This is a genomic window from Methylobacterium sp. C33D (genome assembly GCF_053345825.1).
Map to the genome: position 1 here is coordinate 55,830 of NZ_JBKFAV010000018.1, position 54,091 is coordinate 109,920.

A 54,091-nucleotide genomic window follows, 5' to 3' on the forward strand; every position below is an offset into this window, starting at 1 on the left:
GTCAGGCCCGCTACGGGGAGGCCTCGCCCCGACAATCGCCCGAGGATCATGACGGACCGACCGATCGCTTTCGATCTCACGCGCCTCGTCACGCGGCTGCGCCACGCGAGCCCGTCGGGCATCGACCGCGTCGATCTCGCCTACGCGCGCGAATATCTCGGCCGTGCGGAGACGGGCGTCGGCGTCGTCTCCACGGCGTTCGGGCCGCGCATCCTCGCTCGCGCGCAGGCGCTGGAAATCGTCGAGGCGGTGGCGGCCGGCTGGGTCGAGGACCGCGACGCCGCGTCCGACCCGGTCTATCGGCGGCTCGCGTCCCGCTGCGGCGATGCCGCCGCGTTGCCGCCCACCCCCGCCGCACCGCAGACCGGCTCCACCGACAGGCGGCGGATCCAGGCGCGCAGGACCGTCGACATCGCGCTGCGCGGCCGATCGGTCGCCGTCCTGCCCCGGGACGCGCTCTACCTGCACACCTCGCACCTGCGCCTCGACGACCCGCGTCGGTTCGACTGGCTCTATACCCGGCGTGACGTGCAGGCGGCGTTCTTCGTCCACGACCTCATCCCGATCACGCATCCGGAATACGGTCGGTCCGGCGAAGCCGACCGCCACCGGGCGCGCCTGCGCACGATCGGGCGGCACGCCTCCGCCATCCTGGTGAATTCGGAGGATACCGGCCGGCGCACCCTGGAGCACCTCGCCGTCGAGGGGTTCGGACGTCCGCCGGTGGCCGTGGGCCATCTCGGCGTCGAGCCCGCCTTCGGACGGGCGGGACCCCGGTTCAGACCCGACCGGCCGACCTTCCTGGTCTGCGGCACCATCGAGTCGCGCAAGAACCACCTGCTGCTCTTCCAGATCTGGCGGCTCCTGGCCGAGCGCCACGGGACGGCCGCGCCCCGGCTCGTCGTGGTCGGGCGACGGGGCTGGGAGGCGGAGAGCGCCATCGACATGCTGGAGCGCTGCCCCGGCGTGCGCGCCCACGTCATCGAGGCTTCGGGACTGTCGACGCACGGCCTGGCAGCGCTCATGCGCAGCTGCACCGCCCTGCTGATGCCGTCCTTCACCGAAGGTTACGGCATCCCCGTCGTCGAGGCCGCGGCCTCCGGGCTGCCGGTCATCGCCTCCGACATCGCCGTCCACCGCGAGATCGCCGAGGGCTTCGCGCTGTTCCGCGACCCTCTCGACGGTCCGGGCTGGATCGAGGCGATCGAGGCGTTCGCGCGGCCCGACGGGTCGCTGCGGTCCGAACTGGCCGGTCGCTTGGACGGCTACCGGCCGCCGGACTGGCCCGCGCATTTCGCCGCCGTGGCGCCGACCCTCGCGGCGCTCTGACGGGCGGCCGGTCCGATCCGGACCGGGAGCCGCTTGCCCGTCGGGCGGCCGCCCGCCTGCCGGTTGCGTCCCGGCCGCGCGCCGACGCCGCACATTGCGCCGCCGGGGTCTGACGAATAAGGAAAAGCGTCAGTCAGCCAGCCTGGCCGAGAGCGGGCGAAACGGAGATCCTGCCGATGCGGGTGGTCGACCTCGATCGCGAGACGGTCAAGCGCGGGCTCGATGACGGCTCGATGCTGATCATCGATGTCCGTGAGCCCCATGAATACGCAGCGGGGCACATACCGGGCGCCGTCTCGCACCCGCTCTCCGGCTTCGATCCGCAGGCGGTCGCGGCCCTGGTCGCGCAGGACGGCCGGCGGCCGGTGTTCTCGTGCGCCTCGGGCGTCCGCTCCGTCCACGCGCTTATGGCCGCGCAGAACGCCGGGCTCGATCTCGCCGAACACTACAAGGGCGGCTTCAAGGACTGGTACAGCGCGGGCGAAACCGTCGCCTGATCTGTCGCTTCAATCCGGCTCGCGAGACCGTGATGTGCGTTCGCGCACAAGCAACAATGTCGACCGCGGGTTACGGCGCACCCGCGGCGGAACAATCGTCAAGCTCGGCGCGACCGGACGGTCGGCCAACGGACAGCAGGACCCGATGCGCAGCCGGCTTCCCAGCCTTCTCACCGTCTTGTCAGGCCTGATCGCGGGTCTCGCGGCAGGCCCCCTCGCGACCCCGGCCCGCGCGCAGGCGCCGGGCGGCCCGCCGCCCAAGGTCACCGTGGCCAAGCCCGTGGTGCGCCAGATCGTCGAGCAGGATCAGTATACCGGCCGCTTCGACGCGATCGAGTACGTGGAGGTCCGCGCCCGAGTCACCGGCTACCTCGAGAAGATCAACTTCGTCGACGGCCAGACCGTGAAGAAGGGCGACGTCCTGTTCGTGATCGACCGGCGCCCCTACAAGGCGGCGCTGGAGCAGGCCCAGGCCGCCCTGGCCTCCGCCAAGGCGCGGCAGTCCTTCTCGCAGACCGACCTGGAGCGCGCGCAGACCCTGTCCCGCAGCGGCAACATCTCCGAGCAGGTGACCGACCAGCGCCGGCAGGCCTCGCAGACCGCCCAGGCCGACGTCGACAGCGCCCAGGCCGCCCTCAACAACGCCCAGCTAAACTACGACTTCAGCGAGGTGAAGGCGCCGATCAACGGCCGCATCAGCCGCCGCCTGGTCACCGAGGGCAACATCGTCAGCGCCGACCAGACCATGCTGACGACGATCGTGTCCCTCGACCCGATCTATTTCAGCTACACGGTGGATGAGAAGTCGTTCCTCAAGTACCAGAACAGCCTCGGCATCGGCATGGGCCAGACCCAGCAGGGCAAGGGCGTGCCAATCCTGATCGCGCTCTCCGGGGAGGCGAAGCCGACCCGTAAGGGCACGCTCGACTTCGTCGACAACCGCGTCGACAACGCCACCGGCACGATCCTGCTGCGCGCCACCGTCCCGAACCCCGACCTGTTCATCAAGCCCGGCCTGTTCGGCATCGTCTCGATGCCGGCGACCAAGCCGTTCCAGGGCATCCTGCTGCCCGACGAGGCCGTGGCCGCCAACCAGGACAAGCGGATCGTCTACCTCGTCGGCCCCGAGAACGTGATCCAGCAGAAGGACGTCGTGCTCGGGCCGAAGGTCGACGGCTACCGGGTGATCCAGTCGGGGCTGAAGGGCGACGAGACCGTGGTCGTCAACGGCCTGTCCCGCGTCCGGCCCGGCGCGAAGGTCACACCCGAGACGATCGAGCTGCCGCCGAGCAAGACCTGAGCCCCCGCGGCTCGACACGAACGCCTTCGTGCGCGCCGCGCGGCGCGCCCCGCACCGACGACGCAGGGCCCCGTCCGGGAGACCGGCGGGCCTCAGAGGTTTGACCGATGCGTTTCGCCCATTTCTTCGTCGACAGACCGATCTTCGCGTCCGTCACGTCGATCGTGTTCCTGATCCTCGGCTTCGTGGCCTACGAGAGCCTGCCGGTCTCGCAGTACCCCGAGATCGTGCCGCCGACCGTGACGGTGCGCGCCTCCTACCCGGGCGCCAACGCCGAGACCGTGGCCGCCACGATCGCGACGCCGATCGAGCAGGAGGTCAACGGCGTCGACAACATGCTCTACATGACGTCGTTGTCGACCAACGACGGCAACATGCTGCTGACCGTGACCTTCAAGGTCGGCACCAACCTCGATATCGCCAACGTGCTGGTGCAGAACCGGCTCTCGGTGGCGCAGCCGCGCCTGCCGCCGGACGTGCGCAACCTCGGCGTCACGGTCCGCAAGGCCTCGCCCGACCTGATGCTGGTCGTGCACCTGCTCTCGCCGAACAAGACCTACGACCAGAACTACCTCGCCAACTACATCTACCTGAACATCCGCGACGAGCTGCTGCGCCTCGACGGCGTCGGCGACATCACCATCTTCGGCGGCAACGAGTACGCCGAGCGCGTCTGGGTCGACCCGAACAAGCTCGCCGCCTACGGCCTCTCGGTCACCGACGTCACCACCGCCCTGCAGGAGCAGAACGTGCAGGTGGCCGCCGGCCAGCTCAACGGTCCGCCGGCCGCCAAGGGCGAGGCGTTCCAGCTCGTCGTGCAGTCGCAGGCGCGGTTCAAGACGCCCGAGCAGTTCGCCGAGGTGATCATCAAGGCGCAGGACGGGCGCCTCGTCCGGGTCAAGGACATCGCCCGCGTCGAGATGGGCCAGAAGGACTACACGACCAACTCGTTCCTCAACGACACGCCCGCCGTGGGCATCGGCGCCTTCCAGCGGCCGGGTACCAACGCCCTCGACGCGGCGGCGTCGGTCAAGAAGGTGATGGAGGAGGTCAAGAAGAACTTCCCGCCCGACGTCGAGTACCGCATCGCCTACAACCCGACGGAGTTCATCGAGGAATCGATCCACGAGGTCTACAAGACGCTGTTCGAGGCGGTCGGCCTCGTCGTCATCGTGGTGCTGGTCTTCCTCCAGAGCTGGCGGACCGCCCTGATCCCGGTCATCGCGATCCCGGTCTCGCTGATCGGCACCTTCGCGGCGATGGCGGCCTTCGGCTTCTCGCTGAACAACCTGACCCTGTTCGGGCTGGTGCTCGCCATCGGCATCGTGGTCGACGACGCGATCGTGGTGGTGGAGAACGTCGAGCGCAACATGGCCGAGGGCCTGTCGCCGGGCGACGCCGCCCACAAGACCATGGACGAGGTCGGCGGCGCGGTCATCGCCATCGCGCTGGTGCTCGCCGCGGTGTTCGTGCCGACCGCGTTCATCCCGGGCATCTCGGGCCAGTTCTACAAGCAGTTCGCGCTCACCATCGCGGCCTCGACCCTGATCTCGGCCTTCAACTCGCTGACCCTGTCGCCGGCGCTCTGCAAGCTGCTGCTGGTGCCACACCACGCCCGCAAGGAGCCGAAGTTCTTCCTGACCCGGTTCGTGAACTGGCTGGCGAACGGCTTCAACCGCGCCTTCGACGCCACCTCGAACGCCTACGGCCGGACCATCCGGGTGCTGACCGGCGGCATCGTCGGCCTCGGCGTGATGCTGCTGGTCTACGCGGCGGTGATCGCCGGGACGCTGCACCTCGCGCAGACGACGCCCACGGGCTTCATCCCCGACCAGGATCAGGGCTACCTGATCGGCGTCGTCCAGCTCCCGTCCGGCTCCTCCCTCGACCGCACCACGGAGGTGTGCCTGCGCGCCGCCAAGCAGGCCCGGACGGTCGACGGCGTGGCCAACGCGGTGATCATCGCGGGCTTCGACGGCGCGACCTTCACCAACACGACCAATGCCGGCGTGATGTTCCTGACCCTCAAGGGGGCGAAGGAGCGCGCCGAGCACGGGCGGACCGCCGCCGCGATCACCGGCGAGGTGCTGAAGGCCACCTCCGACATCCAGGAGGCGCGGGTCATCGTCATCCCGCCGCCGCCCGTCCGCGGCCTCGGCAACGGCGGCGGCTTCAAGATGCAGATCGAGAGCCGCCAATCGTCGGATATCGGCCCGCTCATGGCCGCCGCCGGCGAGGTGATCGCCCAGGCGAACCAGAGCGCCGACGTCCAGCGCGTCTTCACGACCTTCGACAACTCGACGCCGCAGCTCTTCCTCGACATCGACCGCACGATCGCGCGGATGCTGAACGTGCCGCTGGCCAACGTGTTCTCGTCGGTCCAGGCGGATCTCGGCGGCACCTACGTCAACGACTTCAACACCCTGGGCCGCATCTACCAGGTGCGCCTGCAGGGCGACGCGGCGTTCCGCACGTCGGTGCAGGACATCTCGCAGATCAAGGTGCGCTCCTCCACCGGCGCGCTGGTGCCGATGGGCACGCTCGCCTCGGTGCGGGACGTGACCGGTCCGCAGATCGTGCAGCGGTTCAACCTGTACTACTCGGTCCCGGTGCAGGGCGTGGCCAAGCCCGGCGTCTCGACCGGCCAGGCGCTCACCGCCATGGAGGAGATCGCCAAGAAGGCGCTGCCCGACGGCTACTCGTACGACTGGACCGAGATCGCCTACCAGCAGAAGGCGGCGAGCGGCACGGCCGGCGCGGTCTTCGCCCTCGGCGTGCTGCTGGTGTTCCTCGTCCTCGCCGCGCAGTACGAGTCCTGGGCGCTGCCGCTCGCGATCCTGCTGGTGGTGCCGACCGGCGTGCTCGCCGCGCTCGCGGGCGTGCAGTTCCGCGGCCAGGACAACAACATCCTGACCCAGATCGGCCTGATCGTGCTCATCGGCCTCGCGGCGAAGAACGCGATCCTGATCGTCGAGTTCGCGCACGACATCGAGCAGCGGGAGCATCGCGGCCCGGTCGAGGCGGCGGTCGAGGCCTGCCGGCTCCGCCTGCGGCCGATCCTGATGACCGCCTTCGCGTTCATCCTCGGCACGCTGCCGCTGGTCGTGGCGACCGGCCCCGGCGCCGAGATGCGCCAGGCGCTCGGCACCGCGGTGTTCTTCGGGATGATCGGCGCGACCTTCTTCGGCCTGTTCCTGACGCCGGTCTTCTACGTGGTGATCCGCCACTTCTCGATCTGGCTGGGCCGGTTCCGGAAGAAGCACACGCACGGCGATCCCGGCGGCGCCGCTCCGGCCCACGGCTGACGGCACACGCCCCCCGGGCCGCGGAACGATGGAAGCCGCGCCGGATCCGCGAGGATCGGGCGCGGCTTCCGCGCGACGGGCGGCCGCGCCCGGTGTAGAGGCTCGCGGCATGCACGCCCTCGGTCGCCTGATTCTCGGGGCCTTCGCCCTCCTGCTCGCCGTCCCAGCCGGCTGCGCGGTCCTCGTCCTGGCGCTGCTCGTCGACCCGGCCGCGCAGGTCTGGCTGTCCGGCGGGGCGCTCGCCGGACTCGACATGGCCCTGTCGGACCTCTCGGCCGGGCTGCCGCCGGAGGGGCTTGCCCTGCTCCTCGCCGGCCTCGCCAAGGCGCTGTTCGCGCTGCTGTTCGTGCCCCCGGCCGTGATCGGCCTCGGCGGTGAGATCCTCGGGCGCCGCGGCCTGCTGTGGTACGGCGCCGGCTGCGGGCTGCTCACCGCCGCCCTCCCCTGGCTGACGCGGGGCGCGCTCCGGTCCGGCGGGGGAGCCCCCGACGCAGCCCTCCGCGCGGGCGAGGCGCGCCTGACGCTGATCCTGTTCCTGGTCGGCGCCAGCGCCGGCCTGGTCTACTGGCTGGTCGCCGGGCGCGGCGCCGGCCTCGTACGGGACAGGGATCGCCCCGAGGGGGCCTGAGGCCGCCCAGGGCACGTCGCCCTTGGCCGCGGACACGCGGGCGCGCTACAGGGGAGCCGCCACGACACGGTTGCCGATGCTCGCCCTCCGCTCTCTCGCCTTCAACGTCTGCTTCTACGCCGTCACGACGGTCCTGGCCTTCGCCGGCCTGCCCATGCTGGTCTCCGGCCGCTCGGTGCTGCGGCTCGCCCGCACCTGGGGGCGGATCACCCTGTGGCTCCTGCGGGTCGTCGCGGGGACGCGGGTCGAGTTCCGCGGCCTGGAGAACATCCCGCCCGGCCCCCTGCTGGTGGCGGCCAAGCACCAGTCGGCCCTGGAGACGCTGGCCCTCTGCACGGTGCTGCCGAACTTCGCCTACATCCTGAAGAAGGAACTGCTGCTCATCCCGCTGATCGGCTGGTATCTGTCGCGCAGCGGCATGGTGGCGATCGACCGGTCGAAGGGCACCCGGGCGATGAGCCTGATGAACGCCGCCGCCGGCGCGGCGATCCGGGACGGGCGCCAGCTCATCATCTTCCCCGAGGGCACCCGGCGCCCGGTCGGGGCGCCGCCGGCCTACAAGCAGGGGCTCTCGCACCTCTACACCGCCCTGAACGTCCCCTGCCTGCCGGTGGCGCTCAACACCGGCCTGTTCTGGTCGCGCAACAGCCTCGTGCGCCGTCCGGGCCGGGCCGTGATCGAGTTCCTGCCGCCGATCCCGCCAGGCCTGCCGCGCCAGGAGTTCCAGGCGCTGGCCCAGGAGCGGCTCGAGGCGGCCTCGAACGCCCTGGTCGAGGGCGGCCTCCAGGGCCTCGCGGCCGCGGGGCACGCCGTGCCGGCCGCCGAGGCGCCGGCCGCCGCCGACGCCCGCCGCTGAGCCGTCGGCGGGGGGCCGCTCTCGGCCCGGGAACGTCGCCCGGCGGCTTGTGGATAACGGGCATCATCGCCACATCTCCTCCTAGGAACGTCGCCCTTGACGCCTGTGGATATCGCGCGCTAGGTTGGAACAAATGGCGAACAGAAGAGCCCTGTCCTGGTCGGCCGCGCTCCGCGACCTGAAGGACGATCGCACCCGGAGGCAGGACGTGCGTGAAGAACGCCTCAAGACGACCGCGGGTCTGCGCGGCTCCCCCGCGCTCCCGCTCTCGGCCTGGCGCGGCCGCTCGGGCCGGCGCTACGTGGTCGGTGTCCATCCGGCCGGGGGCTTCGACCTCGACGAGATGGCACAGGCCGTGGTGATCGCCGTGCGCCGGGACAATTGCGGTATCGCCGAGATGGTCTCGGTGGCGAGCTCCAGCGAGAGCCCGCGCGACCATCTGCGGCGGACCTGGCTCGACCGCGTCCGCCGCCGGGGCGCCACCGAGATGCACGTGCATCGCCTCGCCGAGAACGCGGCCGAGCGGACGGCGATCGTCGAGGATCTGCAGGTCGACACCGTCGAGCCGGCGCAGGTCTGACGGGGAACGCGCCGCGCGCGGACGGATCGCGTCCGCGGCGGTCGACCCGCGGCGGCGCTGCCCCAGTTTCGCCCCTTGCGTGGCGACAAGCCGGGGCCACGAGGTCCCCGCGGGGACGGGTCGGGGAGCGGAACGCATGGTGCAGGATCGGACGCGGCCTGAGGATGCCGCTGAGACAGCTCCGGTCCGGGGCGCGCGGCGATCCCGGCGGGGACTGTTCCTGCCCTACATCCTGCTCGCCCTCGTGGTCGTGGGCTGGTCGGCCGGCTGGCTGTGGATGCGGGAGCGCGCGGCCAGCGAGATCGACGGCTGGATCGCCCGCGAGGCGACCGCCGGACGCACCTGGACCTGCGCGGACCGGTCCCTCGGCGGCTACCCGTTCCGCCTGGAGCTGCGCTGCAGCGCCGTGACCCTCGAGCGCGCCGACGGCCGCTTCCGGCTCGGGCCGAGCACGGCGGTGGCGCAGATCTACCAGCCCCGCCTGGTCGTCTTCGAGAGCGCGGGACCGTTCCACGTCGAGCAGGGCCCGCTGACCGGCGACGCTTCGTGGACCGCGCTCCAGGGCAGCTACCACGGCACCGCGGGCGGCTTCAGCCGCGCGTCTCTGGTTGTCGACAAGCCCGACATCAGCGTGAAGGGCGCCGAGCCCGGCCCGATCGCGGTCTCGGGGCGGCACCTCGAGCTGCATGCCCGGCCGAGCCCTGGCCGCTTCGACTCCGACGGCGCCGTGGACGTCAGCCTGCGCCTGAACCAGGCGGCGGTTCCGCAACTCGACGCAGTCACCGGGACGCAGGATCCGGCTGACCTCGCCTTGGATGCGACCCTGACGCAGGCGACTGTGCTGCGCACCGGGACGGTGGCGCGCGAGCTGGAGCGCTGGCGTCAGGCGGGCGGCGCCCTGGACCTGACGGCCCTGTCGCTGGCCAAGGGCCCGCAGCGCGTCCAGGCGAAGGGCACGCTCGCCCTCGACGCCGCCCACCGGCCCGCCGGGCAGATCGACCTGCGGGCGGCCGGCGTCGACGCGCTGGTCGGCAGCATCGTCGGCCAGCGCTTCGGCTCGGACCGGGGCGCCCTGGTGGGCCAGCTGGTCGGCGGGCTCCTGGGGCTGGCCCAGCGTTCCGGCCCGGACGCGCCGGCCGACGGCACGCCGCTGAAGGCGCTCCCGCCCCTGCGGCTCGTCGACGGGAAGCTGGTCTTCAGCGGCTTCCCGATCCCCAACGTCTACGTGCCGGCCCTGTACTAGGGGCCGGCCCTGCCGGGCGGCGGTGCGGGCGCGACTGGCATGACCGCCTCGGCGCTCCGCAGGACTGCTCGACGGCGCGGGATCGGCTATAGGAGGCCGATGGTCTCCTCCCCGCCCCCGACCCGCGTGAAGATCTGCGGGCTCAGCACCGAAGCGACCCTGACCGCCGCGCTGGAGGCCGGCGCTGACTGGATCGGCCTCGTGCACTTCCCGCGCAGCCCCCGGCACGTGGCGCTGGCGGAGGCCGCAGCCCTGTCGGCCCTGGCCCGCGGCCGGGCGGAACGGGTCGTCCTGCTGGTCGATCCGGACGACGCGCTGGTCGCCGCGTCCGTCGAGGCGGTGGATCCGGATCTCGTCCAGCTCCACGGTCGCGAGAGCCCGGAGCGCGTCGCGGCGATCCGCGCCCGGACCGGGCGTCCGGTGATGAAGGCGCTCGGCATCGCGACATCGGCGGACCTCGCGGCCCTGCCGGCCTACGCGGCCGTCGCCGACCGGATCCTGCTGGATGCCATGGCACCGCCGGACGCGGCCCTGCCGGGCGGCAACGGCCTGCGCTTCGACTGGGAGATCCTGCGCGGCGCCGCGCTCCCGCCCGGGACCATGCTGTCGGGCGGGCTCGATGCCACAAACGTGGCCGACGCCCTCGCCCGCACGGGGCTCGGCGCCGTCGACGTCTCATCGGGAGTCGAGACGGCGCCCGGGGTGAAGGATCCGGCGAAGATCGCGGCCTTCGTGGCGGCCGCGCGCGGCGGGCGCTAGGGGGGCAGCCTCAGCGCGGGGCCGGCAGGGCCGTCCGGCCTGTATTCGGGACCGTGTAGACGCCCGGGGTCTCGGTCTCCGGCGCGTAGGCCCGCAGACGGGTCGCCTCGCGCTCGTGCCGGACGGCCTCGCGGCGGTGGTAGCGCGCCCGCGCGCGGGTCTTGCCCTGGCCGAGCCACGTGAAGATGCCGCCCACCACGATGCCGAGGGCCACCGCGCCGAACAGGATCGCGTAGAGCGGGAGATCGACGCTGAAGACCGGCGCGTCCACGTTGAACGGATCGAAGGAGAGCCGCACCGGCGCGCGGTTGGCCACCGCCAGGAGGATCACCAGGGCGGCGATCGGCAGCAGCACGAGGCTCTTCAGGAAACGGATCATCGCGCTCACAGGTCCTTCCTACTCGGCGGCCGAGGCGTTCTCGCCGATCCCGGCGGCGTTCAGGCGCTGGCGCATCTCCTTGCCGGTCTTGAACACGGGGATCGCCTTCTCGGACACGGCAACGGCGGCACCCGTGCGCGGGTTGCGTCCCCGGCGCGCCTCCCGGCGCTTGACCGAGAAGGCGCCGAAGCCGCGCAGCTCGACCCGGTCGCCGCGGGCCAGCGCGTCGGAAATGGTGTCGAGGATCGCGTTGACCAGGATCTCCACGTCGCGCTGGTAGAGATGCGGGTTCTGCTCGGCGATCTTGAGGACGAGCTCCGACTTGATCATGGCGTGGGATCTTCTCGCGGGATCGGGGCGGGCTGCGCGGCGGCGATCGTTCAGGGTTCCGGGCGCCAGAGGGCGAGCATCCCGCCCCGGGCGGCCTCGGCCTCGGCGCCGACGGACCGCAGCCGCGCCGCGAGGCCTTCCAGGCCGAGGAGGTCGGCGCCGATCCCGGCGGCCGACCACAGGGAGAACCGGCTCTCCGAGGCGGGCTTCCAGTCCTTGATCGGCAGGTTCGTCTGGACGCCGCGGGCGCTCTCCAGCCACGCCACCGCCTGCCGCTCGCCGCCGAGCTCGTCGACGAGCTTCAGCGGCACGCTCTGGCGCCCGCTGAACACCCGGCCGTCGGAGACGGTGCTGAGCTGGGCAGGATCCATGCCGCGGCGCTCCGCGACGAGGCCCTTGAACCACGCGTAGGTGTCGCCGACCACGGAGGCCAGCGCGGCGCGCGCCTCCGGCGAGGTCGGGGTGAAGCCCGAGGGTTCGGCCTTGAGCGGGGACGACTTCACCGACTCGACCTTGACGCCGACCTTGTCCAGAAGACCCGAGAAGTCGGGGTACTGGAACAGCACGCCGATCGAGCCGACCAGGCTGGTCTCGCGCGCGACGATGTGATCGGCCGCGATGGCCGTGATGTAGGCGCCGGACGCGGCGGTGCCGTCCACGAAGGCGACGATCGGCTTCTTGGCGGCGAGTGCCCGGAGGTTGCGGAAGATCTCCTCCGAGCCCGTCGTCGTGCCGCCGGGCGAGTTGATCGAGACGATCACGCCCTTCACGGCGTCCGAATCGCCGACCCGCTTCATCAGCTTCGCGGTGGCCTCGCTCCCGGCGATGAAGCCCGAGACGGAGATGCGGGCGATCTGCGGCTGGACCGCGAAGGCGCCGTCCGCGCCCGTCCGCACCCGGTAGCCGAGGGCCCCGACCGCCACGATGAGGCCGCCGACGCCGAGCACGCGCCAGAGGGACAACCTGCGGCGCAGGCGCCGCCGGTCAATCAGCAGTTCGGCATCGGCTGCCATGCTGTCGCTTCCCCTAAAGCACCCCGACCGGCCCCTCGACGGGGTGCGGGAGCCGTCCCCCCGCGCCGGGCAAGTCCTTGGTTTCCTTCGGCTCGCCCGGCCCGAGCCGTGCGAGGCCGGTGTTCTAGAGCATTTTCCGCGGGCGTGGATACGGGGCGCGCGAAGAAAATGACGGGGCGGCCCGTCGCTGTCGCGTCGGGCGGCGCGACCCGGCCCGCCGCCCGCCCCCGGCAACCTTGGATTGCCGGCGCGAAATGAAAAACCCGCGCGGGACCAGGGTCCCGCGCGGGTCTCAACGAAGCGGAACCGCCGCCCGGACAGGCCGGGCGGCAGAGCCGGTGTCTCACTCGTCGTCGGAGCGCTTCTTGTTGAAGGCGGCGCCGAGGATGTCGCCGAGCGAGGCGCCCGAATCGGCGGAGCCGAACTGGGCCATGGCCTCCTTCTCCTCGGCGACCTCGAGGGCCTTGATCGAGACCTGCACGCGGCGGGCCTTCCGGTCGAACTGGACGACGCGGGCGTCGAACTTCTCGCCGGTGGCGAAGCGCTCGGGGCGCTGGTCGCCGCGGTCGCGGGCGAGCTCGGCCCGGCGGATGAAGGTCTGCATGTCGGTGTCGACGATCTTCACCTCGACGCCGGCATCCTTCACCTCGACCACTTCGCAGGTGACGATCTGACCCTTCTTGATCTCGCCGGCCTCGGCGAAGGGGTCACCGCCGAGCTGCTTCACGCCCAGCGAGATCCGCTCCTTCTCGACGTCGACGTCGAGAACCTGGGCGCGGACCAAGTCGCCCTTCTTGAACTCCTCGATGACCTGCTCGCCGGGACGGTTCCAGTCGAGATCCGACAGGTGGACCATGCCGTCGACGTCGCCCTCGAGGCCGATGAAAAGGCCGAACTCGGTCTTGTTCTTGACCTCGCCCTCGACCTCGGAACCGACCGGGTGCTTCTCGGCGAAGGCCTCCCAGGGGTTCTGCAGGGTCTGCTTGAGGCCCAGCGAGATGCGGCGCTTGACCGGATCGACCTCCAGGATCTGAACCTCGACCTCCTGGGAGGTGGAGACGATCTTGCCCGGATGGACGTTCTTCTTGGTCCAGCTCATCTCGGAGACGTGGATCAGGCCCTCGATCCCCGGCTCCAGCTCCACGAAGGCGCCGTAGTCGGTGATGTTGGTGACGCGGCCCTTGAGCTTGGCGCCCTCCGGGTAGCGGGCGGCGATGCCCTCCCACGGATCGGCGAGCAGCTGCTTGATGCCGAGCGAGATGCGGTGCGTCTCGTGGTTGATCTTGATGATCTTGACCTTGACCGTCTGACCGATGGTGACGACCTCGGACGGATGGTTCACGCGGCGCCACGCCATGTCGGTGACGTGCAGCAGGCCGTCGATCCCGCCGAGGTCGACGAACGCGCCGTACTCGGTGATGTTCTTGACGACGCCGTCGATGACCTGACCTTCCTCGAGGTTGGCCACCAGCTCGGAGCGCTGCTCGGCGCGGCTCTCCTCGAGGACGGTCCGGCGCGACACGACGATGTTGCCGCGGCGGCGATCCATCTTGAGGATCTGGAACGGCTGCGGGGTGCCGAGCAGCGGGGTGACGTCGCGGACCGGGCGGATGTCGACCTGCGAGCGCGGCAGGAACGCCACGGCGCCGTCGAGGTCGACGGTGTAGCCGCCCTTGACCTGGTTGAAGATCGTGCCGGTGACGCGGTCGTTGTTCTCGAACGACTTCTCGAGCTTGACCCAGCTCTCCTCGCGGCGCGCCTTGTCGCGCGAGATGACGGCCTCGCCGAGCGCGTTCTCGATCCGGTCGACGTAGACCTCGACCTCGTCGCCGACCTTCAGCTCGCCCTCGCGGCCGGGACCGGTGAATTCCTTGAGCGCGACACGGCCTTCCGTCTTGGCGCCGATGTCGATGACGGCCACGTCCTTCTCGATCGCGACGACGCGACCCTTGACGACGGAGCCTTCGGTGATCTCGTGTTCGAGGAAGCTCTCCTCGAGGAGGGCTGCGAAATCCTCGCGGCTCGGGCCACGCCCCAGAGCGGTACCTGCGGTCATTCTGTCTCCTGAACGGCCCCCGGCGGAGGCCCGTTGCGTCGGCGGCTCGCGTTGCAGGCGCCCCCGCTCGCCGCGGCCTCCCCGGAGTCTTTCGGGAGAGGCGACCGGTCCCGCGGGACCCGGTCTGCCGACGCGTCGATACGGATGACGAGGGCGGTCCGTCCGGCGGCCCGGCGGGCGCGCCAGAAGACGAGCGCGCGAGGGCGGATCCGGGAGGACGCGGGTCCCTTACAGCATCGGCCTTGCGACTTCAACCGATTAGGGTTTTAGGCTCGGCGGGCTGCGGAGGCTCCGCGGAGACCGGCGGCCTTGCCGCCGGCCGCGGATCCGGCGAACGTGCCCAGCGTCGAACACGCGCGGTCGCGCTTCCGCGTGTCTCGGGGCATCCCCGAGCGGCCGAGGTTCGGGCCGGTCCGGCGATGCGGAGCGTCTGGGGGGTGAACCGTGGGGCGTCCTGATCTCGATTTCCGGCTAGTCCGTCATCGGCGCGACTCCGCGCGAACCGGGGCCTGAGCCGCCGATGCCGAACGGGTACAACGCCCCGATGGAGATGCTGGCGCGCAAGCTCGACAGCATCTCGCGCCTCACCGGGTCCGACCGCGCCGCGCTCCTCGACCTGCCCCACACCGTCCGGAACCTGCCGGCCCGCCACGACATCGTCCGGTTCGGCGACCGCCCGACCCAGAGCTGCCTCGTCCTGCAGGGCTGGGTCTACCGCTACGCCGCCCTCGCCGAGGGCGGACGCCAGATCCTGTCGTTCTACATCGCGGGAGACCTGCCCGACCTGCAGAGCCTCCACCTGCACCGGATGGATCACAACCTCGCCACCCTGACGCCCTGCGTCGTGGCGCTGATCGCGCACGACGACCTGCGCGCGGTCCTGCTGCGCAATCCGGGGCTCGCCGGCACGCTCTGGCGCGACAGCCTCATCGACGCCGCCCATTACCGCGAGCGGATCACCAGCCTGGGCCGGCGGCAGGCGCTCGGCCGCGTGGCCCACCTGTTCTGCGAGCTCTATCTCCGGCAGAAGGCGGTCGGGCTCGCGCGCGGCCTGAGCTGCCCGCTGGTGCCCAAGCAGTCCGAACTGGCCGATTCCCTCGGCCTGACGAGCGTCCACCTGAACCGGGTCCTGCGCACCCTGCGGGGCCGCGGGCTCGTCACGCTGGGCGGCGGCACCCTGACCATCGAGGATTGGGACGCGCTGACGGCGGTGGCGGAGTTCGACCAGACGTTCCTGCACCTGGCGAACAACCCGCTACCGGCCCGCGAGGCCGCCGAGGCGGTCTAGCGGGCCGTCGCGCGGCCGCGCCCGTCAGGCGGCCTCGGCCAGGGTGTCGGGGGCCGCGCACACCTCGTCGGTGTGGACGTCGAACCGGACCAGATGGGCCGCGCCGAAGCTCGTCGTGAGCGCGCAGTCGGTGGCGTCGCGCCCGCGGGCCATGACGATGCGGCCGGTGCGGGGCCGGTTGTGCCGGGCGTCGAACGTGTACCAGCGCGGCCCCTCGGGCCCCTCGAGGAAGACCTCGAACCACGCCGAGAAGTCCATCGGGGCCGGATCCTTCGGCACGCCGATATCGCCGAGGTAGCCGGTGGCGTAGCGCGCCGGGATGTTCATGCACCGGCACAGGGTGATCGCCAGGTGCGCGAAGTCCCGGCACACGCCGACGCGCTGCGTGTAGCCGTCGAAGGCGGTGCGGGTGGCGTCGGCCTGCTGGTAGTCGAAGCGCAGGCGGGTGTGGGCGAAATCGACGATCGCCTGCACGCGGGCCCAGCCCTCCGGCGTGCCGCCGAACAGGGACCAAGCGGTCTGGGACAGCTTGTCGGTGTCGCAGTAGCGCGAGCCGAGCAGGTACGGCATCACGTCGTCGGGCAGATCCTGCACGGCGATCTGGCGGGCGCCGGGAGCCTGGTCGTCGGGAATGCCACTGTCGGCAATCGTGAAATCCGCCGCCATGGTGATGCGACCGCCCGGCGCAACGATGCGCGTGCAGACGTTGCCGAAGGCGTCGACGTGCTGCGCCGCCGCGACGGGCGGATCGAAGGTGATCACCTCCGGCGTCAGGAGATCGCCGCGGCGCTCCGGGCTCACGTTGAGGAGCAGGTTCATCGGCGTGGGGCCGAACGTGTCGAAGGCGATCGAGAAGCCGGTGCGGATCTGCATCTTCGGAGACCGTTAGAAAGTTCGCTGTCCGGACGGGCCGGCAGACGGGTCGTTACAGTACAGGGCCCTACAAGCCGCGAGGCGGCGCCGAGTTCCGTCGGCGAGGTCAATCGAGGGCGGTCTGCGCTGCCTGAATATTTGGCAGGCTCCGCGCGCCGCCTCCGGGATACGGTCCGGCCCGAGCACAGCGGTGGGACCCGGGGGAGCCATGCGGCAGGCCGAGGGCGGGCCTGCGGTCAAGCGGGGCCGTCCGTCACCGCATCATGTTGCAACGCACACGGTGCCCTCTTATCCCGGGCCGCTCGAACCCAGGGCTCGCCGGCACCGCCCGGCACCGCCTGCTTCCAGACGATCGACGCCCATGACGCCCGACAAGCTTTCCCTGCCGAAGGACAAGATCCGCGTCCTGCTGCTCGAGGGCATCAACGACAGTGCCGTGGCGCTGATGCGGGCGGCCGGATACACCAACCTGACCCGGCTGCCGAAGGCGCTGGACCGGGAAACCCTGCACGAGGCGCTCCAGGGCGTGCACATGGTGGGCATCCGCTCGCGCACGCAGCTCGACGCGGCCGCCTTTGAGGCGGCGGACCGGCTCCTGGCCGTGGGCTGCTTCTCGGTCGGCACAAACCAGGTCGATCTGGAGGCGGCGCGCCATCGGGGCATCCCGGTCTTCAATGCCCCCTTCTCGAACACCCGCTCGGTGGCCGAACTCACGATCGGCGAGATCGTGATGCTGCTGCGTCGGATCGTTCCGCGCTCGGTGGGAGCCCATGCGGGCCGCTGGGACAAGTCGGCGGTGGGCTCGCTGGAGGTGCGCGGCAAGACGCTGGGCATCGTCGGCTACGGCAATATCGGCACGCAGCTCTCGACCCTCGCCGAGGCCATGGGCATGCGCGTGCTCTTCTACGACCACACCGACAAGCTGCGCCACGGCAACACCGAGCCGGTCGAGACGCTGCACGAGCTGCTGGCCCAGAGCGACGTCGTCTCGCTGCACGTGCCGGAGACCGACGCCACCGCCAACATGATCGGCGCGGCCGAGATCCGGGCGATGAAGCCCGGTGCCTTCCTGATCAACAACGCCCGGGGCACCGTGGTCGATCTGGAGGCGCTGGCCGCGGCCCTGCGCGACGGCCATCTCAAGGGCGCGGCCGTCGACGTCTTCCCGGTGGAGCCCGGCTCGAACGCCGAATCCTTCGTGAGCCCGCTGCAGGGGCTGGAGAACGTGATCCTCACCCCGCATATCGGCGGGTCGACCGAGGAGGCGCAGGAGCGCATCGGCTCCGAGGTGGCGCGCAAGCTCGTGGACTACTCGGATATCGGCTCGACGGTCGGCGCTGTGAACTTCCCGCAGGTGCAACTGCCCGCCCGTCCGACCGGGACGCGGTTCATCCACGTCCAGCGCAACCTGCCCGGCATGCTGGGACGGCTCAACGACGTGTTCTCGCGCGGGCACGTCAACATCGCCGCGCAGTTCTACCAGACCGACGGCGAGGTCGGTTACGTGGTGCTGGAGACCGACGCCACCGACGCGGACGCGGAGGCCCTGCTCACCGAGATCCGCGCCATCCCGGGCACGATCCGCGCGCGACTCCTCTACGAGCGCCGCTGATACGAGCGCCGCTGACGCCCGGAGGGCGCGCGCGGGAATTTACGCTGCCGCGCGTGAACGCGGCGGAACTTGCCGCGTTCATCTTGCGCGGCCAAGCTGGCCGCTGTTCAAGTCAGGGACGGCACCATCGACGGCCACGGCCGGTCGAGCGCCCGGCCGGCGGAGGAATTGCGGTGACGAAGCGTGTAGCGTGCGCATGGGCCGGCCTCGTGCTCGGCATCGCCGGGTCGGTCTCGGTCGTCTCCGGCGCGTCGGCGGATTGCCTGCGCCGGGTGTACAACCGGTCGAACCTCGTCCTCGTCGCCCGTCAGGACGGCGGGCCGCCCGCCACGCTGCTGCCCGGCCAGTCGCTCCCGGTGCGGCTGGCACAGCCGGGCCAGATCGCGATCGCGGCCTATTGCGGTGCGCCGGCCGCCGGCGGTACCCCGGTCACCCAGCGGACCTTCGACTACGAGGCGGTGCTCGACCGCTGCTTCGTCCGGTTCGGGGGCGACCTGTTCGTGCCGCAGCTCGGGCGCGGCTTCATCGGTCTGCAGGAGACGGCCCCGTTCACGGTGAACAACCCGCGCCAGGGCGACATCATCCTCGGGCCCGCGGCCGGGGCGTCGTGCCCGCTGCCGGCCGCTGCTCCCGTGCTGAGCCGTCGGGGTTGACCGTCAGAGATAGTGGCGGAAGACGACGCCCGCATCGTCGGAGGCTCCCGCCTGCGGGGGCGCCACCGGCCCGATGAACGGACTCGCGAGGCGCAGGGCCACGAGGCCGAGGGCTGCGAGCGCCGGGGCGATCAGGCGGAACGGGCGAGCGAGCATGGACGCCTCCGTCGCGCCGCCGATCCCGCCTGCGTCATGCCGACAGACCGGGTGCGCATGTGAACCATCGCTCCTTACGGCCGAGCTGAAGGTGCCGAAGCGCACATGGGTAACGTTAAGGTCGCGCCCGGAAGGCCGCATCGCGGCCTCGATCGGGGACGGCGTGACGGTCGGGCGATTGCGTCCACCGCGTCGCTGGCAAGTCCCCCGATGCCCTCCTATGCTGCCGAGGCCGGGAGCTGCCTGGGGTCGCGCTGCACAAGCCGCGGTGGCGCTTCCCGGGTAGAACCGACTGCGTGAACGAGGACGCGCGTATGCTGACCCAGACAGGCAACTCGATTCTCCGAGGCGATCTCGGTGTCGAGGAGACCACCGAGTCCGACAACATCGTCCGCTGGGACGGCGAGCGGCTCTACGTGGAGCAGGACGTCTACCACAACGGGCAACTGGTTCACCGCAAGTACCGCCGGACCGTCACCGAGCCTGTCGCCCGCGCGCTCTGGGCGATCATCAACCGCGCCAAGCAGTGAGGCGACGGGCGGGCGCGTCGCGGATGCGCCGCGCCGAGCCGACGTCCCGCGCTCCCCGGTCGCGTCGGGGACGGCCCTCGTGAACGTGTCCGGCCGGGCGCCGCGGGCCGGAGCCCGCATCCGTGGCGGCGCGGCCGCGGACGCGCCCGTCTCGGCCGCGCGACGGGGCGATCCGTCCCGGATTCCGGACCCCGCGTCCCCGAAGCTTACCCGTCCTTGACGAGGCCCAGGCGGCGCGGTCTTGCTGAGCTTGACCGTGATCGGTGATCCGCGTCACGCCCGAGTGCTGCGTCCATGCGCGTTCAGACTGTCGTCCGGTCCATGCTGGCAAAACTCCTCCTCAATCGCTGGTCGATCGTCGTGTTCAACGCGCTGATCGCGCTCCCTCTGACGCTGGCGCTCGTCGAGGTCGCGTCGCTACTCTGGGGCACGGGGTTCCAGACTCACGCCACGATCCACGAGGCGGGGCATCTGATCGAGGGGATGGGCGTCATCCTGATCGGCTGGGGCGTGGTGCTGGAGGAGCGCCACGGCGTGAGCCACCTCCTCGGCGGATTGCCGAGCGAGGATCCGGATCACGAGGCGGCGATCGACGCGCTCTGCCACCAGGGCGGCCTCGCCCTGCTGGTCCTCGGGCTCGTCGCCGAGATCCTCGTGCAATGTGTCGAGGTGCCGGACCACATCATCAACACCGATCGGATCGAGCGGGTGGTCCTGACCGGCGGGGCATTCTTCCTCGCCTTGGGCCTCGCGACGCTCGTGCGGCTGTCGGCCGGTCTCGCGACGTTTCGCGGGCCTGAGCGCGTGTCCGCCGGCGCGGCTCTGCCCGAGTCGCGCCCGCACTGAGACTTCGCCCGCGCCGGGCGTCTCGGGTCGAGCCCGGAACGCTGTGCGACTAGGCGGCTACGGCCGCCGTCGGCGCGACGAGGGTGAGGTGGGCCGGCCGCAGCACCTCGAGGCGGTCATGGGCGTTGTCGAACGCGGCCCGGATCGTCGTGCCGGCATCCTCGACGGCGACCAGCACCGCCAACTTCTGCGCGGTGGCCCGATCGGCGAGCCCGCGCGCGGCCGAGACGAGCGCCTGCTCCAGGCTCAGGAATTCCGTCTCGGCATCCTTCCCCGCCTCGCGCGCGACCGACGCGAGGCGGTCCAATACGGCTTCCAGGGCGTGGCGCAGGACAAGCGTCCGCACGCGCTCCTGCAGGAGCGCCCTCTCGTCGATCTTCATCGGAATCGGTCCGGGTTCGGGAACGCGGCCAAGCTCTCATACTTCGGTGCCGTGTGCAGCCACCTTTTTGCAACAGCGCAATACTGTCTCGCGACCTGCGCGCTCCGCGCGTTCACCGTTTCGCCGGCGCGATCCGGCCCAGTTGTTCTACAATCGTGTGCCGAGTATTTGAGCATTTCGAGAATCGAATGCGCTGTCTCGACAGATTCAGGGCACAGAAACGCGCAGGTGGACGCCCAGTTCGCCGTCCGAATACCTCTGATTCGCCGGGAGCGAAGCGGGCGGCGTCCGACGCGGGCCGATGGGTCCGGACGACGCTCCGGGGGTCAGTACGGCGTGCCGCGCTGGCGCCGGTCCCGGAGCGCCTCGGCGTGCCATTCCAGCTCGTCGAGGAAGCGGGCGGCGGCCGACGTGAGCCAGGGCTCGGCGGGGGTCCCCTGCGCGTCGATGGCCTTCTGGAGCCGCGGGATCGGCAGGAGCGACGGGATGCTCGACATGCCCATCTCGGCGAGCATGGCCCGCAGCGGCATCGCGGCCCGGACGCCGCCGAACTGGCCGGCCGAGTAGCAGCAGATGGCCGAGGGCCGCCAGAAATACTCCTCAAGGAAGTGATCGAGGGTGTTGGACAGCGCCGGCGGCACACCGTGGTTGTACTCCGCGGTGACGATCAGGAAGGCGTCGGCGCGGCGGAAGAGGTCGGCGCAGCGCTGCAGCGGTTCCGGCGCCGTCCCGGCCGGGTATTCCTTGAACATCCGGTCGAGGAGCGGGAGCGCCAGCTCGGCCGGATCGACCAGCGGGGCGGCGTGGCCGCGCGCCGCGAGCTGCGCGATCAGGAACCGCGCGGCGCGGATGCCGATGCGGTCGGTCCGCACGCTGCCGAGGATCACGGGGACGGTCAGGGCCATGGCGCACTCCGGTTCGCCGGATCATGCCAGAGGCCGCCGCGCCGCTCCAGCCGCGGCTCGAATCCGCGGTCGTCAGGCCTTGGTGCTGCTGGTGAGCGCGGCCGCGATGCCGAGCGGCCCGCCGGCCGCGTAGGCGGTGACCGCCTTCGTGACCTGCTGCAGGAAGGATTGCAGGTCGCTGCCGCTGTCCGTCGCGGGGTCGGCGGCCGCGGTGGTGGACGTGGTCGCCGACGCGCTCGCGGACGTGCTCGCGGACGTGCTCGCGGACGTGCTCGCGGACGCGTCGGTCGCGGTGCCGGTCTGGGCGGCACCCTCGTTCTGCTCGGCATCCGATACCGGCCGCTGGCCGTGATGGCCGCGATGGTGATGGACGGGGGCCGCGCTGTCGGCGGTCTGACCCGACGCCGTGCCGGTCGTCGCCGTGTCGTCGGCGTTGGCCGCGGCTTCCGCGGGCGCCGTGACGCCGTTCTGGAGGCCCATCTGGCTGAAGTCGGATTGCAGCTGGAGGAGCGACGCCATCAGATCGTTCGACAGCGTCGGGGTCGACGCCGACGCCGAGGCTGTCGCCTGGCCGGTGCCGTCCGCGGCCGCCTGCGTGCCGGTCCCCTGGCTCGCCGTCGCGGCGGTGCCGACGTCGAGGCGGGCGGCGTTCGCCGCGCGCGCCTGCCTGAGGGCGCCGACGAGGTCCCGCTGGAGTGAACTGCCCGAAACCGTATTCACCGACATGGTACGCCTCCGCGACCGCCCTCACGGTGGGCACGCACGGGGCGTTCCAGAAATTCTCCAACGATTTCAGTATCCCGTCCGGGCTGTGGGGCGGCAGGTACGGCCGATCGGCAGAATCTGCCGCTCCGAGCCGGCCGAGAGGGCCCGCCTGTCGGTGACGGCGCGCGCGCAGGCCGGGAGCCTGTCCGAACCGGCGTCACGGGCGGCTCAGGCGGTTTTCGGCCCGGTTGCGTCGCCGAGATGACGCAGGTTCTCGGGCGGCGTCTCGGCCTCCGTCGCCTCCACGCAGGCGACGCTGCCGCCGCTCACCGCGTCGAGGCGGTGCTGATCCGAGGCGGTGCGGACCACCTCGGCTTGCCAGCCCGGATCGGACTGGCGCTCGTGCAGGAGGTCCGCGGGGCGCGCGAGGTCCCGGGCGTCGTCCTGGCCGAGATCCTGGCCGAGATCCTGGCCGAGATCCTGGCCGAGATCCTGGCCGTTCCGGTCGGCCGTCGCGCTGAAGGCGCGCAGGCTCGCGCGGTCGGATGCCTTCGGATCGGCCGGGTTGCGGGCCATGGCGGTGCTCCTGGGCTGTGACGGGCTCGGGTCAGAGGCTCGAGTCAGAGGATCGGCTTGCCGCCGGTGACCGCCACGGTGGCGCCGGACACGCAGCTCGATTCCGGACTGGCCAGCATGACGGAGACGGGCGCGAGTTCGCAGGGTTGGCCCGGGCGCTTCATCGGCACCTGGGAGCCGAAGGTGCGGACCTTGTCCTCCGGCATGGTGGAGGGGATGAGCGGCGTCCAGACCGGGCCCGGGGCCACGCAGTTCACCCGGATGTCGCGCTCCGCCAGCATCGGGGCGAGGCCGGCGGTGAAATTCTGGATCGCGCCCTTGGTGGTGGCGTAGGCCAGCAATTGCGGGCTGGGCGCGTCGGCGTTCACCGAGGTCGTGTTGACGATCGAGGCCCCGCTCTTCATGTGCGACAGGGCGACCTTCACCAGGTAGAACATGGCGTGGATGTTGGTCGCGAGGGTGACCTCCCACTCCTCGTCGGAGATCTCCTCCGGACCCGCGAAGGTCTTCTGGTGCGCGGCTTTGTTGACGAGCACGTCGACCGGCCCAAACGTGGCCACCGCCCGGTCGACGATGGCGCGGCACTGCTTCGGGTCTTCGATATCCCCCGGCACCGGGACGGCCGTGCGGCCCTCTGCGAGAGGTTCTCCCCGTGCCGACAACCCGACCCGGCAGGCATCGGTTCGCGGGGATTCACGGTCAGCCGCCTGAGACGACGTCGTCGCGCGGACTGCCGGAGTAGTGGACCCCATAAGGGCGCTCTATCGGCCCCATGACCGATTGAACACATGTATAATTCTGATCAAAAGCTTCAGCGTGCGCGGATCAGATCTGGCGCGTGATTGCGAAACCCGCGTCCGGAACGGTGCGGACCGTCTCGGGTTGTCCCCGTATTCGGCCAACACGGGGTAACCATGACGACCAAGCCACCGCCTGTTCCGCCGGCCAACCGGTCCGACAAGGGGCCCGGCGGCGCCACTGAAGCGCCGCTCACGCAGGGCCGTGCCGGATCCCAGACCATGGATCCGGACAAATTTGGCCAGGCCGGCAATTCCAAGGTGAACACCACCAACCAGGGCTACCAGCAGGACCGCTGACGGCCCGATCCGCCCGGGTGCCGCGCGCCGCCGCGCCCGACGAGAGTGTTGATCCGCACCGGAGGATGATCATGGCGAATGCCAGTCGGCACAAGGTCGGCCCGGGCGCCCAGGGCAAAGGAACCGGAAGCGGGGCCATGTCGGAACTGCCCGAGGGCGTGCTGACCGAGAACATGGTGCTCAGCAACCGCGACAAGTCCCGGCACAGCGACGAGCGGGGCCTGGACAGCAAGAACGTCCAGACCGAGCAGTATCAGGACCATGCCGGCAATCGGCAGGTGGCCGCCGGCATCGACGCTGACGCCGACGGCAACACGAGCGGCCTGGCGAACCCGAAGACGAACGAGTCCGGGGCGCAGAGCAGCCTGAAGCGTCAGCAGACCTCGTAGGCGTCCTGTCCATTGCCGGGAGGCGCGGCGCATGTTCCCGCGGCTCCCGGCGCGCACCGCGCCGCAGCTGTGCGGGCCGACATCGGTGCGCCGCGTCCGACCCTGGCGCCGTGAAGCGGATGGACCGCGGCGTCGGCGACACCGTTGCGGAGAGGCGCCCTGTCGCGACTGCGCGGCCCGGCCGCGGCGCTTCTCGGCTCTGCCGCCCCGCGCGCCCGCGCGCAGGCCGTGGATCCCGCACCGGGGACCGAGGCCGTGCGATCCGACGGGCCGCTCGGGATGCCGTCCCGGCGGCTGACCGGCGGCGGCGCCGTGTTCGCGATCCTGTACGCGCTGCCCGTCGGACGGCGACGGGACGAACGGCGGTCTTCCGAGGTCGGAGAACCGTGCGGGCTGCCCCCCGCCCCATCCGCGAACATCGCGACGAAGCCGAGAAACGGACCGTGTTGTCGCCGAAGACCGCGCCTGCGCGCCCCGGTTCCGATCCTGCGACCCGCAGAGCGGGGCCGATCTCGGTCGAGACGGGCGTCGCCATCGCTGCCGGTAAGCCTCGATCGACCCGGCGGTGGCCGCATCGGACGCGGAGCGGCCCCGCCACGCTGCGGCGTCGGGGCCGGCTTGACCCGCCGGATCAGCGACCCGGCGCGACCGCGCGCCGCCGCTAGGACTCCGCCACGGTCCCGTCATCCCCGCCGGTCGCACCGACCGCGGGCCCGGGCCGATACGCGTCGAGCGTCGCGTAGGCATCCGTTCCGGTGAGCCCGAGCCGTTCCATGTCGGTCAGCAGCGCCAGGATATCGGGGTCGACCGGATCGCCGGCTTCCTTGCGCTCGATCAGGGTATTGACCAGCTCCAGGTCGCTGATCGACGCCGCGCTGGGTTCTTTCGGATCGGTGAAGGCCATGACCGGTCTCTCGCAGGACGGATCCGGGATCTAGGTCGCCGCCGTCCGCCCGACCACACGCGGCCGTCGGCTCCCGTAGATCTCGGCGAGGAACGGTCCGCGGCGGCGCCCGGACCCAGCACCGTCTGCCGGCGGTCGCGCTGCGGTGCGGATCGGACCGGTCGCCGTCGCGCCCGTATCGCGTCAGTCGAACACGGCGCAAAGGACGTATTGCCGAGCGCCGGAACGGCAACGCTGGTCCCGAACCTCAGCACCCGATGCGGGAGCCCGGCCGAAAACTGAGCGCGATCAAGTTGTTGGGCAATGGATGGCTCCCCGAGCAGGACTCGAACCTGCGACAAGGCGATTAACAGTCGCCTGCTCTACCAACTGAGCTATCGGGGATCACGAGGGGGTCTCTACACACCGCGATCGCGGGACGCAAGGGCCTCGATGCGGGATCTGCGCTCAAAGCGACGCGCGGTGCCCTGCGACAGAGCGCGACAGCCTTCCGGAGCCGATCGGCAGGACCGGAGTGTGGCCCATCGGCAACATGGCCCCGCACCCCCGTCGCCTGACTCGCCGGGTCTCGGGGGGGCGCCCGCGGGACGTCATCCGGTTGTCGTTACACACACCTACGGGGGCCGCCTCGCCGGCGTGCCGGTGTGATGACCCCGCGACCCATGCCGACCCATCGCTGTCTCGACCCTCTGGATCCCTACGCCGAGCGCGAGGTCTGCGTCGCCTTCGAGTGGACCGCCGGTCATCCCCGGCTGATCGCGGCTCTGGACGAGCACGAGGCCGACATCCTCCCCGACCTCGTCGAGGCGCAGCGCGACGATCTCCGTCGCGAGATCGTCGCCGCCCGTCAGCTGCCGAAGACGCGCATCCCCGGCCGGCCCGAGATCCGGCTGCCGTGATCGCCAACCGGATACGTTGCCGGTGCGCGTAGCACGCGGTCCGAGCGGGACCGGACGAATTCGATCTCGGCACCGGAGGCCGCCGCCTGCGCGCGGAACTGCATCGACGGCCCTCGACTGGCCGAGATCTGCTCGCTTGATGTTCGTGAATTTCCAGCGAAAACCGGCCTTTTGTCGGCAATTGAGTCGCAACAGGCAAGTAGAAAATAAGTGAATTTGCCGGCTATATTTACCTGTCGAAAAAGTTTTGTTTCTGTATAGCTGCGGCCGAGCGACTCTCTGTCCGAAGCGGCCCCTCATCATGCGCATCTCACTCGGTTTGAAGCTCTCCGCGGTGATCGGTCTGCTGGCCCTGGTGGCGATCGCCATCGCCGCCTTCGCGGTCCGCCAGTCGAACTGGGAACAGGAGCGCGCGGCCGCCACCGACCGGATCTGGAACGCCGGCCTGCAGGCGGGCGCGCTGGGACAGGCGATCGAGCACGCGGTGGTGCAGGCCACGGCCCTCTACACCGCGGAGGACACGACCGAGGCGCGTACCCGCCTGTCGGCGCTCCACGACGCCCTCGCCACGGTGGAGCAGGTGCGAGGGCCGTTCCTCGAGGCCATGGAGGATCAGCTTCCCGCCGACCGCCGGCGGCGCTTCGACCTCTTCGTCAAGGAATTCATCGCGTACCAGACCGACACCGCCGAACTCGGCCTGACGGTCTCGCCCAAGGCTGCCCTGATCCAGGCGACGGACGACGCGACCGTGAAGAACCGCGAGCGCATGGTCGCCGAGATCGGCATCCTCGGACGGGAGGTGTTGAACCGCCTGAATGCGCGTCGCGCCGCGGACGCCGCCGACCGCCGCCAGGCGCGGATCACCCTGGTGGTCGTGCCGGCCGTGGCGCTGGCACTCGGCCTGCTCGCGGCGATCTGGATCATCGTGAGTCAGGTGCGGCGGCCGCTGCATCGGCTCAAGGATGGCATGACGGCGCTCGCCGCGAGCGATCTCGACCGCGCGATCCCGTTCACGCATCGCCGCGACGAGATCGGCGAGATGGCCGCCGCCATCGCGGCGTTCCGCACGGCCCTGATCGAGAAGCGCGACCTCGACGCGGAGGCGCAGGCGCGGCGCGACCGCGACCGCAGCCGGGCCGAGGCCCTGGCCGCGGCGACGCGCGCCTTCGAGGCCGAGACGCATCGCGCCGTCACGGATCTCGCCGGCTCGGCCGAAGCGATGCAGGCGGCGGCCGACACCCTCTCGGGCAACGCGGGCGCGATGGCCGCCGAGGCGGCCGTCGTGGCCGGGGCGTCGAACCAGAGCGCGGGCCTCGTCGACAGCGTCGCCAGCGCGGCCGAGGAACTCTCGGCCTCGGCGCGGGAGATCGGGGCGCGGGTCCGGCACACCAGCGCGATCGCCACCTCGGCGCTCTCCGACACGCAGGGGCTCAAGGAGACGGTGATGAGCCTCTCGCAGGCGGCCGAGGAGATCGGCGCCGTGGTCACGCTGATCCGCGAGGTCGCCGAGCAGACGAACCTGCTCGCGCTCAACGCGACGATCGAGGCGGCCCGCGCGGGGGCTGCCGGGCGGGGCTTCGCGGTGGTCGCCGCGGAGGTGAAGGCGCTGGCCGGCCAGACGGCGCTCGCGACCGACCGCATCACCGGGCAGGTCGGGTCGATCCAGGGCGCCGCCGGGCGCACGGTCGGCGCCATCGGCACGATCGGCGAGACGATCGCCCGGATGAGCCTGATCGCGTCCGAGGTGGCCGACGCCACCGACCAGCAGGGCCAGGCCAGCCAGGAGATCGCGCGGGCGATCTCCGGCGCGGCGGCGGAGGCCCGGCAGGTCTCGGAGAGCGTGGCGGGCGTTCAGTCCGCGGCCGCGTCCAACGAGGCGCAGGCCGGCCAGGTGCGCGGCAGCGCCGCCCGGGTCAATGCCGGGACGCACAGCCTGCAGCGGGCGATCGAGACCTTCATGGTGGAGGTCCGCGACGCCTGACGGGCGCCGCATCGGCGCGTCGCGGCCGGTTCAATGTGTCTGGGAAGGATGGAGGCCTCGCCCGGAATCGAACCGGGGTGCAAGGATTTGCAGTCCTCTGCGTAACCACTCCGCCACGAGGCCTTCCCGAACGGCGCTGCCGTCCCGTCCGGAGCTTGGCGGACAGCTCCGGGTGCGCGTCTCTAGCAGAGGTCGACGGTCGCAGGCAACGGCCCCGAGACCCGGATTGTGCGGACCGCGTCAGCTCTGCCAGACCCGGGGCATCGGCAGGCCCCGGTAGCCCGCCAGGAACCGGGCGACGAGCCCCCGCAGGGGCCCCACCGCGTCGCCCAGCGCGCGGACCGCCAGATGGCCGTTCCAGGCGCTCGCCGCCGCCGTCGTTCCGGGCGCCGCGGCCTCGGCCAGACGGGTCCGCGCCTCGTCGAGGCGCCCCTCCGCGCCGGGGGAAACGTCGAGGATCGTCGCGCAGGCGCGGGCGCCGCCGCCGATGGCCGGGCGGGCGAGGTGGTCGCTGATCGGCCCTTCCAGCAGCACGTCGTCGGCGTAGGCGAGGCGCCCGCACCGGCGAATTCGCCACGAATCCTTCAACAGCCCGTCGCCGATCCGCTCGCCCCTTGCGGCGCGGCCGAACGCCACGACCTCCACGGCGATCAGCGCGGCCCCCTCGGCCAGATCGGCCTCGAAGCGCCGCCGCACCCGGGCGCGATCGAACAGGATCGTCTCCTGCGGCAGCCAGGCGAGGCCGGCCCCCTCCCCCAGGGTCAGGGTGTTGGCGATGCGGCTCACGGGTCCGTCCGAGCGGTAGATCTTCTCGGCCGCCGTGGTGGTCAGCACCAGGTCGGCCCCGGGTTCCAGGGCGAGGTCGATGGCGAAGGTGTCGCCGCAGGCCACGCCGCCCGCGGTGTTGACCAGAACGGCCTCCAGCGCGCCGGTCCCGCGGGGGAAGCGCAGCCGCGACGGCCCGGCTTCCGCCAGATCCAGGATGCGCGTCCCGCCGCCCGGACGGGCCGGCCCGACGCGCAGCCGGACGCGCCCGTCCGAGCGCTGGCGGGCGGGCGCGGTCCCGGTCGTCTCGGGCGGGGCCGACGGTGCGGGACGGCCGTGCATCAGGCGCGCCCGGCCGGCTCTGCCGGCACGGCCTCGATCGGCAGGGTCGGCCGATCGAGGATGCGCCGGCCGAACAGGCTGGCCACCAGCTCGACCAGCACCCGGGCGCTGCGGCCGCGCTCGTCCAGGAAGGGGTTGAGTTCCACCACGTCGAGGGAGCGGACCAGCCCGGAATCGTGGAGCATCTCCATGATCAGGTGCGCCTCCCGGAAGGTCGCGCCGCCCGGAACGGTGGTGCCCACCGCCGGGGCGATCGACGGATCGAGGAAATCGATGTCGAGGCTGACATGGAGATGCGCCCCCTGCGCGGCGACGCGGTCGAGCACCCGCCGCAGGGGGGCCACCACGCCGAACTCGTCGATCGTGCGCATGTCGGTGACGCCGACCCGGCGCGCCGTCACGAGGGCGCGCTCGCCGGCGTCGATTGACCGGAGGCCGAACAGGTGGACGTCGGCGGGTGGCAGGGGCGCCGGCGCGGGCTCGGCGAAGAGCGGCGGGAAGCCCGGCTCGCCGCACAGGGCGGCGAGCGGCATGCCGTGGACGTTGCCGGAGGGCGAGGTCGCCGGCGTGTTGAAGTCGGCGTGGGCGTCGAGCCAGAGCACGAAGACGGACCGGCCGTGCCGCGCGCAGTGCCGCATCACCCCGTCGACGGAGCCCAGGGACAGGCTGTGGTCGCCGCCGGCGGTCAGCGGGAGCGCCCCGGCGTCGAGGGCGTCCTCCACGGCCCTCGACAGGGCGCGCGTCCAGGCGGCGACACCCTCGAGCCCGCGCGTCCCGGCGGGCCCGTCCGGCACGACGTCCCCGCGATCCGCGATCGCGTGGCCGAGTTCGGCGAGCGCCCGGACGAGACCGGCCGTGCGCAGGGCGGCCGGGCCCATGAGGGCGCCGGCCTCGCTGGTCCCGACCTCGATCGGCGCCCCGATCAGCGCGATGCTGCGCGCCCGGTCCGACTGGTCTTCGCCGCTCATCCCACCTCCATCGCCGTCCCGGAGCACCGGTGCTCCGCGGCCGCTCTACCATCCGGACTCATAACCGTCCGATGACGGTGACCGCGAGACCGGATCGGCCAGCAAGATCCGTGACGGTGCGCCCGGGCCGGGATCGCGGCCGCGAGAAGATGCGCGCTCCGGGGGCGCGCCCGGGGCCGGCCATCCGTCACCGCGCCCGAGGTTCCGACGCCGACCCGCCCGGCGGAACCTTGCCGGGCGGGAGAATTGACCATTCACAACTTGGATTGTTGGTGTCTGGACTGCCTCGTAAGTTGTATGTGTCGGGTCTGCAGAAGGTCCGAGCAGTGTATTGGTGTTTACGAGTTTTTATAAGGATTGGGCGATTGGTACGCCTCAAGCAATCTCTCAAAGATTCAGGGTCATCATGATCACGCTATCGCGGCTGAGCACGCGCCTTCCCGCGACGACCGTCGGCCTGGCGCTCCTGAGCGCCACCGCCATGGGCGGCTTCAGCTGGTACTCGGCGCGGGCGGGACTGATGGCCGCGGCCCACGAGCGGCTCGAGCTCGCCGCGGCGGCGCGCCGGGACGCGATCGAGCTGGTGGCGGACCGGGCGCAGGCCGACTTCCTGGCGGTGGCGGCGCACCCGCAGATCGTCTCGAACTTCCCCGACCTGCTCGAGAACCTCGACCCGGCGAAGCCCGACACTGCGAGCGTGATCGAGGCGTTCCGCGCGCCGCAGACCGCCGAGGCGCGGGTCGCGCTCGACGGCAGCGGCATGCCGTCGATGTATGCCCGCCGGCACGTGAAGGTCCAGGAGGTGGCGCGCAAGCTCGTCGCGCAGCCGGGCTACGCCGACCTGCTGTTCCTCGATGACAACGGCCGGATCGACTACACCACGACGAAGGGTGCCGATTTCGGCAAGTCGGTGACGGACGACGGCCTGGCGGGGACGGCGCTCGCCCGCCTCGTCGAGCGCCTGAGATCCGCCGATCCGGGCGCGGTCCTCTACGAGGATTTCGCCGCCTACCCGGTGGACGGGGTCCCGGCCGCCTTCCTCGGCCGCGCCATGACCAAGCGGGCGAACGTCGCCATGGGCACGGCCCAGGCGGCCGAGCGGATCGGCTTCATCGTCATGCGGGTCACGCCGGCGCTGTTCGACCAGACGCTGTCGAAGCGGACCGGCCTCGGCGACACGGGTCAGATCCTGGCGGTCGGCGCGGACGGCCTCCTGCGCAGCAACCCGCCGCTGAACCCCGCCGTGCATGCCGGCGCGGGTCTCGGCGGGATCGGCCTCGCCGCCGACCGGGTCAAGGCCGGCGGTCCCGTCGACTTCGCGGCGGAGAACGGCGCCCACATGGCGGCCGCCTCGCCGGTGACCGTCCTGGGCGCGCCCTGGACGGTGGTGGCGGAGCAGACCCAGGCGGAGGCGATCGACGCGGTCCAGGCCCTGTCGCGCACGCTGATCCTGACCGGCCTGTTCGTGCTCGCCGGAACGGCCCTGCTCGGTCTCCTGCTCGCCCGCTCGATCGTGGCGCCGCTCGGCGCCCTGACCCGCGCGCTCAAGGCCCTCGCCGAGCGCCAGGCGCTGACCGACGTGCCGGGCAGCGCGCGGCGGGACGAGATCGGCGACATCGCCCGCGCCGTGGTCACGATCCGCGACATGTCGCTGGAGGAGGCCGCGCAGCAGCTCCAGACCACGGAGGCCGCGCGCCTGCGGGAGGAGCAGAGCCGGCGGGCCATGCTGAAGCAGCTCGCCGACGGCTTCGAGCGCTCGGTCGGCGGCATCGTCGAGGGCCTGACCGGCGCGGTCACGGAGCTGCAAGGGGCCTCGGACACCATGCGCGCCGCGGTCTCCAGCACCTCCGAGCGCTCGACCAGCGTCGCCGGGGCCGCGCAGCAGACCTCCGACAACGTCAACACCGTGGCCGCCGCGGCCGAGGAACTCGGCGCGACCGTCCAGGAGATCGGCCGGCAGGTCGAGCAGGCGGCCGGGATGTCCGCCACCGCCGTCGGCGAGGCCCGCCGGGCCGAGCAGACCATGACCGACCTCGCCGCGGCCGCGACGCGCATCGGCGACGTGGTCGGCATGGTCTCGACGATCGCCGGGCAGACCAACCTGCTGGCGCTCAACGCCACGATCGAGGCCGCCCGTGCCGGCGAGGCCGGCCGCGGCTTCGCGGTGGTCGCCGCCGAGGTCAAGGAACTCGCCGCGCAGACCACCCGCGCCACCGAGGAGATCAGCCGTCAGGTCGCCTCGATCCAGACGGTCACGGGTGACGCGGCCGGGGCGATCCAGGGCATCACGGCCCAGATCGAGGCGATGAACCAGGTGTCGACCAGCATCGCCGCCGCAGTGGACCAGCAGGGCGTCACCACGCAGGACATCGTGCGCAGCATGGGGCAGGCGTCGTCCGGCACCGGCACGATGACCCTGGAGATCGCCGAGGTCGCCCGGGTCGCGGGCGATGCCGGGGAGGCCGCGGACTCGGTCGCGCAGGCGTCCGATTCCCTGGCGTCGCGCTCGGAGCAGCTCCGCGCGGAGGTCGCGCAGTTCCTCCGCAACGTGCGGGCGGCGTAGGCCGGTCGCGACCCCGGGGCGGCCTCAGGCCGCCTCGGCCGGGAGCGGCGCGGGCTTCTGCGCCGCGCGCCCCGCGAAGGCCTGGGCGGCCAGCGGCAGCTCGATCGCCGCGCAGAGCCCGCCCTCGGGGCGGTTCTCCAGCCGCAGGCGCCCGTTATGGGCCTCGACGATGGCCTGCACGATCGAGAGGCCGAGGCCGAAGCCGCTGGCCTCGTTGAGATTGCGGGCTCGGTCGCCGCGCACGAAGGGCTGGAGCATCGCCTCGCGCTCCGCCTCGGGGATCCCCGGGCCGTTATCCAGGATGCAGACCCGGACACCGCGCTCGGACGCTTCCATCTGCACCTCGGCCCGGCCGCCGTACTTCACGGCGTTGTCCACGAGGTTGGTGACCGCGCGCTGGAGTTCCTCGGGCCGGCCCTGGACCAGGACGTGCCGGCTGCGGCTGACGCTGACCGGGGCGCCGAAATCCGAGTAGTCGTCGCAGACCGTCTGCACCACCGAGGCGAGATCCACGAGGCTGTGGCTGTTCGCGTCGCGGATCTGGCCGTCGCGCACGAAGGAGAGCGCCGCCTCGACGAGGCCGTTCATCTGGTCGAGGTCGCGCAGGGTCGAGGCCCGGGCATTCTCGTCCTCGATGAACTCGGCGCGCAGGCGGAGCCGGGTGATCGGCGTGCGCAGGTCGTGGCTGATCGCCGCCAGCATCTGCGTCCGGTCGTCGATCAGGCGGCGGACGCGCGACCGCATCCGGTCCAGCGCCCGGGACACGGCCAGCACCTCGCGCGGGCCCGCCTCCGGCAGCGCCACGTGGTCGTCGCGGGCGCCGAAGGCTTCCGCCGCGCCCGCGAGCCGCTTGAGCGGCGCCGTGAGGGCGCGCGTGGCCCAGACGCAGAGCAGCGCCAGCGTCAGCGCCAGGAACACCACGGTGAAGATCAGCGCCCCCTGGCGGGGGCCCCTCAGGGGATCGTTCGGCAGCGTCGCCTGGACCCGCACACCGGCCGGCGTGACGATGCCGATATGGAGGCGCCCGTCCGACGTGCCGCGCGCTCGGTCGCCCGCGGCGAGGTCGGTGATCGTCACCGGCCGGCCGGCGCCGTAGCGCAGCTTGCGGATTACCGGCAGGTCGGGGGCCGGCTTCGCCCCCGGCGGCACCGTCCCGTCCCAGGGCTCGACCTGGATCAGCGGCAGGCTGCGACCGCTCGCCAGCAGCGCCGGCCGCGCCGCCGGGTCAGCGGCGTCCATGAGTCTCACGAGCACGCCGAGACGGCTCGCGGCCACGCCCGGCAGCGTGTCGGGATTCTGGGACTCGTGCAGCATCAGGAACGCCGCGGTGGCGACCACGTGGGCCACCGCGATGCCGGCGACCACGAGCAGCGCGATCTGGCCGGCGATGGTCTTCGGGCGCAGCCGCGCGCGGAGCCGCCCCAGCCCGCTCATGACCGCGTCACCTCGGGCGTGAAAAGGTAGCCCCCGGACCGGATCGTGCGGATGAACTCGGGGTTGCGTGTGTCGCGCTCGATCTTCTGGCGGATCCGGGAGATCAGCACGTCGATGCTCCGCTCGAACGGGCCCGCGGCCCGGCCCTGGGTGAGGTCGAGGAGCTGGTCCCGCGACAGCACCCGCCCCGGTCGGAGGCAGAGGGCGTGGAGCAGGTCGAACTCCGCCCCGGTGATCGAGATGCGGGCGCCCTCGGGCGACAGGACCTGCCGCAGGGAGACGTCCAGCGTCCAGCCCGAGAAGTGCAGGCGCCGCCGCTCGTCGGCGTCCGGCGCCTCGGCGGCGACCCGGCGCAGGATCGCGCGGATGCGGGCGAGCAGCTCGCGCGGATTGAACGGCTTGGCGAGGTAGTCGTCGGCGCCGAGTTCGAGGCCGAGGATCCGGTCCACGTCCTCGGATTTCGCGGTCAGGATCAGGATCGGGATCTGCGAGGTGCCGCGCAGGCGCTTGCACAGGCTCAGTCCGTCCTCGCCGGGAAGCATCAGGTCGAGCACGATGAGGTCGATGCGCGCTTCCGCCAGGATCCGGTCCATGTCGGCCCCGTCACCGGCGAGCGTGACGCGGCAATCGTTGCCGCGCAGGTAGCGCGCGATCAGCGCCGAGATCTCCCGATCGTCCTCGACGACGAGGATGTGGGGTGTTGCGGGTGCGCTCATCGCAAAGGAGTCGGTCTGCGGGTCGGCCTGCATCATCAGGCTATTATGACGCCTTCCGCCGATTATTCGAAGGTGGGGCACGGAACCAATTTGTAAGCGCGTGTTTCCCGCACGGACCTGAACTGAGTTGCCGCACGGCGTCACACCACAGGGGGGAAACGATGACCGGAACCGAGGATCGGAAGGACCTGATCGCGCCGCGGCCGCCGGAACTCGCCTCGCCCTGGCGGACCGAGGCGCGGGCGGCGCTGCAGGCCGAGGCCCGCGCCTTCGCCCGCGACACCGTCCTGCCGCTCGCCGACGAGCTCGACCGTCACAAGGCCGAGATGCCGCGGACGCTCATCGACGCCATGGCCGAGAAGGGCTGGTTCGGGATCACGATCCCGGCGGAGCACGGCGGCCTGGGGCTCGGCGTGTTCGAGTACTGCCTCGTCTCGGAGGAGCTGGCCCGGGCCTGGCTGTCGGTGGGCAGCATCCTGGCCCGCGGCCAGGGACTCGGCACCCAGACCCTCGATCCGGAGCGCCGGGCGGAGCTGCTCCGGCGCTCGGCCCGGGGGCAGTGGATCGGCTCGATCTCCCTGTCGGAGCCCGATGCCGGGTCCGACCTCGCCGGCGTGCAGACCCGGGCGGTGCGCGACGGCGACCGGTGGCGGATCACCGGGACCAAGCGCTGGGCCGGCTTCGCCAAGGGCGCCGACTTCATCGAGGTCCTGGCCCGGACCCGCGACCCGGAGCCGGGGGAGTCGCGCTCGGCCGGCCTCGAACCGTTCCTCGTGCTCAAGGAGCGCGACAGCTTCCCCGCCGGCGTGACCGGCCGGGTGATCGACAAGATCGGCTATCACGGCTTCCAGACCTTCGAGCTGACCCTGGAGGACGTGTGCGTGCCCGAGAGCGACCGGCTCACAGGTCTCTACGGCGACCAGGGGGCGGACGCGGATTCCGGCGGGTTCGCCGCCGTTCAGCGCGGCCTCAACATCGCCCGGGTCCACACGGCAGCGCGGGCGGTCGGCGTCGCCCGCGCGGCGGTCGAGGATTGCCAGAGCTACCTCCAGGAGCGGGTCCAGTTCGGCCACCCGATCGGCGACTTCCAGGCGCTGCGCTTCGCGCTGGCCGACATGGCGGCCGAGGTCGCGCAGGCGCGCGCCTTCTGGCATCAGGTCGCCCACCTCCTCGACCTGGGCGAGCCCGCCGAGAGCGAGTCGGCGATGGTGAAGCTCCTGGCCACCGAGACGGCGGTGCGGGTCACCAACCAGGCCATGCAGCTCCACGGCGGCAACGGCTACACCACCGAGCGCCGCGTCGAGCGCTACTGGCGCGACGCGCGGCTGACGACGATCTTCGAGGGCACCAGCGAGATCCAGCGGCGGATCATCAGCGACCGCATGCTGCCGAGGCCCGGGGCCTGACCGACCGGGATCGATCGCGAGCGGCCGTGCGGCGAATCGTCGAGCGGGACTCCCCGCAACACGCCGTTCGGCTACCTCAGCACTCTGTCCTGCCCGGCAGACCGGGTACCGCCATCCGGAAGCCCCGTGTCGAAGCCCATCAGCGATTACGCCCTCATCGGGGACACCCACTCCTGCGCGCTGATCGCCCGGGACGGCTCCATCGACTGGCTGTGCTGGCCGCGCCACGATTCGCCGGCCCTGTTCGTGAAGCTCCTCGACGACGACAAGGGCGGGGCGTGCAGCCTCGCCCTCGACGGCCCGACCGGGAGTGCGCGCCGGTACCTCCCCGACACCAACATCCTGGAGACGACCTTTTTCACGGAGACCGGCCGGGCGCGCCTCGTCGACCTGATGCCCGTCAACCCGCCGAGCCCGGAGCCCGAGGAGGGGCCGGACGGCGAGAGCGAGAGCCGCCTGATCCGGCTGCTGACCTGCGAGCAGGGTCGGGTCTCGGGCGTGTTCCGGGTCCGCCCGACCTTCGACTACGCCCGCCGCCCCTGCACGCCGCTGGTCGAGGGCGGGTCGGTCCTGTTCGAGGCGGGGGACTGGCGCGTGCGGGTCAACGCGCAGCCCTGCCCGACCCTCGCGGGGGATTCGGCCGAGATCCGGTTCGACCTCGCGGAGGGCGAGACCGCCTATCTCGTCCTGACCCACGGCGAGGATCAGGACGAGGCCTGCATCGAGGACTTCGCCGGGGCCCGGCGCCGCCTGGAGACGACCGCCGATTACTGGCGGCGCTGGAGCGCCCGCAGCACCTATCGCGGTGCCTACCGGGACGCCGTGATGCGGTCCGCCCTTTGCCTGAAGCTGCTGACCTACTCGCCCTCGGGCGGGATCGTCGCGGCCGCGACGGCGGGCCTGCCCGAGGCGGTGCCGGGCAACCGCAACTACGATTACCGCTTCACCTGGATGCGGGACGCCGCCTTCACGGTCACCGCCTTCGTGATGCTGGGCTACGTCCGCGAGGCGTCCGAGTTCCTGCGCTTCCTGCGCGAGCGCGACGGCACCTTCGGGCGGGAGACGCGGCTCATGTACGGCATCGCCGGCGACATGCCGCCGGAGGAGGAACTGAGTCACCTCGCCGGCTGGAACGGCGTGGGGCCCGTGGTGATCGGCAACATCGCCGAGTGCCAGGACCAGCACGACATCTACGGCGAGCTGCTCCGGGCGCTGTGCGTGTTCCTCGAGGCGGTGGATTACGACCCGCCCGAGAAGGTCAACGACCGGCTGCCGGAGGTGCTGGACAACCTCACCGCCCGGGCCATCCGGCACCGCCACGACCCCGATAACGGCATCTGGGAGCTGCGCACCGGTCCGCGCCAGCAGGTCCACACCAAGGCGATGCTCTGGGTCGCCCTGCGGGACGCGGCCCGGATCGCCCGCAACATCGCGGGTGTATCGGACGCGAGGATCGCCGAGTGGGAGCGGATCGCCGCCGAGATCCGGTCGGAATACCTCGAGCGGGGATGGAGCGCCGAGAAGCAGGCCTATGTCGGCGCCTACGACTCGCACCATCTCGACGCCGCTGTCCTGCGCGTCGCCCTGTTCGGGGCCCTCGACCCGCGGGAGCCGCGCATGCGCGCGACCCTGGCGGCGGTCGAGCGCGAGCTGGGCGTCGGCGACCTGATCTACCGCTACCGCATGGAAGACGGCCTGGAGGGTGACGAGGGCACGTTCACGGCCTGCGCGTTCTGGCGGGTCGGCTGCCTCGCCCTCGACGGGCGGACCGACGAGGCCAAGGCCACGTTCGAGCGGCTGATCGCCCGGTGCAACGATGTCGGGCTGCTCGCCGAGGAGATCGACCCGGCCACCGGCGCCCAGCGCGGGAACACGCCGCAGGGCTTCTCCCACATGGCCCTGATCAACGCCGCGCTGCGGCTGGAGGACAGCATCGCGCGCTTCGGCGTGGACGACGGGGCGGAGACCGCGGCCCGGACGGCCGCCGAGTAGCGACGCTCCGGTTCCCGACGCGGGCCGGTCGGCGCCCTCAACGCCGCGCCGGGCAGCGTGCGGATCCTCGTGCAGGACAGTAGGCTCGCGGAGGCGCCGGTCAACGTCCATCCCCTGGTCAGCACGCGCACCCTGACCCTCACGCCGGACGATCTGCTGGCCGCGCTCCGCGCGGACGGGCACGCGCCGGAGCCGTTCGCGCTGCCGGAGGCGGCGTGGGCGCCCTGACGCGGCTTCCTGCGAGGGCGGAGAGCGACGGCGCGCTCAGCAGGCGGCGACGTTGACCGCGAGGCCGCCGAGGGACGTTTCCTTGTACTTGGCCTGCATGTCGTGCCCGGTCTGGCGCATCGTCTCGATGACCTGATCGAGGCTCACGAAGTGCACCCCGTCGCCGTGGAGGGCGAGGGAGGCGGCCGCCACCGCCTTGTTGGCGCCGAAGGCGTTGCGCTCGATGCAGGGGATCTGGACGAGCCCGCCGATCGGGTCGCAGGTCATGCCCAGATGGTGCTCCATGGCGATCTCGGCGGCGTTGGCGACCTGCCGCGCGTCGCCCCCGAGCACGGCGGCGAGCCCGGCCGCCGCCATGGCGGCCGCGGAGCCGACCTCGCCCTGGCAGCCGACCTCGGCGCCCGAGATCGAGGCCCGGCGCTTGATCAGGCCGCCGATCGCGGCGGCGGCGAGGAGGTAGTCGCGGCCCCGCGCCTCGCTCCAGCCGGGATAGAAGTCGACGATGTAGCGCAGCACCGCCGGCACGATCCCGGCCGCGCCGTTGGTCGGCGCCGTCACGATCCGGCCGCCGGACGCGTTCTCCTCGTTCACCGCCAGGGCGAACAGGCTGATCCAGTCCATGATCTCGTGGGCGGGCCGGCTGTTCGCGAGGCGGTTCGCCTCGAGGGTCTCGTGCAGGCGCTTCGCCCGCCGCCGGACCCTGAGGCCGCCGGGCAGCTCGCCGTCCATGCGCAGGCCGCGGGCGATGCAGGCCAGCATGGCGTCGCGGACGGCGTCGAGCCCAGCCTCGATCTCGGCCTCGCCGCGCAGGGCGCGCTCGTTGGCCATCTGGACCTGCGGGATGGTGAGGCCCGTCTCGGCACAGATCCGCAGCAGGTCGGCGCCGCTCTCGAACGGGTGGGGCAGTGCGACGGTGCCGAGGCCGGCGGCCTCCGCCGCCCCCTCCTCCTCGACGAAGCCGCCGCCGACCGAGTAGCAGACGACCTCGTCCAGCACGGCGCCGTCGGCGTCGAGGGCGCGGAAGCGCATGCCGTTGGTGTGGCGGGGCAGCACCTCGGTGAAGTTGAAGATCAGGTCCTTCGTCGTGTCGAAGGCGACGCCCGGCAGGCCGATGGCGCCGGTCTCGGCCAGCCCCCGCGTGTAGCCCGCCACGGCGTCCGGATCGACGGTCGCGGGCTCGTGGCCGAGCAGGCCGAGGAAGATCGCCACGTCGGTGCCGTGGCCGCGCCCGGTCCAGGCGAGGGAGCCGAAGATCTCCGCGCTCACCCGCGCGACGCCGGTCCGGCCGGCGACGCGGTCGCGGAAGCGGCGCGCGGCCACCATCGGCCCGATCGTGTGGGAACTCGACGGGCCGATCCCGATCTTGAACAGATCGAAGGCGCTGATCATCGCGCGGCGGCTCTCTCCAGCTGGCCGGCCCCGAAGGCGGCCTCCTCCAGCAAGCCATACACGGAGTTCGCGAAGGTCCGCCAGCACGCCACCCAGTATGTCGGGACCGGGCCGGGGCGACGGATCCGCACGATCTTGGCCTTGCCGAGGAGCGTGCGGGCGGCACTGCCCGCCGGGAAGGCGGCGTCGCCGAGGTCGAGGGGGCAGCCGGCCTCGAGAGTGATCGCGGCCGCGACCCCGCGGCCGTCGATCCCGACATTGCGGTGCGACACGTCCACGAGGGCGCGCCCGGCCGCCGACACGCGGAGGAACACCGGGAGGTCGGGCCACTCGGTCTGGAGGTGATCCACCATGTGGGCCGGCACCCGGGCGGCGCCGCCCGTTGTGGTCGTGACGGGAAGCCCTCGGGCGACACGCGCGCCCACGGTCCCGCGATCGTCGACCCGGTCACGGAGACGGTACGGTTCGCGCCAGGGCGCGACGTCGCCGGAGCAAGGGCGATCCGAGACGCGGACGGCCGTTCCGACGCAGCGGTGCGCGGCACATCTGCGTCGAGGCTTCGTCCCGGTCCGGCGCGTCCGCACCGGAGCCCGCGGCACGCCTGACTCGGCGGCCCCGATGAGCTACGAGGCGTCCGGCCGAAGCGGTGGGCGCCTGGATGCGGTTAGAGATCGAGCGGAAGTTCCTCGTGGCGGGCGATGGCTGGCGTGCCGCGGCCACATCCATTCGTCACCTGAAGGACGGTCTGGTCGGTCACTTCGCCCGCGGGAAGGTCCGCGTGCGCCTCGACGGCGAGCGCGCCTGGCTCACGGTCAAGGGGGCCCGCGAAGGCATTGCCCGCGCCGAGTTCGAGTACGAGATCCCGCATGCCGACGGCGCCGCCATGGTCGATCAGGTGTGCACCGGCAACGTGATCGAGAAGACCCGGTACTGCGTCCCGCACGACGGGCTGACCTGGGAGGTCGACGTGTTCCAGGGCTCGCTGGCCGGGATGGTCCTGGCCGAAATCGAACTCGCGCGCGCCGACCAGTCCTTCAGGAAGCCCGCCTGGCTCGGCGAGGAGGTGACCGGCGACCTGCGGTTCCGCCAGTCGACGCTGCTCCATCTCTGCTGCGAGGCCGGCCGGCCGATCACGATGGACGACGTGCTGCGGCTGCCGGTGGCCGCCTAGCGCCGGATCGCGACCCTCGCTCAGCCGTCGCGGCGCAGGGTTCGGTCGAACAGGGCGCCCATCGCTGTCCAGCCGCGCTCCGCGGCCGCGCGATCGTGGACGGGGAAATCCGGCATCATCCAGCCGTGCGCGGCAGGGTAGGTCTCCGCCGCGTACCGGACATCCGCGCGCGACAGCGCCGTCTCCAGGCGCTCGGCCATCTCGGGCGGGTAGCTGCCGTCGTTCTCGGCGGCCGCGATGTACACCTCGGCTCTCAGCTTCGACGCGAGACGATGCGGGCTCGCGGGTTCCTCGGTGGCGAGATTGCCGCCGTGAAAGCTGGCGACGGCCGCGAACCGGCCGGGAAACGTGCCGGCCGCCGTGATGGCCATGCGGCCGCCCATGCAGAAGCCCACCGCGCCGACCGCGCGCCCGGCGACGTCGTCGCGCGTGTCGAGATAGGCGAGGAGGGCCGCAGTGTCGGCCGCGGCCTTAAGGTTGTCGGTCGTCGCCATCAGCGGACCGAGGATCGCGCGGAAATCGCCCTTGAACACCTCCGCGGGGACGAAGGGGCCATACGGCCCGTAGCGGTAGAAGAGATCCGGCAACAGGACGCGGTAGCCGCCGGTCGCGAGCCGCCTTGCCATGTCGACGAGGGCGGGACGGATGCCGCCGGCATCCATGTACAGGATCACGGCCGGCCAGGGCCCCGCGCCGTCCGGCGCGACGACGTGCGTCCCGCATACGCCGTCCTCGGTCCGGATCGCGACCTGCTCGTTGACCATGCTCGGTTCCTCGACGGGGCACCCGCACGTTCTGCGCCCGTCGTCGGAAAACCGCTAGGCCGTCGACCGCACCCGACGTCCTGGGCCGGCGGCGCTGCGGCGACCGTCCTCGCCGACCAGCAGGCCGTCCCCATCGCTCCGCCGGGAAGCCGGGTGGTCTGATCCGTTGCCGGTTCGCCGGCGCGGTCCGGCTTCGGTTTGCGGGCCGGACGGTATACGGGTCGCCGCGCCGGTCTCCGATCTCGCGAGTTCGCGATCTGCGGGGTCCCGGCCTCCGCCGAGAAGGCTGCTCATGGACGAGGCGAAACCCCGGCGCAAAACGACGATCGCGCGGGCGGGGGCGGGGCGGACGGGCTACGTCACGGTCCGGGGCGCGCGGGAGCACAACCTGCGCGACATAGACGTGGAGATGCCGCGCGATGCCCTCGTCGTGTTCACGGGCGTCTCCGGGTCCGGCAAGTCCTCGCTGGCCTTCGGGACCCTCTACGCGGAGGCCCGGCGCCGCTACTTCGAGTCGGTCGCGCCCTACGCGCGCCGGATGATCGACCAGGTCGGCGTCCCCGACGTCGATTCGATCGAGGGCCTTCCTCCGGCTGTCGCCCTCCAGCAGCAGCGCGGCACCCCCAGCGCGCGCTCGTCGGTCGGCAGCGTCACGACCCTGTCGAGCCTCGTGCGCCTGATGTACTCGCGCGCCGGCACCTACCCGCCCGGCCAGCCGATGCTCTACGCGGAGGATTTCTCGCCCAACACCCCGCAGGGCGCCTGCCCGTCCTGCGGCGGCCTCGGGCGGGTCTACCGGGCCACGGAAGCCTCGATGGTGCCGGATCCGTCCCTGACGATCCGCGAGCGTGCCGTCGCGGCCTGGCCGCAGGCCTGGGGCGGTCAGAACCTGAGGGACATCCTCGTCAGCCGGGGCGTCGACGTCGACACGCCCTGGCAGGCGCTGCCCCGGACGCTCCGGGACTGGATCCTGTTCACGGACGAGCAGCCGCAGGAACCGGTCTATGCCGGCCTGTCCCCGGAGCAGACGCGGCTCGCCCGCCGCCGTGGGCTGGAGCCGAGCTACATGGGCACGTTCACCAGCGCCCGCCGCCACGTGCTCGGCACGTTCACCAACTCGCAGAGCGCCCTGATGCGCCGCCGCGCCGCGAGCTACCTCGTGAGCGAGGATTGCCCGGCCTGTCACGGGAAGCGGCTGAAGCCCGAGGCGCTCTCGGTGACGTTCGCGGGGCTGGATATCGGCGACCTGTCGCGCATGCCGCTCACCGCGCTCGCCGAGGCCCTGCGGCCGGCGGCCGAGGACCGGCAGCCCGAGCCCGAGGCCGGGGCCGCGCCCGCCACCCTCGACCGCGCGGTGGGCCGGAAGGACCGCGCCGCGCGGGCCGCGTCCGGCGGCTCGGCCCATGCGGGCGCGCCGGACGTGCGCGTCACGCCGAATCTGTCCATCGAGAAGCGCCTCGCGGCCCAGCGCCTGGCCTCCGACCTCATCGCGCGGATCGGGACGCTGGCGGATCTCGGTCTCGGCTACCTCTCGCTGGACCGGGCCACTACGACCCTGTCGTCGGGTGAGCTGCAGCGCCTCCGCCTGGCGACCCAGCTGCGCTCGCAGCTCTTCGGCGTCGTCTACGTGCTCGACGAGCCCACCGCCGGGCTTCACCCCGCCGACGGGGACGCCATGCACGACGCGCTGGCCGGGTTGCTCGCCGCGGGCAACTCGCTGTTCGTCGTCGAGCACGACATCGCCACGATGCGCCGCGCCGACTGGCTCGTCGATGTGGGACCGGAAGCGGGCGAGAACGGCGGCACGATCCTCTACAGCGGGCCGACGGAGGGCTTGCGTGACGTCGCGGCGTCGCGGACGCGGCTCTACCTGTTCGGGCTCGCGGAGGCGCCCCCGCGGCCGCTCCGGGAGCCCGCCGGGTGGCTGCGGCTGGAGGGCGTCGTCCGCAACAACCTGAAGGATGTGTCGGTCCCGTTCCCGATCGGGTGTCTCACCGCCGTGACCGGCGTCTCGGGTTCCGGGAAGTCGAGCCTGGTCAGCCACGCGCTGCTCGAGCTCGTCGGAGCGCGACTCGGCCGGCCGGTGAAGACCGAGGACGAGCCGGACGATCCGCTGGATGAGGCGCCGGGTCCGTCGGAGGGTCGCATCGCCGGCGCCCTGGACGGCATCGGGCGCTTGGTGAGGGTCGACCAGAAGCCCATCGGGCGCACGCCGCGCTCGAACCTCGCCACCTATACGGGCCTGTTCGACGCCGTCCGCAAGCTGTTCGCCGCGACGCCCGAGGCTCGGAAACGCCGCTACGATGCGGGCCGCTTCTCCTTCAACGTGGCCAAGGGGCGCTGTCCGGCCTGCGAGGGCGAGGGGTTCGTCAGCGTCGAGCTGCTGTTCATGCCGAGCGTCTACGCCCCCTGCCCGACCTGCCACGGCACGCGCTACGCGCCGGAGACGCTGGAGGTCCCCTGGAGCGGGCTGAGCATCGCGGACGTGCTCGCCCTGACCGTCGACCGGGCCTGCGCGGCCTTCGCGGACGAGCCGTCCGTCCTGCGGCCGCTCACCGTGCTGCGCGATCTCGGCCTCGGCTACCTGCGGCTCGGTCAGCCGGCGACCGAGCTCTCCGGCGGCGAGGCTCAGCGCATCAAGCTCGCCACCGAGCTGCAGCGCGGCCAGCGCGGCGGCACGCTCTACGTCCTCGACGAGCCGACGACGGGCCTGCACCCGACCGACGTCGACCGCCTCATGGTCCAGCTCAACGGTCTGGTCGACGCGGGCAACACCGTCGTCATGGTCGAGCACGACATGCGCGTCGTCGCCCGGGCCGACCACGTGATCGACATGGGCCCCGGCGGCGGCGACCAGGGCGGCACCGTCGTGGCCGCCGGCCGGCCCGAGACCGTCGCCGCGGCTCCCACCAGCCGCACGGCGCCGTATCTGCGCGAGCAGCTCGCGATGACCGGCGATGCGGCGCGGCCGGCGGGCTGAGACCGAGATCCGCCACCCGCGCGGGGCAGATCGGAGCCGAGGATGCGCGCCGTCATCGCGAACACGCGTCCCGCGCGACCCGATCGGTGCCCGCATCGGGAATGCCGAAGAGCGCGCTGCAATGCAGGATCGATTATGATGACGTTCACGGGATCAGTCATGATCCGCTGGCGTTTCAATTGTTACTGTTGAAATCTCCGGAGGATTGCCATGGGCCTCGCCGCGTTCGCCGTGTTCGTCATTCCGTGGGTTCTGCTCGCGGTCTTTCTGACGCGGTCCCCCTCGGTTCTTCGCCTGGGCGCTGCACCGGCGCCGTGGCGGTACATCCCGACCCACAAGGAGATGGCCCGCGCCGATCGTCGCGCGATGCACCCGCATGACAGGCAAGGGGCCGGCGGGGTCTCGAACCGGGACCGGCCCGGCCGGAACGATCCGCCCGCGGGCGGTGCGCTGGGCACGAGCGCGGAGCCCACGGAGCCCGATGACAAGCTCAGCGCGTAGGCCGCACCGGCGTGCCGAGGCGGACGCCGCTGCCCGTTCCCGGGCCTGTGGGGCGCCGCCGGACCGATCGGAGATCCACGGGCTGACCGGCACCGTCCCGCCGCGCGCCCGTCCCACGGGGCCGGCCAGGCAGCACGGAGGTCACGCACTCACGGTGGGGTGCGGCCTGCAGTAGCTGTCGCGCACCGCGGGAATGTCGTCGTAGCCGTCGACGGTGCAGAAATACGTGCACACCAGCCACGCGGCCAGGGCGAGGCACAGAACGCCGTTGTATGCCCACAGGCCGATCACGCGCCGGCTGGGCAGGTTCGGCAGTCCGACGACGGACCCCGGCACCCAGTCGACCGCGAAGACGATCGTGCAGAAGGCGCCCAGGACGCCGGCCATCATCACGGCGAGAGCGGTGGAGGTCATTGCGCTTCCCGCTCGCGGGGGCCGGGGAACAGGCGGCGCGGTTTAACGGTGCGCCCGACCTGCCTACGACGCCTTCTGGAGGACACGCGCGGCCGAAGACCCGTCACAGCTCCCTCCCGCCCCGCCGATCAGCGCCATGACAGCAAGCGGCGACGGCGCCGACGAACCGAGACTGGCAAGCGCGCGACGCCGGCACGCGTCGCGTCGACTGCTTGATATGGATGAGGGGTAAAGTGCCCATCAGGTCGGCGACCTGTCTGGAAGTCTTGGTGGGCGCACTAGGGTTCGAACCTAGGACCCGCTGATTAAGAGTCAGCTGCTCTCGCCGTTTTGGGCGGGTTTCGGGGTTAGGAACGCGTAGCTAACCGGGGATAAGTTCGCAAGGCGTTAAGGGCACTTACGGGCAACCGTAGACGGGCAGGCCCATTTTGGTGCTTTCTGGCCCCCCGCCCAAAGCCGCCCAAGAAAACCCGCCCAAAATGGCCCGCATCCCCTGGCCCCCGAAGGCCTCCGTGGACATCACCGGCACGTTCATCGAGCGCGCCAAGGGCGAGCGCCGCCCCGGCGTGCCGGCGGTCGACGTCCGCGACCAGCGCGCCCCGGGGCTGCTCCTGCGGGTGTCGCCACGAACCCTGAGTTGGGGGTGGAAGGCCGAGCGGTTGGGCCGGACAGTTCGCCTGGATCTCGGGCCGGTGGACAGGCTGACGGTCGCCCAGGCCCGCCAGGTCGCCGGCGAGGCCACGGACCTCCTGAGGTCGGGCAACGGGTGGCCGTCGGCGACGTGGCTCGCCCGGCGGCTGGGCGACCTCGGGATCCTGCGCATGGAGGAGATCTTCCCGGAGGTGGTCAGGCACGACGCGCCGGCGCCGCCTCCTCCCCGGCCCCGCACATGGACGTACGCCAGGGCGGTCGAGGCTTACCTGGCGGCGCACGAGCATGAGTGGCGCAAGGCCGCCTTCGACGATGCGAGGAAGAACCTCCGGCATCCGGTCCTTCGCCGGTTCAGTGGCATGCCGGTGGCGAGCGTCACGCCCGACGACCTGGCGACCGTGCTGTCGGCGAAGGCGCGAACTCACTTCCGCCAGGCCGAGGCAATCTATGTCAGGCTTCGCCACTTCTACGGCTGGTTGGCGACCGCCGGACCCCGCAGGGACAGCGGCGTCGCCAAGGGGCACATGGACGACGTCCAGCGTCCCCGTAAGCCGCGCCTCAAGGAGGGAGAGCAGCCGCGGACGCGCGTGCGCTGGCCGGCAATGGACCGTGTGGGCCTACTCGTGGCGCTCGCCAGGACCGACCTGCTCGAACCCCGACAGGCGGCGGCCGTCCTCCTCCTGGTGGCGACGGCCCAGCGCCGGCATGCCATCGTGTCGGCCCGGGTCAGCGAGTTCGCCGGCATCGAGGACGGTTGGGGCGTGTGGCGGATGCCGCCAATCCGGAGGAAGACAGGCGAGACGGCGCGCGCCCAAGCCATCCACGCGGTCCCCCTACCGCCGCCCGTGTGGTCTGTCCTGCAGGGGCAGATCGAGGAGGGTGCGGTCTACCTGTTCCCCGGCCATAGGCCACGCCGCGCCGGGGCGCCGGTCGGGCACCTGTCGGAGTCCACGCTGACGCACCTCCTCGCGGCCCTCCCCGTGGACGCCAGCCCGCACGACCTGCGCCGGGCGCTGCGGTCGCATGGGGCCCGCGCGCTGCGCCTGCCCGACGCCGTCCTCGACCTCATCCTCGATCACGCTGAGGGCGTGTCGCCGGGCAGCGTATCGGAGAGGCACTACGTCGACGACGACAGGCTCGATTTGAAGACGCCGGTCATGCGCGCCTGGTGGGACCTCGTCGAGCAGCACGCCGGCAAGGCCACGTTCGACCTCGACGAGGTTCGGGCCGGCTTCCTCGCGAAGCGTGCCCAGCAAAAGGGGCGCCCGGCCAGGGATCCGGTAACCGGTCCATGATAGCGTTCAGATTCGTCCCGGAGAGATCCATGAAACGCGTGCCTGCCGCCCTTCCCCATCCCTAGGAGGACGTGACGCTGCACGCGCCGGCCTCCCGCATAGGAGGCCATGATGGCCATCTTCTTCACCGCCGACACGCACTTCGGACATGCCGGCATCCTCGCCGCCTGCAAGCGCCCTTTCGCCACCGTGGCCGAGCACGACGCGCTCTTGATCGAGGCCTGGAACGCCACGGTCGCGCCGGGCGACACGGTCTATCACCTCGGCGACTTCGCCCTGTCGAAGGACGCGGCCGCCGTCGAGCGGGTGTTCAAGAGGCTCAACGGCCGCAAGATCCTGATCGTGGGCAACCATGACCGCCGCAACCGGAAGCTGCCATGGGCGGAGCAGCACGAGGGGATCTACGAGGCGGCCATCGAGGGCAGGCACTTCGTCATGTGTCACTACCCCATGCGGTCCTGGCCCCGGGCGTACCGTGGCAGCCTGCACCTCTATGGACACACGCACGGCCGCCTGCCGGGGACGACGCAGTCCTGCGACGTCGGCGTCGACGTCTGGGGGTACCGGCCGGTGTCGCTCGCCGCCGTGGTCGATGCCATGGCATTGAGCGACACCGTGCCCGAGGAGCTCAGATGAGATCCTCCTGTAGCGCCGCGAACGCGAGCTCGCGGCGCCTCCTGGCAGCGGCGCGCTGGCGGCAGAGAGCCCGCCATTCCCGCGCCTGCTGCAGCCTCTGCGCGACGCGCGCGGCCGATATCCCGACCTCTCGCTCGCACGGCGGCGGCACCATCGACGGGGTCCGATTGCACCGGACCACCTTCCCCTTCTTCGTCTTCTTCGCCACGGGTTGTCCCCTCGGGCACCGATCCAATGGGCCCTATGACGCGCGCTGGGATCGGGGTTGGCGGGGCGCTATCCCGCGAGGAGGATCTGTGAGGACGAGGGCACCGTAGCAGGGACGCGTGTTGATTCGTTTCGGGACAGGCGTGGAATCCGAGGGATCCCCGCAACCCGGCGTTAAGACCTGGGCGCGGGGTTCAGGCCGCGCCCAGGGTTCAGCGGCCACCCCAGATCAGGTTCGTGACGGTGCTCTCGACCCCGGCGGGGATGGTCGTCTCTTCCTGGACGAGCTCGCCGTTCCGGTAGATCCAGCCGTTGGGCAGCCCCTCGACCGTGAATGTCCGCCGCTGCGGGGACGCAGTCCCGCCGACGATCTCCTTCGCCATGATGTCGACGAGGAGGCTCACGAACGCGCTGGGCTCTGGCGCCGGCGATGCCGGATGCCGCGGCGGGGCTACGAGCGTCACGGGCCGGCCAGCTTCGGCGAGGAGGCGCTTGTACAGGTCGAGATGCCGGGCATCGTCCAGTTCGAGGTACGTCTTACCCGGCATGCCGAGAAGCTCGTATCCCTTCGGGTCGATCCAGCCGCAACGGAGCGAGACGCCGTACTCGATCAGGCCGCGGTCGCAGGCCCGCTCCATGCAGCGATAGCAGACCTTGAGCGGCTGCTTGGTCCACTCCTGCAGGATCACGTACGGGAACCGCCACGCCTCGGAACCGAGGATCTCGCGCTCGCAGAACGCCTGCATGTAGGCCTGCAGGACCATCAAGTCCGGGATGTCCTTCATCGCCATGTCAGGCCTCCCCCTCAATCTCGTCGTTCATGCCGTCGATGGCCCTCGCCAGGTCCCTGAGCGCCCCGCCCAGGGGCTGCACCGGCTGCGCGAGCTCGGACGCGGCCACGGCCCGGCAGGCGCCCTTGACGATGGCGCGGGCCTCCTCCTTGGGCAGCGGCGGCTCGTGCTTGGTGACGCCGCCAACGACGACGTCGCCGGGCTGGAGCGGCGCGGCCGCCTCGACGCCGGCGTCGGGCACGCAGGCCGTGCACAGGCCTTCTGCGTGCCAGGCGCAGCCTTCCTCGCAGGCGTCGTTCTCGCTGCACCCGCACTCGCGGCAGACCGGGAGGCAGGATGGGATGCAGAACATCCCGTCCTCGATGAGGGGCCCATACCACCACAGCCCCTCGTGGACCCCGTCGTAGCCCAGCACGGCCTCTCGCAGGATCTCGGTGGACACCTCGAAGGCTTGCTCGCCGGCGCGCTGGGCGGGGCCACCGGCGTGGTCCCCGATGCCCATGGCGACGCCGACCTCCAGGGCGGCCGCCCCGATGCGTGCCTGGACATGCGCCGGAAGCGTCGCCCAGGCCGCCGCCCCGTCGAAGGGGCGGTAGGAGATGTTGGTGGCCTCAGACATCGGAGCCCTCCTTCGCGGGCTTGTTGAGGGGCTCCAGCACGCCGGTCGCGACGCCGATGAGGGAGACGACGAGGAAGGCGAGCCCGAACCCGAGGGTCCAGGTCGCCAGGACGAACGCCGACCGGCCGAGGTCGCCGGCGTGGCCCATGCACGCGAACAGCACCGTCACGATGCCGGCGGCGGTGATCATGGTCCCGCCGACGGTGCCGCACATGAGGACGAGAAGGGCGCGCATTCAGGCGGCCTCCCCGGCGTCCGTGGCGGGTGGCTCAGCCGAGTTGAGGATCTCGCTCACCGCGTCGTGCCCGATGACCCCGGCGGCCTCGTACGCCAGCCGGGACGCCTCGAAGCAATCCCGGATCGCCTGCGCGATGGAGGCGGGGGGCGGCGCCGCAGCGGCCTTGGCAGTGTAGCCCTCGGGGAGCTCCGTGAGCGTCCCCGGCTCCAGCGTGACCGGCCCGGTGAAATCCTCGGGCGTGATGGGCCGCTCGGTGAACCCGACGAAGAGCTTGCCAATGTCGGCGCGGACCCCCTCGCGCACGGACTGAATGATGCGCTGAGCCTCGGGCGTCAGGAGCGAGACCGTGCCGACCTTGGGGGCCTCGCCGCCATCGAAGTACCCATGGATCAGCGAGCCGTCGGGCAGCTTGATCTCGATGGGCTTGCCTGGCCGGGCGGCCGCCTTAAGAGCGATCACGAACCCCGCGCTGTCGAGCTCCTTCAGGAGGTCGGCGCAGGCGATGCCTCCGGCGAACCGCGACGCCGGCGTGGACCTCTTTCCCAGGTCGTACGCCTCGAACAGCGCGCGATGGATGGCTTGGACGGCTGGGAGGGAGTCGTCGGGGATACGCATGTCGGGTGGTCCCTTCGATTGTCGGGCTGCTGCGGGGATTGCGGCGCCACTCCCCCGGCGCCGGGGGGGTTCCTCAGAAGGGCACGTCGTCGTCGCCACGGTCCCACATGGGGGCGTCGTAGTTCACCGTGCCGTTGGGCATGACGTACGGGGACGAGGCCTTGCCGTAGCGGCGCTTGTGCGCGGCCAGCTTCTCCGGGTCGTACTTCACGCCCGGGGCGACCGCGGGCTGCGGGGCCGGTGCGGCCGGCGCCGGCGTCGAGGCCTCCATGTCGCGCGGGGCGTCCTCGACGACGGGCTTGCGCAGGTTCGCCAGCCGGTTGGGCCGAGGCGCCGGCACGGGCGCGGCGACGCCGGCGTCGGCGACGTACTCCTCCGGGACCCGGACAGGAGCCGGGACGCGGCGCATGGGGGACGGCGGCCGCGCCGCGTTCCTGGCGGCCCCGGCCTTGGCGGCCGCCGCGAAATCGGCGGGCCCGGGGCGCTTGAACGGGGGCGGGGCCGGCAGGGGCTGCGCCGCGAGGGAGGCCTCGACGGCCCCCGCCATCGCGATGATCCCGGCACGCGTGGCAGCCTGCAGCGCGGCCATCGCGCCCTCGACCTCCGCGTTGGCGCCGGCGGTCAGGGCGGCCCGGCGGGCGGCGGCGAACCGCTCTTTGAGGCCAGCGCCATCGAGGGCATCGAGGCCGGCGAGGAGGGCGGCGGACGTGTTCACTTGGCAAGCCTCCGCTTGAGGGCGCGGCGGGCCTTCCTCCATGCGTTCTGGACCATGAGGATCGACCCGCAGACGACGAGGACGAGCAGCAGCCCGCCGAGGATGACGGCGTCCACGACGCCGCCGAAGGTCCAGAAGAAGCTCACGCGCCCCTCCCGTTGATGTGCCGGACCAAGGCCTCGACGAGCCCCGGCAGGCAGCGGGCGAGCAGGCGGGCGTCGCCCAGCGCGTCGTGGCCGGCGTCCCGGTTCCCACGGTCGACGCCGAGGCGCGTGGCCAGGGCGTCGAGGGTGCCCGGCTCGTTCGGCCAGATCAGCTTGCAGAGCAGCCGGGTGTCGACGACCTGGCCCTCGTCGGGGATCCAGCCCATGCCGAGCCGGTCGAACTCGGCCTGCAGGAAGCCGATGTCGAACGGCGCGTTGTGGGCGACGATGGTCGAGGTCCCGATGAACCGGTCGACCTGCGCCGCCATCGCCCGGGTGAACGTCGACCGGGAGGCCAGATCCTCCTCAGTCAGGCCGTGCACCGCCAGGGCCTGGGGACTCGACGGGCGGCACGGGTTGACGACCAGCCGGTAGGCGGCGTGCATCGCCCGCTCCACCTTCGGCCCGCAGTCGCGCCCGACGGGCAGGATCGCGAGGCTGATGAGCCGGTCGCCGTTCAGGGGGTGCAGGCCCGTCGTCTCCGTGTCGAGGACGACGAGCGGGGCGCTCAGCCAACCGAGGACCTCGGTCAGGTCCGGCAGGGGCTCGATCACGACGATGTCGCGGTCGTCCATGCGCGAGACGATGGCGTGGTGGGTGCTGCCGACGCGGGCCTCGCGGTTCGAGGCGAGGAGCGCCCGGAGCTCCGCGGCGCGGACCTCCATGGCGGCGAGCTCGTCGGCCGGGTGGATGGCGGCGGCGCTCACGCGGCCACCTCGCCCAGCGCGATGGTGACCTGGGCCTGCGGGTCGACCCACGGCTCGAACTCGGCGCTCTCGCACCAGAACGCGGCGTAGCGGCCAGAGACCCACTTCAGCACCCGCAGGTCGAGGCGCTGGCCGTAGGTGTTGCACCCGGGCTTCCCCTGGAAGTGGAAGTCGGCGTCCTCGATGACGGCGATGACGATGTGCGCGTCGCCGGCGCCGCCGGTCGTCGAGGCCTTGCGCGGCGTCACGAGGTCGCCGACCGCGAACGGGTTCTCGCGCGTGTAGAAGGCGGCCTCGTCCCTGAGGGCGACGTCCATGAGGGCCGGCTTGGCCGGGGCGGTGTCGCCCTCGGTAGCCATGGCGGTGAGCAGCTTCCTGATCTGGTTCGCGTCCATCTGATTTCCCTGCTGTCCGTGTGTTGTCGTTGGGGTGAGGTGCCGGGGGTGGGACCCGGCGACCGCCTACGAGGCGGTATTCCGGGAGGGCTCGACGGTGTGGATGTCGCCGGCCTCGTCGCGACGCAGGCCGATGGCGGCGAGGCAAGACGGGTGGATGCGATACGGCCCGCGGACCGAGCGGCTGACCGTCATGACGTTGCCGCGGGTTCCGACCGGCAGCCCGATGGCATTCGCGAAGGCCGCCTGACCGCCAGCGGCGGCGACCGCGGCGGCGAGGCGGATGCGTGCCTGGCGCTCCGTGAGCCTCACGACCGGCCCCCGACGATGGCCCGTGACAGGCCGAGCGCGCGGAGGATGACGGGGGGCAGGCGCTTGCGGCCGGCGAGGACGTCGGAGAGCAGGTTCTCCCCGACGCCGTTGCGGCGGGCCCACGTCCGCTGGGAGCCGACCGTCCGGATGGCCGCGCGCAGGCGGTCGAGGGCCTCGACCTCGGTGACGACCTCGGCGGCTTCCTCGCGGGCCAGCGCGGCGTCGTCGTACGCCTCGTCCGGGTGCCACCCAAGTTCTTGAACAGTGTTCATTCTCTCCGCACCTCGCTTCACCGTTCGGTGTAACGAGAAGCAAGCACTCGCGATCCGATTCGACAACAACTATTTCAAAGTTGACGCCAGGACAGGAGGTGTTGGATCAATTTTCACCCACTAGAACCCTCGTGGGTGAAAATCGGTCCAGCATGAAATCTTGTATGCTGGTGCTAAATACCTTGCGCGGGTGCGGCCGGGTGCTAACTTCACCGTTCAGTGAAGCTCGCACGGAGGAGACATCGATGGACGGCGATACGGAAGACTTCAGGGGGCACTGGCCGTGGTGGTGCAGGATCGCCCGGCACGACCCGGCGACGGACGACATCCATTGGAGCGACCGTGCCCCGCGTCGCGCCGACCCGAACAGCAAGGGGTGCCTCTACACGGTGCCCGCGCGCGACGGCGCCGTGCTCGTCCTCGTGCACGAGCATGACTACCGCCGGAACTACGAGCGCACGCTCGCCCGCGTCGGCGGCGAGTGGAAGGAACTCCCGAGGGACGATGCGTGGGAGGTCCTCGCGCCGGGGATCCACGAGCGCCGGCGCGCGCGGGAGGCGGCCCGGGCCGCCGCTGACGAGGCGATCCGGATCGCCAACCTTCCCTACCAGGTGGTCAAGTGCCTGCAGCCCAAGGGCAGGCGAGCCCCGAAGGTGGCGGACGGCATCCAGCAAGACACTGCGGACACCTGGGTCCTCGTCAGCGACGCCAACGGGACTTCCTACAGAATG

The 54,091-nt window shown here is 71.7% G+C and carries 58 protein-coding genes, 2 tRNA genes and 1 pseudogene (1 of these 61 running past the window's edge); 28 read left to right on the forward strand and 33 right to left on the reverse strand.

What is annotated here, in order from left to right; all coding sequences use genetic code 11:
• The first annotated feature begins 48 nt into the window (after positions 1–48).
• The 9 genes from ACLBXO_RS16035 to ACLBXO_RS16075 all read left to right on the forward strand — a co-directional run bounded on the left by ACLBXO_RS16035 (position 49) and on the right by ACLBXO_RS16075 (position 10,497).
• Positions 49–1,329, forward strand: coding sequence for a glycosyltransferase family 4 protein (locus ACLBXO_RS16035; RefSeq protein WP_447685960.1), 1,281 nt, complete (start codon positions 49–51; stop codon positions 1,327–1,329).
• Positions 1,330–1,505: 176 nt separating this feature from the next.
• Positions 1,506–1,826 (forward strand): rhodanese-like domain-containing protein, encoded by a 321-nt coding sequence (locus tag ACLBXO_RS16040; RefSeq protein WP_331318229.1) that lies wholly within the window; start codon positions 1,506–1,508, stop codon positions 1,824–1,826.
• A gap of 145 nt (positions 1,827–1,971) precedes the next feature.
• Positions 1,972–3,126 carry an efflux RND transporter periplasmic adaptor subunit gene (locus ACLBXO_RS16045; RefSeq protein WP_331318227.1) on the forward strand — a complete coding sequence of 385 codons (1,155 nt, stop codon included), beginning with the start codon at positions 1,972–1,974 and terminating at the stop codon, positions 3,124–3,126.
• Positions 3,127–3,233: 107 nt separating this feature from the next.
• Positions 3,234–6,431 (forward strand): efflux RND transporter permease subunit, encoded by a 3,198-nt coding sequence (locus ACLBXO_RS16050; RefSeq protein WP_331318225.1) that lies wholly within the window; start codon positions 3,234–3,236, stop codon positions 6,429–6,431.
• Positions 6,432–6,540: 109 nt separating this feature from the next.
• Entirely contained in the window at positions 6,541–7,059 is a 519-nt protein-coding gene (locus tag ACLBXO_RS16055; protein ID WP_447685961.1) for a hypothetical protein, read from the forward strand.
• 76 nt (positions 7,060–7,135) lie between these two features.
• Positions 7,136–7,915 (forward strand): lysophospholipid acyltransferase family protein, encoded by a 780-nt coding sequence (locus tag ACLBXO_RS16060; RefSeq protein ID WP_331318222.1) that lies wholly within the window; start codon positions 7,136–7,138, stop codon positions 7,913–7,915.
• A gap of 133 nt (positions 7,916–8,048) precedes the next feature.
• On the forward strand, positions 8,049–8,495 hold the full coding sequence (locus tag ACLBXO_RS16065; RefSeq protein WP_447685962.1) for a hypothetical protein: 447 nt from the start codon (positions 8,049–8,051) through the stop codon (positions 8,493–8,495).
• A gap of 136 nt (positions 8,496–8,631) precedes the next feature.
• Complete coding sequence (locus ACLBXO_RS16070) at positions 8,632–9,738, forward strand: DUF2125 domain-containing protein (RefSeq protein ID WP_447685963.1); 1,107 nt, start codon at positions 8,632–8,634, stop codon at positions 9,736–9,738.
• Positions 9,739–9,837: 99 nt separating this feature from the next.
• Positions 9,838–10,497: a phosphoribosylanthranilate isomerase gene (locus ACLBXO_RS16075; RefSeq protein WP_447685964.1), complete on the forward strand. Its 660-nt coding sequence runs from the start codon at positions 9,838–9,840 to the stop codon at positions 10,495–10,497.
• 10 nt (positions 10,498–10,507) lie between these two features.
• Here ACLBXO_RS16075 and ACLBXO_RS16080 read toward each other — a convergent pair whose 3' ends face one another.
• From ACLBXO_RS16080 to rpsA, 4 genes are all read right to left on the reverse strand, one after another.
• Positions 10,508–10,876, reverse strand: a complete 369-nt coding sequence (locus ACLBXO_RS16080) for a LapA family protein (protein WP_427509075.1) — start codon at positions 10,874–10,876, stop codon at positions 10,508–10,510.
• A gap of 18 nt (positions 10,877–10,894) precedes the next feature.
• Positions 10,895–11,206, reverse strand: coding sequence for an integration host factor subunit beta (locus ACLBXO_RS16085; RefSeq protein ID WP_012319412.1), 312 nt, complete (start codon positions 11,204–11,206; stop codon positions 10,895–10,897).
• A 50-nt stretch (positions 11,207–11,256) separates the two neighbouring features.
• Complete coding sequence (gene sppA / locus ACLBXO_RS16090; RefSeq protein ID WP_020092171.1) at positions 11,257–12,219, reverse strand: signal peptide peptidase SppA; 963 nt, start codon at positions 12,217–12,219, stop codon at positions 11,257–11,259.
• 343 nt (positions 12,220–12,562) lie between these two features.
• Positions 12,563–14,275 (reverse strand): 30S ribosomal protein S1, encoded by a 1,713-nt coding sequence (rpsA, locus tag ACLBXO_RS16095; protein ID WP_447685965.1) that lies wholly within the window; start codon positions 14,273–14,275, stop codon positions 12,563–12,565.
• A gap of 520 nt (positions 14,276–14,795) precedes the next feature.
• On the opposite strand from rpsA, the gene ACLBXO_RS16100 reads away from it, so the two are divergent.
• On the forward strand, positions 14,796–15,563 hold the full coding sequence (locus ACLBXO_RS16100) for a Crp/Fnr family transcriptional regulator (protein ID WP_447685966.1): 768 nt from the start codon (positions 14,796–14,798) through the stop codon (positions 15,561–15,563).
• Positions 15,564–15,587: 24 nt separating this feature from the next.
• Here the strand turns inward: ACLBXO_RS16100 and ACLBXO_RS16105 are convergent, their stop codons facing one another.
• Complete coding sequence (locus ACLBXO_RS16105) at positions 15,588–16,436, reverse strand: transglutaminase-like domain-containing protein (protein ID WP_447685967.1); 849 nt, start codon at positions 16,434–16,436, stop codon at positions 15,588–15,590.
• Between the two features lie 361 nt (positions 16,437–16,797).
• Between ACLBXO_RS16105 and serA the strand changes: the two genes are divergently transcribed.
• Both serA and ACLBXO_RS16115 read left to right on the forward strand, forming a co-directional pair.
• Complete coding sequence (gene serA / locus ACLBXO_RS16110) at positions 16,798–18,048, forward strand: phosphoglycerate dehydrogenase (protein ID WP_447685968.1); 1,251 nt, start codon at positions 16,798–16,800, stop codon at positions 18,046–18,048.
• A 173-nt stretch (positions 18,049–18,221) separates the two neighbouring features.
• Entirely contained in the window at positions 18,222–18,701 is a 480-nt protein-coding gene (locus tag ACLBXO_RS16115) for a hypothetical protein (protein WP_331318211.1), read from the forward strand.
• Positions 18,702–18,704: 3 nt separating this feature from the next.
• Here ACLBXO_RS16115 and ACLBXO_RS16120 read toward each other — a convergent pair whose 3' ends face one another.
• On the reverse strand, positions 18,705–18,857 hold the full coding sequence (locus tag ACLBXO_RS16120; protein ID WP_331318210.1) for a hypothetical protein: 153 nt from the start codon (positions 18,855–18,857) through the stop codon (positions 18,705–18,707).
• Positions 18,858–19,171: 314 nt separating this feature from the next.
• Between ACLBXO_RS16120 and ACLBXO_RS16125 the strand changes: the two genes are divergently transcribed.
• Positions 19,172–19,387, forward strand: a complete 216-nt coding sequence (locus ACLBXO_RS16125; protein ID WP_012319420.1) for a hypothetical protein — start codon at positions 19,172–19,174, stop codon at positions 19,385–19,387.
• 294 nt (positions 19,388–19,681) lie between these two features.
• The gene (locus tag ACLBXO_RS16130) at positions 19,682–20,233 is read left to right on the forward strand and encodes a hypothetical protein (RefSeq protein ID WP_447685969.1); all 552 of its coding nucleotides are present in this window, start codon (positions 19,682–19,684) and stop codon (positions 20,231–20,233) included.
• Positions 20,234–20,282: 49 nt separating this feature from the next.
• Here ACLBXO_RS16130 and ACLBXO_RS16135 read toward each other — a convergent pair whose 3' ends face one another.
• From ACLBXO_RS16135 to ACLBXO_RS16155, 5 genes and pseudogenes are all read right to left on the reverse strand, one after another.
• Positions 20,283–20,615, reverse strand: a complete 333-nt coding sequence (locus ACLBXO_RS16135; RefSeq protein ID WP_331318206.1) for a hypothetical protein — start codon at positions 20,613–20,615, stop codon at positions 20,283–20,285.
• A gap of 326 nt (positions 20,616–20,941) precedes the next feature.
• Positions 20,942–21,520 (reverse strand): NADPH-dependent FMN reductase, encoded by a 579-nt coding sequence (locus tag ACLBXO_RS16140; RefSeq protein WP_331318204.1) that lies wholly within the window; start codon positions 21,518–21,520, stop codon positions 20,942–20,944.
• 72 nt (positions 21,521–21,592) lie between these two features.
• Complete coding sequence (locus ACLBXO_RS16145) at positions 21,593–22,246, reverse strand: cell wall anchor protein (protein WP_447685970.1); 654 nt, start codon at positions 22,244–22,246, stop codon at positions 21,593–21,595.
• A 207-nt stretch (positions 22,247–22,453) separates the two neighbouring features.
• Positions 22,454–22,801, reverse strand: a complete 348-nt coding sequence (locus ACLBXO_RS16150) for a hypothetical protein (RefSeq protein WP_447685971.1) — start codon at positions 22,799–22,801, stop codon at positions 22,454–22,456.
• 44 nt (positions 22,802–22,845) lie between these two features.
• A pseudogene (locus ACLBXO_RS16155) lies at positions 22,846–23,502 on the reverse strand (SDR family oxidoreductase); the annotation flags it as partial.
• A gap of 213 nt (positions 23,503–23,715) precedes the next feature.
• Between ACLBXO_RS16155 and ACLBXO_RS16160 the strand changes: the two are divergent.
• Positions 23,716–23,898: a hypothetical protein gene (locus ACLBXO_RS16160; RefSeq protein ID WP_331318198.1), complete on the forward strand. Its 183-nt coding sequence runs from the start codon at positions 23,716–23,718 to the stop codon at positions 23,896–23,898.
• 71 nt (positions 23,899–23,969) lie between these two features.
• On the forward strand, positions 23,970–24,287 hold the full coding sequence (locus ACLBXO_RS16165; RefSeq protein WP_331318197.1) for a hypothetical protein: 318 nt from the start codon (positions 23,970–23,972) through the stop codon (positions 24,285–24,287).
• 661 nt (positions 24,288–24,948) lie between these two features.
• Here ACLBXO_RS16165 and ACLBXO_RS16170 read toward each other — a convergent pair.
• Together ACLBXO_RS16170 and ACLBXO_RS16175 are read right to left on the reverse strand one after the other, a co-directional pair.
• Positions 24,949–25,191: a hypothetical protein gene (locus ACLBXO_RS16170; RefSeq protein ID WP_447685972.1), complete on the reverse strand. Its 243-nt coding sequence runs from the start codon at positions 25,189–25,191 to the stop codon at positions 24,949–24,951.
• Positions 25,192–25,499: 308 nt separating this feature from the next.
• Positions 25,500–25,575 (reverse strand) — tRNA-Asn (locus tag ACLBXO_RS16175).
• A gap of 278 nt (positions 25,576–25,853) precedes the next feature.
• On the opposite strand from ACLBXO_RS16175, the gene ACLBXO_RS16180 reads away from it, so the two are divergent.
• Positions 25,854–26,090 (forward strand): hypothetical protein, encoded by a 237-nt coding sequence (locus tag ACLBXO_RS16180; RefSeq protein ID WP_447685973.1) that lies wholly within the window; start codon positions 25,854–25,856, stop codon positions 26,088–26,090.
• A 301-nt stretch (positions 26,091–26,391) separates the two neighbouring features.
• Complete coding sequence (locus ACLBXO_RS16185) at positions 26,392–28,071, forward strand: methyl-accepting chemotaxis protein (protein ID WP_447685974.1); 1,680 nt, start codon at positions 26,392–26,394, stop codon at positions 28,069–28,071.
• Between the two features lie 49 nt (positions 28,072–28,120).
• Here the strand turns inward: ACLBXO_RS16185 and ACLBXO_RS16190 are convergent.
• From ACLBXO_RS16190 to rocF, 3 genes are all read right to left on the reverse strand, one after another.
• Positions 28,121–28,194 (reverse strand) — tRNA-Cys (locus ACLBXO_RS16190).
• Between the two features lie 117 nt (positions 28,195–28,311).
• Positions 28,312–29,178 carry an urease accessory protein UreD gene (locus tag ACLBXO_RS16195; RefSeq protein ID WP_447685975.1) on the reverse strand — a complete coding sequence of 289 codons (867 nt, stop codon included), beginning with the start codon at positions 29,176–29,178 and terminating at the stop codon, positions 28,312–28,314.
• Entirely contained in the window at positions 29,178–30,146 is a 969-nt protein-coding gene (gene rocF / locus ACLBXO_RS16200; protein WP_331318188.1) for an arginase, read from the reverse strand. Before rocF ends, ACLBXO_RS16195 begins: the two co-directional genes overlap by 1 nt.
• 406 nt (positions 30,147–30,552) lie before the next feature.
• Here rocF and ACLBXO_RS16205 point away from each other — a divergent pair, with 406 nt between their 5' ends.
• A complete protein-coding gene (locus ACLBXO_RS16205) occupies positions 30,553–32,709 on the forward strand; it encodes a methyl-accepting chemotaxis protein (RefSeq protein ID WP_331318186.1) in 2,157 nt (718 codons plus the stop codon).
• Between the two features lie 24 nt (positions 32,710–32,733).
• Here ACLBXO_RS16205 and ACLBXO_RS16210 read toward each other — a convergent pair whose 3' ends face one another.
• Positions 32,734–34,143 (reverse strand): ATP-binding protein, encoded by a 1,410-nt coding sequence (locus tag ACLBXO_RS16210; RefSeq protein ID WP_447685976.1) that lies wholly within the window; start codon positions 34,141–34,143, stop codon positions 32,734–32,736.
• Positions 34,140–34,895 carry a response regulator gene (locus ACLBXO_RS16215; RefSeq protein WP_331318183.1) on the reverse strand — a complete coding sequence of 252 codons (756 nt, stop codon included), beginning with the start codon at positions 34,893–34,895 and terminating at the stop codon, positions 34,140–34,142. The genes ACLBXO_RS16210 and ACLBXO_RS16215 overlap by 4 nt, the downstream gene beginning before the upstream one ends.
• A 125-nt stretch (positions 34,896–35,020) precedes the next feature.
• Here ACLBXO_RS16215 and ACLBXO_RS16220 point away from each other — a divergent pair, with 125 nt between their 5' ends.
• From ACLBXO_RS16220 to ACLBXO_RS16230, 3 genes are all read left to right on the forward strand, one after another.
• Complete coding sequence (locus ACLBXO_RS16220; RefSeq protein ID WP_447685977.1) at positions 35,021–36,265, forward strand: acyl-CoA dehydrogenase family protein; 1,245 nt, start codon at positions 35,021–35,023, stop codon at positions 36,263–36,265.
• Positions 36,266–36,391: 126 nt separating this feature from the next.
• The gene (locus ACLBXO_RS16225; RefSeq protein ID WP_447685978.1) at positions 36,392–38,257 is read left to right on the forward strand and encodes a glycoside hydrolase family 15 protein; all 1,866 of its coding nucleotides are present in this window, start codon (positions 36,392–36,394) and stop codon (positions 38,255–38,257) included.
• A 69-nt stretch (positions 38,258–38,326) separates the two neighbouring features.
• Entirely contained in the window at positions 38,327–38,485 is a 159-nt protein-coding gene (locus ACLBXO_RS16230; RefSeq protein WP_331318179.1) for a hypothetical protein, read from the forward strand.
• 36 nt (positions 38,486–38,521) lie between these two features.
• Here the strand turns inward: ACLBXO_RS16230 and ACLBXO_RS16235 are convergent, their stop codons facing one another.
• Both ACLBXO_RS16235 and ACLBXO_RS16240 read right to left on the reverse strand, forming a co-directional pair.
• Positions 38,522–39,874, reverse strand: a complete 1,353-nt coding sequence (locus tag ACLBXO_RS16235) for an L-serine ammonia-lyase (RefSeq protein ID WP_331318177.1) — start codon at positions 39,872–39,874, stop codon at positions 38,522–38,524.
• The gene (locus ACLBXO_RS16240) at positions 39,871–40,227 is read right to left on the reverse strand and encodes a hypothetical protein (protein ID WP_447685979.1); all 357 of its coding nucleotides are present in this window, start codon (positions 40,225–40,227) and stop codon (positions 39,871–39,873) included. The genes ACLBXO_RS16235 and ACLBXO_RS16240 overlap by 4 nt, the downstream gene beginning before the upstream one ends.
• A 305-nt stretch (positions 40,228–40,532) precedes the next feature.
• On the opposite strand from ACLBXO_RS16240, the gene ACLBXO_RS16245 reads away from it, so the two are divergent.
• Positions 40,533–41,045 (forward strand): CYTH domain-containing protein, encoded by a 513-nt coding sequence (locus tag ACLBXO_RS16245; RefSeq protein WP_331318173.1) that lies wholly within the window; start codon positions 40,533–40,535, stop codon positions 41,043–41,045.
• 20 nt (positions 41,046–41,065) lie between these two features.
• Here ACLBXO_RS16245 and ACLBXO_RS16250 read toward each other — a convergent pair whose 3' ends face one another.
• Complete coding sequence (locus tag ACLBXO_RS16250; protein WP_331318171.1) at positions 41,066–41,809, reverse strand: dienelactone hydrolase family protein; 744 nt, start codon at positions 41,807–41,809, stop codon at positions 41,066–41,068.
• Positions 41,810–42,101: 292 nt separating this feature from the next.
• Between ACLBXO_RS16250 and ACLBXO_RS16255 the strand changes: the two genes are divergently transcribed.
• Positions 42,102–44,789: an excinuclease ABC subunit A gene (locus ACLBXO_RS16255; RefSeq protein ID WP_447685980.1), complete on the forward strand. Its 2,688-nt coding sequence runs from the start codon at positions 42,102–42,104 to the stop codon at positions 44,787–44,789.
• Positions 44,790–44,999: 210 nt separating this feature from the next.
• Positions 45,000–45,290, forward strand: coding sequence for a hypothetical protein (locus ACLBXO_RS16260; protein ID WP_447685981.1), 291 nt, complete (start codon positions 45,000–45,002; stop codon positions 45,288–45,290).
• 141 nt (positions 45,291–45,431) lie between these two features.
• Here the strand turns inward: ACLBXO_RS16260 and ACLBXO_RS16265 are convergent, their stop codons facing one another.
• A complete protein-coding gene (locus ACLBXO_RS16265; protein ID WP_331318166.1) occupies positions 45,432–45,704 on the reverse strand; it encodes a hypothetical protein in 273 nt (90 codons plus the stop codon).
• A gap of 512 nt (positions 45,705–46,216) precedes the next feature.
• On the opposite strand from ACLBXO_RS16265, the gene ACLBXO_RS16270 reads away from it, so the two are divergent.
• Both ACLBXO_RS16270 and ACLBXO_RS16275 read left to right on the forward strand, forming a co-directional pair.
• Positions 46,217–47,650: a tyrosine-type recombinase/integrase gene (locus ACLBXO_RS16270; RefSeq protein ID WP_447685982.1), complete on the forward strand. Its 1,434-nt coding sequence runs from the start codon at positions 46,217–46,219 to the stop codon at positions 47,648–47,650.
• A 111-nt stretch (positions 47,651–47,761) separates the two neighbouring features.
• Positions 47,762–48,286, forward strand: a complete 525-nt coding sequence (locus tag ACLBXO_RS16275) for a metallophosphoesterase family protein (protein WP_447686013.1) — start codon at positions 47,762–47,764, stop codon at positions 48,284–48,286.
• On the opposite strand, the gene ACLBXO_RS16280 is transcribed toward ACLBXO_RS16275, so the two are convergent.
• The 11 genes from ACLBXO_RS16280 to ACLBXO_RS16330 all read right to left on the reverse strand — a co-directional run bounded on the left by ACLBXO_RS16280 (position 48,279) and on the right by ACLBXO_RS16330 (position 53,360).
• Positions 48,279–48,494, reverse strand: coding sequence for a hypothetical protein (locus ACLBXO_RS16280; protein ID WP_447685983.1), 216 nt, complete (start codon positions 48,492–48,494; stop codon positions 48,279–48,281). The genes ACLBXO_RS16275 and ACLBXO_RS16280 overlap by 8 nt on opposite strands.
• Positions 48,495–48,705: 211 nt before the next feature.
• On the reverse strand, positions 48,706–49,284 hold the full coding sequence (locus ACLBXO_RS16285; RefSeq protein ID WP_447685984.1) for a hypothetical protein: 579 nt from the start codon (positions 49,282–49,284) through the stop codon (positions 48,706–48,708).
• A gap of 1 nt (position 49,285) precedes the next feature.
• Positions 49,286–49,903, reverse strand: a complete 618-nt coding sequence (locus ACLBXO_RS16290) for a hypothetical protein (RefSeq protein ID WP_447685985.1) — start codon at positions 49,901–49,903, stop codon at positions 49,286–49,288.
• The gene (locus ACLBXO_RS16295) at positions 49,896–50,138 is read right to left on the reverse strand and encodes a hypothetical protein (RefSeq protein ID WP_447685986.1); all 243 of its coding nucleotides are present in this window, start codon (positions 50,136–50,138) and stop codon (positions 49,896–49,898) included. Before ACLBXO_RS16295 ends, ACLBXO_RS16290 begins: the two co-directional genes overlap by 8 nt.
• A complete protein-coding gene (locus ACLBXO_RS16300) occupies positions 50,139–50,756 on the reverse strand; it encodes a hypothetical protein (RefSeq protein ID WP_447685987.1) in 618 nt (205 codons plus the stop codon).
• A gap of 73 nt (positions 50,757–50,829) precedes the next feature.
• The gene (locus ACLBXO_RS16305) at positions 50,830–51,471 is read right to left on the reverse strand and encodes a hypothetical protein (protein ID WP_447685988.1); all 642 of its coding nucleotides are present in this window, start codon (positions 51,469–51,471) and stop codon (positions 50,830–50,832) included.
• The gene (locus tag ACLBXO_RS16310; RefSeq protein WP_447685989.1) at positions 51,468–51,617 is read right to left on the reverse strand and encodes a hypothetical protein; all 150 of its coding nucleotides are present in this window, start codon (positions 51,615–51,617) and stop codon (positions 51,468–51,470) included. The genes ACLBXO_RS16305 and ACLBXO_RS16310 overlap by 4 nt, the downstream gene beginning before the upstream one ends.
• On the reverse strand, positions 51,614–52,381 hold the full coding sequence (locus ACLBXO_RS16315) for a 3'-5' exonuclease (RefSeq protein WP_447685990.1): 768 nt from the start codon (positions 52,379–52,381) through the stop codon (positions 51,614–51,616). Before ACLBXO_RS16315 ends, ACLBXO_RS16310 begins: the two co-directional genes overlap by 4 nt.
• A complete protein-coding gene (locus tag ACLBXO_RS16320) occupies positions 52,378–52,776 on the reverse strand; it encodes a hypothetical protein (protein WP_447685991.1) in 399 nt (132 codons plus the stop codon). Before ACLBXO_RS16320 ends, ACLBXO_RS16315 begins: the two co-directional genes overlap by 4 nt.
• A gap of 66 nt (positions 52,777–52,842) precedes the next feature.
• Complete coding sequence (locus ACLBXO_RS16325; protein ID WP_447685992.1) at positions 52,843–53,088, reverse strand: hypothetical protein; 246 nt, start codon at positions 53,086–53,088, stop codon at positions 52,843–52,845.
• On the reverse strand, positions 53,085–53,360 hold the full coding sequence (locus ACLBXO_RS16330) for a hypothetical protein (protein ID WP_447685993.1): 276 nt from the start codon (positions 53,358–53,360) through the stop codon (positions 53,085–53,087). Before ACLBXO_RS16330 ends, ACLBXO_RS16325 begins: the two co-directional genes overlap by 4 nt.
• Before the next feature lie 245 nt (positions 53,361–53,605).
• Here ACLBXO_RS16330 and ACLBXO_RS16335 point away from each other — a divergent pair, with 245 nt between their 5' ends.
• Positions 53,606–54,091, forward strand: partial view of a hypothetical protein gene (locus ACLBXO_RS16335; RefSeq protein ID WP_447685994.1) — the 5' portion only. It continues 75 nt past the right edge of the window; the window shows 486 of its 561 coding nt (coding positions 1–486); it begins with the start codon at positions 53,606–53,608; its stop codon lies off the right edge, out of view.

Coding starts and splice junctions, on each gene's coding strand:
- ACLBXO_RS16035 (WP_447685960.1), top strand. CDS start 49: ATGACGGACCGACCGATCGCTTTCGATCTCACGCGCCTCGTCACGCGG.
- ACLBXO_RS16040 (WP_331318229.1), top strand. CDS start 1,506: ATGCGGGTGGTCGACCTCGATCGCGAGACGGTCAAGCGCGGGCTCGAT.
- ACLBXO_RS16045 (WP_331318227.1), top strand. CDS start 1,972: ATGCGCAGCCGGCTTCCCAGCCTTCTCACCGTCTTGTCAGGCCTGATC.
- ACLBXO_RS16050 (WP_331318225.1), top strand. CDS start 3,234: ATGCGTTTCGCCCATTTCTTCGTCGACAGACCGATCTTCGCGTCCGTC.
- ACLBXO_RS16055 (WP_447685961.1), top strand. CDS start 6,541: ATGCACGCCCTCGGTCGCCTGATTCTCGGGGCCTTCGCCCTCCTGCTC.
- ACLBXO_RS16060 (WP_331318222.1), top strand. CDS start 7,136: ATGCTCGCCCTCCGCTCTCTCGCCTTCAACGTCTGCTTCTACGCCGTC.
- ACLBXO_RS16065 (WP_447685962.1), top strand. CDS start 8,049: ATGGCGAACAGAAGAGCCCTGTCCTGGTCGGCCGCGCTCCGCGACCTG.
- ACLBXO_RS16070 (WP_447685963.1), top strand. CDS start 8,632: ATGGTGCAGGATCGGACGCGGCCTGAGGATGCCGCTGAGACAGCTCCG.
- ACLBXO_RS16075 (WP_447685964.1), top strand. CDS start 9,838: ATGGTCTCCTCCCCGCCCCCGACCCGCGTGAAGATCTGCGGGCTCAGC.
- ACLBXO_RS16080 (WP_427509075.1), bottom strand. CDS start 10,876: ATGATCCGTTTCCTGAAGAGCCTCGTGCTGCTGCCGATCGCCGCCCTG.
- ACLBXO_RS16085 (WP_012319412.1), bottom strand. CDS start 11,206: ATGATCAAGTCGGAGCTCGTCCTCAAGATCGCCGAGCAGAACCCGCAT.
- sppA (WP_020092171.1), bottom strand. CDS start 12,219: ATGGCAGCCGATGCCGAACTGCTGATTGACCGGCGGCGCCTGCGCCGC.
- rpsA (WP_447685965.1), bottom strand. CDS start 14,275: ATGACCGCAGGTACCGCTCTGGGGCGTGGCCCGAGCCGCGAGGATTTC.
- ACLBXO_RS16100 (WP_447685966.1), top strand. CDS start 14,796: ATGCCGAACGGGTACAACGCCCCGATGGAGATGCTGGCGCGCAAGCTC.
- ACLBXO_RS16105 (WP_447685967.1), bottom strand. CDS start 16,436: ATGCAGATCCGCACCGGCTTCTCGATCGCCTTCGACACGTTCGGCCCC.
- serA (WP_447685968.1), top strand. CDS start 16,798: ATGACGCCCGACAAGCTTTCCCTGCCGAAGGACAAGATCCGCGTCCTG.
- ACLBXO_RS16120 (WP_331318210.1), bottom strand. CDS start 18,857: ATGCTCGCTCGCCCGTTCCGCCTGATCGCCCCGGCGCTCGCAGCCCTC.
- ACLBXO_RS16125 (WP_012319420.1), top strand. CDS start 19,172: ATGCTGACCCAGACAGGCAACTCGATTCTCCGAGGCGATCTCGGTGTC.
- ACLBXO_RS16130 (WP_447685969.1), top strand. CDS start 19,682: ATGCGCGTTCAGACTGTCGTCCGGTCCATGCTGGCAAAACTCCTCCTC.
- ACLBXO_RS16135 (WP_331318206.1), bottom strand. CDS start 20,615: ATGAAGATCGACGAGAGGGCGCTCCTGCAGGAGCGCGTGCGGACGCTT.
- ACLBXO_RS16140 (WP_331318204.1), bottom strand. CDS start 21,520: ATGGCCCTGACCGTCCCCGTGATCCTCGGCAGCGTGCGGACCGACCGC.
- ACLBXO_RS16145 (WP_447685970.1), bottom strand. CDS start 22,246: ATGTCGGTGAATACGGTTTCGGGCAGTTCACTCCAGCGGGACCTCGTC.
- ACLBXO_RS16150 (WP_447685971.1), bottom strand. CDS start 22,801: ATGGCCCGCAACCCGGCCGATCCGAAGGCATCCGACCGCGCGAGCCTG.
- ACLBXO_RS16160 (WP_331318198.1), top strand. CDS start 23,716: ATGACGACCAAGCCACCGCCTGTTCCGCCGGCCAACCGGTCCGACAAG.
- ACLBXO_RS16165 (WP_331318197.1), top strand. CDS start 23,970: ATGGCGAATGCCAGTCGGCACAAGGTCGGCCCGGGCGCCCAGGGCAAA.
- ACLBXO_RS16170 (WP_447685972.1), bottom strand. CDS start 25,191: ATGGCCTTCACCGATCCGAAAGAACCCAGCGCGGCGTCGATCAGCGAC.
- ACLBXO_RS16180 (WP_447685973.1), top strand. CDS start 25,854: ATGCCGACCCATCGCTGTCTCGACCCTCTGGATCCCTACGCCGAGCGC.
- ACLBXO_RS16185 (WP_447685974.1), top strand. CDS start 26,392: ATGCGCATCTCACTCGGTTTGAAGCTCTCCGCGGTGATCGGTCTGCTG.
- ACLBXO_RS16195 (WP_447685975.1), bottom strand. CDS start 29,178: ATGCACGGCCGTCCCGCACCGTCGGCCCCGCCCGAGACGACCGGGACC.
- rocF (WP_331318188.1), bottom strand. CDS start 30,146: ATGAGCGGCGAAGACCAGTCGGACCGGGCGCGCAGCATCGCGCTGATC.
- ACLBXO_RS16205 (WP_331318186.1), top strand. CDS start 30,553: ATGATCACGCTATCGCGGCTGAGCACGCGCCTTCCCGCGACGACCGTC.
- ACLBXO_RS16210 (WP_447685976.1), bottom strand. CDS start 34,143: ATGAGCGGGCTGGGGCGGCTCCGCGCGCGGCTGCGCCCGAAGACCATC.
- ACLBXO_RS16215 (WP_331318183.1), bottom strand. CDS start 34,895: ATGATGCAGGCCGACCCGCAGACCGACTCCTTTGCGATGAGCGCACCC.
- ACLBXO_RS16220 (WP_447685977.1), top strand. CDS start 35,021: ATGACCGGAACCGAGGATCGGAAGGACCTGATCGCGCCGCGGCCGCCG.
- ACLBXO_RS16235 (WP_331318177.1), bottom strand. CDS start 39,874: ATGATCAGCGCCTTCGATCTGTTCAAGATCGGGATCGGCCCGTCGAGT.
- ACLBXO_RS16240 (WP_447685979.1), bottom strand. CDS start 40,227: ATGGTGGATCACCTCCAGACCGAGTGGCCCGACCTCCCGGTGTTCCTC.
- ACLBXO_RS16245 (WP_331318173.1), top strand. CDS start 40,533: ATGCGGTTAGAGATCGAGCGGAAGTTCCTCGTGGCGGGCGATGGCTGG.
- ACLBXO_RS16250 (WP_331318171.1), bottom strand. CDS start 41,809: ATGGTCAACGAGCAGGTCGCGATCCGGACCGAGGACGGCGTATGCGGG.
- ACLBXO_RS16255 (WP_447685980.1), top strand. CDS start 42,102: ATGGACGAGGCGAAACCCCGGCGCAAAACGACGATCGCGCGGGCGGGG.
- ACLBXO_RS16260 (WP_447685981.1), top strand. CDS start 45,000: ATGGGCCTCGCCGCGTTCGCCGTGTTCGTCATTCCGTGGGTTCTGCTC.
- ACLBXO_RS16265 (WP_331318166.1), bottom strand. CDS start 45,704: ATGACCTCCACCGCTCTCGCCGTGATGATGGCCGGCGTCCTGGGCGCC.
- ACLBXO_RS16275 (WP_447686013.1), top strand. CDS start 47,762: ATGGCCATCTTCTTCACCGCCGACACGCACTTCGGACATGCCGGCATC.
- ACLBXO_RS16285 (WP_447685984.1), bottom strand. CDS start 49,284: ATGGCGATGAAGGACATCCCGGACTTGATGGTCCTGCAGGCCTACATG.
- ACLBXO_RS16290 (WP_447685985.1), bottom strand. CDS start 49,903: ATGTCTGAGGCCACCAACATCTCCTACCGCCCCTTCGACGGGGCGGCG.
- ACLBXO_RS16295 (WP_447685986.1), bottom strand. CDS start 50,138: ATGCGCGCCCTTCTCGTCCTCATGTGCGGCACCGTCGGCGGGACCATG.
- ACLBXO_RS16300 (WP_447685987.1), bottom strand. CDS start 50,756: ATGCGTATCCCCGACGACTCCCTCCCAGCCGTCCAAGCCATCCATCGC.
- ACLBXO_RS16320 (WP_447685991.1), bottom strand. CDS start 52,776: ATGGACGCGAACCAGATCAGGAAGCTGCTCACCGCCATGGCTACCGAG.
- ACLBXO_RS16330 (WP_447685993.1), bottom strand. CDS start 53,360: ATGAACACTGTTCAAGAACTTGGGTGGCACCCGGACGAGGCGTACGAC.